We start from the raw sequence: 56,269 nt of genomic DNA, 5'->3' as shown, positions 1-56,269 counted from the left end.
GCTCCAAACAACCATCATAAATGTAAATGTGGAAGCATTTGTTTAATTAATCAAGAAAGTTTTAATAAAGTTTTAAAAGCACAATTCCAGCGGAGGAAACACATTGAAGACTCCTGCGGGAGGAAAGGCATAGGTGAGACCCCTAAGAGTAGCACGAGGAGGCTCACCAGCCGCCCGCGGAAAGCGAAATGTGCTTCCGTAGCGAATCCCTGCTCTCAACCAGCGTTTGCAAATGATTTTTCACTATGTCGTACTTTCTATCAACTAAGAATTTAAAGAAGAAACAAATGAAGAGCCAAATAATTTATGAGGAGAGATTGATAATGACACTGAATGAATGGTTTGAAAAAGGTATGTCACCAGATACATACATTGAATCAATGGAAAAGAACAAAGAAGGATTGCTACATATTTATGATAATTTTTCCGTGCCGGAAGATGAAGCATTCCATCAGGAGCTTAAGAACAAGAATCTGCGCGTCATTATTCTAACTGAGGACTGGTGTGGTGATGCTATGGTAAACATGCCGATTTTACTCCGTCTGACTGAAGCAGCAAATATTGATGTAAGCGTACTGCTACGTGATCAGAATTTGGAATTAATGGACCAATATTTAACGAACGGCAAATCACGTTCTATTCCTATTTTTGTCTTTATAGATGAATCCGGAAATGAAGTTGCAAAATGGGGACCACGCGCACAAAAGGTGCAAGACTTTATTGATCAATCACGTGATGCACTGCCTGATCAGGATGCAGCAGATTATAAAGAAAAATTCAACGAGATGATTATGTTTACGAATAAATCTTTCCGTGATAATACTGATTTCTGGGATGAAATATATTCCAGTTTGAAACAAACATTGCAATGAAAATAATAGAGAAACAACCAAAAGGCTGATGCAAAAATAATGTGTCGGTCTTTTTTGTATAATTTCACCTAATCTATGTCCATACTGATTACATAGAATTGATATAAAAAGGTGACCTGTACATGAGCATAAGACTTTTTAAACATATGTATTTTCGACTCCCTGTTATTATTAAACTGCTGCTAACTATTTTTATTCTCATGTTTGCTTTCGGTCTAATTATCCACTTTGTAGAACCTAAAGAATTTCCTACGATTTTCGACGGGATATGGTGGGCTTTTGTAACTGGGGCAACTGTGGGCTATGGTGATTATATTCCAATAAGTTTTCACGGGAAGGTTGTTGCAATACTCTTAATCCTTTCAGGTGGAGGGTTAATTGCTTACTATATTACTACATTTGCAGCAACAGCATTTAAGCATGAACAAAATTTGGCTAGTGGTAACGTGGCTTTCAAGGGAAATGGGCATGTTATTTTTATTGGATGGAATGAGCGTACAAGGCAATTGATTGATATAACAGTCAAAAACGATCCAGATATTCGTATTATTCTCATTGATCAAACCCTAAATCATCTTGCCTATCAGCACTACCCGGTTCATTTCATTCATGGTGATGCCACAGAAGACCAGACATTAAATCGGGCTAACATCGAAAAAGCAGATCGTGTTATTATAACTGCTGATATTTCAAAAAAAGAACGATCGGCGGATAATTATACAATATTAACCACTGTGGCAATCAGAGGAAATAACAAAGACATTCCTATCATTGCCGAAATTTTATCCAAAATACAAATAGAGAACGCTAAACGAGCTGGAGCAACAACCATTATTAAATCTAATGACTTCATGAGCGCATTACTTTTTCATGAGCTCTCACGTGTTAAAACCGCACTGCCATTTGAGGATGTTTTACAATTATTAAAAAGCCAGCAATTCTATCATACAAAAGTCATCGATGAACTGGTAAATAAATCATTCATGCATGCCTCTGGTTATTATTTAAGCAAACAACAGCTTTTGCTAGGTATCATACGTGATGATACATGGGAAATTAATCCCTTACCTAACTTTATTTTAAAAGAAAATGACACAATGATAACACTAGCTTCATGGTAAATTCCCCTCACATCCCTGAATATTCTTTTGCCAGTCTGGTTAATTTGTGTTAAAATCATATATTGTGTAAAAGGAATCGAATATATAGGAGTTGTTCAGCATGACAAGCAAATTTGAGACTGGTCAAATTTTAGATGGAAAAGTAACAGGGATACAGCCATACGGAGCATTTGTTGCTTTAGATGAGGAGATCCAAGGATTGGTTCATATTTCTGAAGTAACACATGGTTATGTTAAAGATATTAACGAGCATTTGACCGTTGGGGACGAAGTAAAAGTAAAAATCCTTAATGTTGACGAAGCGAATAATAAAGTATCATTATCTATCCGTGCTACAGAAGAAGCACCAAAAAAACCGGCAAAAACAAGTAAACCACAGCCTGCAAAACAGCAGGACAATGACACTTCAGGTTTCAACACGTTGAAAGACAAGCTTGAAGAATGGATTGAGCAGTCAGAAGAATTCAAGAAATAATTTAAGAAGGGAGGTAACTCGAGGTGTGAGTTTACCTCTTTTTTTAATGTCTGATGTAAATGCCCTTCAAAGGAGCAGCTTACAATTTGAAATAACCACCCTAAATGCCCTATAAGGCTTAGCGTGGTTACTTTTTTTATCTTTTTTCCCCTTTCCCTAATCTGCGCAAGCTCTTTCTTGATTTATCAACTTCACTTCGTTAAAGTAAAATAAGACTAGAAATATTAGTTACGAGGAGGAATTTTAATGACACATGTTTCATTTACCTATAACAAAGCTCTTGAATTTTTTAATCAACAAGAATTGAATAACCTGGATGCATATGTCCAAACTGCACATCATCAGCTGCATAATAAAACAGGTGCTGGAAGTGACTATTTAGGATGGGTGGATTTGCCTGAAAGCTATGATAAAGAGGAATTCTCCCGGATAAAAGCAAGTGCTGAAAAAATCAGACAAGACTCAGACATTTTACTTGTGATTGGAATTGGTGGATCCTATCTAGGTGCACGTGCTGCACTGGAAATGCTTAATCATTCATTTCAAAACCTTCTTTCAAAAAAGGAGCGAAATGCACCACAGGTTATTTTCGTCGGTCATCACATGAGTTCAACGTATATAAGTGAATTATTTGATGTACTCAAAGACAAAGATGTATCGGTCAATATTATTTCAAAAAGTGGTACGACTACTGAGCCTGCAATTGCCTTTCGTATTTTCAAAAAATATCTGGAAGAAAAATATGGTGTGGAAGAAGCAAAAAAACGCATTTATGCAACAACAGATAAAGAAAAGGGTGCATTAAAAACAAGTGCAGACCAAGCAGGATACGAAACATTTGTCATCCCTGATGACGTCGGTGGCCGCTATTCTGTACTAACAGCTGTTGGTTTATTGCCAATTGCAGTCAGCGGTATTTCGATTGATGATATGATGCAGGGAGCGCATGCTGCCATGAATGATCTGGCTGAACCAAAGCTTGAAGATAACCCTGCATATCAATATGCAGCAGTAAGAAATATCCTATATAACAAGGGAAAAACAATTGAAATGCTCATCAATTATGAACCAAGCCTGCAATATTTCGCAGAATGGTGGAAACAGTTATTTGGCGAAAGTGAAGGAAAAGACCAAAAGGGAATTTATCCTTCATCGGCTAATTTCTCAACAGACCTGCATTCGCTTGGACAATATGTGCAAGATGGACGCAGAGATCTATTTGAAACCGTACTTCATGTGAATAAGTCGAAAAAAGACATGACATTGGAAGCAGATGAAGTAAATTCCGATGGCTTAAATTATATTGCAGGAAAGACCATTCATGAAATAAATGATAAAGCATTCCAGGGAACACTTCTAGCACATACAGATGGACAGGTACCTAACCTGATTGTTGAAGTTCCGGAACTTGATACCTATACATTCGGATATCTGGTTTACTTTTTCGAAAAAGCCTGTGCCATCAGTGGTTATTTACTCGGAGTAAATCCATTTGATCAACCAGGGGTAGAAGCATATAAGGTAAATATGTTTGCATTGCTTGGTAAGCCAGGATTTGAAAAAGAGAAGGAAGAACTCGAAAAAAGATTATAAATAAAAGAAGGATGTTCCCAAAATGGCAGGAACATCCTTTTTTTTACTCTATTGTCCTATCAAGCACTTTCCAAATACCATCTTCTTTTACCAATTGAATACTTGCTGTAACTTCTACCGGGCTCACCGGATTTTCTAACAAAATATAATTTACCTTATTCTCATTATCCTTTACTTCTCTAATTACATGTGTTGACCGATTTATTATTTCACGCCAGTAGTACTCAAGCTCTTCCTGTTCCGAAACATTCATCAGCTTTTCTTTGTCTTCTTCTCTCCATTCACTTTCCTTTGAATACAAGGTGCTATACAAATCAGCATCCCGGTTGTCATGTGCATACATGTATAATGAGAGAATTTCAAATGCGCTCAGTTTCTCCAGAAAAACCTGACTTTTCTCCGCCTCATAATTATGAAATTGCTCAAAGGTAAATTGGCTCATCGGCCAGCGGTTAACCAACTCGATGTTTTCAAAAGAAATTTCCCGAAAATGTTCATCAAATAAAATGGAAAGTACACCATAGTCCACATGAAAAATTCCTCTTTCTCGGACCCAATCACTTTCGTTTTCATATTTGTTCACAGCATCCTTAACAATCGCGTGAAACCTTGATTCCTCGTGGTTTTCCACAAAACGCTTCAATTCCTTCTGTGCTGCGTTATCAAGATGTTTTTCCCCAGCTAGACTAAGTGTATCAACTCCACCTGCAAGATAATCATTAAGATATTTATTCATCGTAGAATAGATACTAGTATAGTGAACTAAAAATTCACGATCCTTAGGATAAGACTCCAGTAGTTTTTCAAGATCTAGCAAAATCTCATCAAATTCGGTCCATGGAATCCCGTGCCTGTTCCCGACTCCGGGAATATAGGAATCAACTTGGTTCCCTAGCATTCCTAGATAATCTCTGAAACCCTCATGTCCATTCCAATTTTCAATATTATCTACCAGCCACTCATAGTTCATTTCCAAGTACATTGCATCATTCCTGCCATCTGTACTATTTGCTACAAGAAAACCCTGTTCTTTCAGCATAACAAGAAACTCAGCGATTTCTTCCGGTCCCGTATAATTTTCCGGCTGATCCTGTGTATCTATAATCAGTTTCTGTTGATCTATCGTTATTTTATAATCTGCTAATAAATTCCTCCAGTAATCACTTAAATTATAGCCTAAATCTCTCATATTAATGAATAGCTTTTCCAGTGTTTCTTCTTTTACCGGATTATTTTCTTTAACAATCTCCTTCATGATCTGTCTGGGTGTTGTAAATAACCCATCAATATCTGCTTTAGCCTGCTCAATTTCCTTAGGATTTGTTGTTGAACCATAATGCTCTAGAATTACATCTGCCTGATTAATCACATTAAAAGAATCCACACTTTCAATACCGAGTATTTCGCGAAATTCTTCCTTCTGTTTTAAATAATACATTTCCAAATAATTAGTATCATTGTCGGCTTGGTCAAAATCATTCACATATGGAAGTGAAATCAGCATAAATAAGAGCAAACCGGCAATTATCGCAAGCCCTGGAATTATTTTGCCCCGGCTTATTTTTCTTTTTTGATTTACAATACTTTTCATCACATTGTCTGTGCTGGTATATTCCGGCAGCTTCTCATAATCATCCTTCATTTCATGCAGCAGATTATCAAGTTTCTTATCATCCATTCATATAAACCTCCTTCCCTTCTGCTTGTTCATAAATTTCTTTTAATTTCATTTTCCCACGGTGAATTCTCGTCTTAACAGAGGATAATTTAATTTTTAGGATCATTGCAATTTCTTCATAGGTTTTATCGTGAAAATAGTAAAGGATAATTGGTGTTTTATACTTTGGATCTAATTTCTGTATGCATTCATGTAAAAATAAATGCTCCTCCTTTTCGAAATAATAGCCACCCTGAATTTCCATTATTTGCGTCTTTTTTGCTTTATCTATTAAGTTGAATTCTCTTTTTCTTTTGCGGTAATAATCCCTTGTCACATTTAATGTAATTTGATAAATCCATGTTGAAAATTTCCCTCTATGATATTGATGGATTTTTCGGTAAATCTTAATAAATGTTTCCTGTACGATATCAGGTATAATTTCCGGTTCCATTCCAAATTGAAAAGCAAATTTCTCAACAATCGGCTTATACTGATTGACTAATTGTTCAAATGCCTTTTCATCTTTGGCCTTTGCCAGTTTGATGATTTCATCTTCTTCCATAGGTGACTTCCCCCCTTCCGCCAAGCAACGTTCATCTATATAACGAAGTTTTGCTTATAAAAAGTTTCATTTTTAATAAATAATTTATAAATATGTGTTTATATATTTAAATACGGGGTATAACTATAAATGTAAGACTTTCTCGTATTCCCCCTGTAAGCAAAGCGTTTTTAACGCTTTGCTTTTTTTTCTCTTTTTTTCACGCTGTCTTTTATTAATGTTATAATAGCCCTAATGATGTCAGGAGGTTTTATATATGGATAACTTTGAAGTTTTGCATGATAGAAAAAATACACGTTCTGTTAAATGGGACATGCTTGAACCTGTTTTCCAGACAACAGATGTCCTGCCAATGTGGGTAGCGGACATGGATTTTAAAGCACCGGAAGCAGTAAATGATGCTTTAGTAAAACGGGCGCAGCATGGGATTTATGGCTATACTATTATTGATAGTGATGTGAAAGGATCTATCGTTAATTGGGCCGACAAGAGACATAGCTGGAAAATAGATCAGGAATGGCTGTCCTTTAGTTCCGGTGTTGTTACTAGCCTACATATGGCAATTCAGGCATTTACAGAACCGAATGATGGGATTCTAGTTCAAACACCTGTATACACTCCATTCTACAGTGTAATTACTGAGCATGACAGGAAAGTTGTTAGGAATCCGCTAATACTAGAAAATAACTATTACCAGATTGATTTTGAAGACTTTGAGGAAAAGCTTAAACAGGGAGTAAAGGCTTTTATTTTATGCTCCCCTCATAATCCGGTTGGACGGGTATGGAAGAAAGAAGAATTATCAGAAATGGCCCGGCTCTGTTTAAAATATGATGTATTAATTTTGGCAGATGAAATTCATTGTGATCTTGTTTTTTCAGAAAACCGCCATATTCCGATTGCTTCTCTTTCTGAGGAAATTGCTGATCAAACCATTACTTTTATGGCTCCATCAAAGACTTTTAATCTTGCTGGCTTAGATGCTTCCTATGTGATTACAGCCAACAAAGAGAAGCGGGAAAAACTGGATGCTCAATTTGGTAAACAAGGATTTCACAATATGCTTAATACAATGGGCAATACAGCATTAGAGGCTGCTTATACGCACGGGGAAGCCTGGCTGGAAGAATTGCTTGCTGTACTGAAAAGCCATCAGGAATATGTTACAGAAATGTTCGCTGCACATACAAAGGAACTTAAAGTTGTTCAAGCAGAAGGAACTTACTTATTATGGATTGATTGCAGTGAATTGAACATGGATAGTAAAGAATTGAAGAAATTCATGATAGAGCAAGCTAAAGTAGGTCTTAACACTGGTGTTGATTATGGTGTCGAGGGTGGTGCCTTCATGCGGATGAACATTGCATGTCCCCGTGAGACACTAGAAGATGGCGTAAATCGTATTATTGAGGCAGTAAACATTAGATTGTAGTAGATTGAACTGTTCTCTTATTTGTTACGTGTTATTCCTAATTTGTTTCAAACCTAAAAAGCCATACTCCAATGAAGTATGGCTTTTTTAATGAATCAGGTTATTCTTCTTCCTGCTTTTCATTAAAATCTGTCGGGTCTGTTGGTGATTCACTTGAGGTTGTTTCAGGCTCGGTCTTAATTTCTCCACATAAAATCCGTACACCTGAATTACCACTTGGCTGAGTCACGCCATCATCCTGTCCGTCATGAACAATTAATGAAGTTCCTTCCCCCTGTAATAATGAATTTTTACCTTCCATAAGGGTTGCACCTGCCAGCATTAATTCTGCTTCAACAAGGCCAGCCCCATCAGCTTCAATGTTAGGTAAGTCTCCTAAATGAGCTCCTTTCGGATGCATTAATCCATGCTCTTTACCCTCCGGATTAAAATGATTGCCCGCACTGGTGAATTCAGGGCCTTCACATTTGGGATACTCATGTACATGTATCCCATGAAAACCGGGAGTTAATCCTTCCAGCTTTAATTTTATTTGAACCCCATCAGGCTGTTCGGTCAAATCAGCAGTACCCACCATATCCCCTGATGAATTATACATGTCCACACCGCGAGTAGTCTGACTTTCATTTTGACATGCAGATAAGATAAGAATAAGCAGCAATAATAAAATTGGACGCATTGAGATTTCTCCTTTTAATCACTTACTTCATTTGTTAGTATCTACATGATTTTCAAAGGATAAACATTAGAAAACTTGGCACTCGCCAGCCTTTGGGCGATGCCTTTGTTGCACTTATGCAAATCTTTACGGTGGGGCGAGTAATCGGAGCCCCAGAAAGGAATATGGATATATTTCCTTTACTGCCTAAAAAAGTTATATTTTCCTATCAGTTTTTAAAAAATCCCCTTCAAAAAAGAAGGAGATCTGCTTATCTTTATTTATTTTTATCCGGTAAATTTTCTCTATCATTAATATTATATTTTTCATTAAATTCCTTTTCGTCTTTTTTGGATTTTTTATAAAACCAATACATTGCTCCTACAGCTAATACCATAAAGAAAACTAATACGATAAAGGCTGGAATATATTCGGATTTGTCTTCCGGAAAATATAAAAATGGCATCATAATTACTCACGTCCTTCTTTATATAGTATAGCAAAGTTACGATTATTACTAAACACTAAATAGCAAATGTTCGCTAATCTGTTATATTTTTGGCACAATGAAAATAAGGAGGCGACTAAAATGGCAGAGGTGAATATAGGGGAAACGGTTCGGGCACATTACAATTCGGGGACTTACATAGGTGAAGTGAAGGAAGACCGGGGTGATCGTTATTTAATTAAAGTACATGCCGTTCATAAACATCCATTACAAGGAGATCTTCATAATCCCGGTGAAGTGCAAGGTGTATTCTTTCACGAACGTAAAGCACTGGCACACCATGAAAAAATGAATGTAAAAAAACCTGCAGTACATCCATATGACGAAGCTATTCCTGTCTATAGTGAATCATTAAAAACAGCTGTGGATAAATATAAAGAAAAACTTTCAGCTGAAGACAGTGCTTTCAACAAACAAGCATTATCTAAACTGAAAGACCTGGAAGAGTTTTATGAAAGAAGTTACTACTAATTAAAAGAAGCTGGAGAATATAGTGTTCCCCAGCTTCTTTATGATCCAGCAATTATTCACCTAAATGTTCTTTAATAACTTCTGAAACTCCATTAAGTGCATCTTCTTCGTCACTGCCAGTCGCAGAAACTTTAATTTCCGCTCCTTTTGGAATTCCGAGTGACATAACACCCATGATTGATTTTAGATTAACTGTTTTATCGTTATAGCTAACCTCAACCTCTGACTCAAATTGTCCTGCTTTATTTACTAACAATGTAGCTGGGCGTGCATGAACTCCAGTGTCCGCAGTAATTGTAAATGTTTGTTCCTTCATTACGATCATCCTTTCAAACCTATTATTTTCATATGTACTATTATTATTAGTACATTACACAATCTTAGTGAAAAACTGCACTAAGCCCATTATATACAATTTTATAGTTTTTTGGAATATAAAACTCTAAAATTGTTTATTTTCTTTGAGATATTTGTCTTTATTTTGACGTTATGATAACGTTATTTTTGAAACAATGCCATTAAAAGGTTATACATACTTTAGTTGGGAGGAAATAAGATGAGTGTACATATAGGTGCGAAGCAAGGTGAAATTGCAGATAAAATATTATTGCCTGGCGATCCATTACGAGCGAAATATATTGCTGAGACATTCTTAGAGGATGTAACACAATATAATGAGGTTCGTGGAATGTTAGGTTTTACTGGAACATATAAAGGTGAACGTGTCTCTGTACAGGGAACTGGTATGGGAGTTCCATCCATTTCTATTTATGTAAATGAATTAATTCAGAGCTACGATGTTAAAAAACTGATACGTGTTGGAACATGTGGAGCGATTCAAAAGGATGTAAAGGTTCGTGATGTTATTCTTGCACAAGGATCTACTACTGATTCCCAAATCAATCGCATGATATTTAACGGAATCGACTATGCCCCAATAGCTGACTTCGATTTATTGAAAAAGGCTTTTGATGTTGGTATGGAAAAAGGAATGGATCTCCGTGTTGGTAATGTATTTACAAGTGATACATTCTATCGTGATAATGCAAAAGAAATAAATGAATTACTTGCAAAATACAAAGTGCTTGCAATTGAAATGGAGACTTCCGCACTTTACACATTAGCTGCAAAATTTGATCGTCAGGCATTATCTGTATTAACTGTATCTGATCATATTTTAACAGGTGAAGAAACAACCTCCGAAGAACGTCAAACAACATTTAATGAAATGATGGAAATCGCTTTGGAAGCAGCAATCAAATAAACAAACATGTAGAGCAGTCTATTAATTAAAGGCTGCTTTGCGTAAATTTTGGGACTGCACTTCGTTCGCCCCACCAAAATACTGGGACTGCGCACTGCTCGCCCCATCGAAACCATTTGTTGCTTTTTAAATTTTCGTAGTTGATATAAATTGCGAAGTAAATCGAGATTGATTCTAATAACATGTGCTATTGCCGCCGTCCGGGATCGCTCCGGGCGGATGCTTTCCGCGGGCACGGCCTTAGCCTCCTCGAGAAAACCACTCTGCGGGGTCTTCGGACACGTGCTGTTCCCGCAGGAGTCACCGCCCTCTGCTCACCCGAACTGGTGAGGTGGTTTGATGTTTTAAAAATTGATTACTAATGCAGTACATCGGCAGTAACCGGAAATCCAGCGGAGGAAACACATTGAAGACTCCTGCGGGAGGAAAGGCATAGGTGAGACCCCGGAGTGCGTAGCACGAGGAGGCTCACCAGCCGCCCGCGGAAAGCGAAATGTGTTTCCGGAGCGGTAATAAGGACTAGTGATCATCTATTACGTCGCACTTTACATCTTTTATGACAAAAAGCACTTTCATTGTTCACCACTAAAAAAATAGGTTGACAATCCTCCCTCTTCTCTTTAAAATCATATAAAAAGGGGAGGGAAAAGAATGAAAGGATTACGTCCGATTGATTTAACATTTGGATCAGTATTTGTATGTTTAATGGCAATTGGTGCTAATATCACTGTCTGGTTTCCAATATTAACAGTACCTATAGGTGGAACCTCTGTGCCATTATCATTACAAACATTTTTTGCCGTTTTAGCAGGATTAATGCTCGGCAGAAGACTTGGAAGTATAGCAATGATTACATATACACTAGTGGGGGTAGCTGGTGTGCCCGTATTTGCTGGACTTATTGCAGGTCCAATGGCATTAGTCAATCCTACAGGGGGATTTATCATTTCATTCATTCTGGTCGCATTTTTCGTTGGTTGGATCAGTGAGAAAAGTAAAAAGCCTTCTATATTTATCTATACAACAGCTGCAATTATCGGTTTAATAATTAATTATGGTTTTGGTGTGTCCTACATGTATCTGGCTATGAACACATGGTTGGAGCTGAATATATCCTATTTACTTGCCTGGGTGGGGATGATTCCTTTTATTATTAAAGATACAGCCTTTGCCTGTTTAGCTGCTGTATTTATGATTAACCTGGCCAAACGCATTCCATCACGATGGACAAGTACAAAAAGTATAAAAGCATAATCCCCCAAGCCTTTCGTTTCTGAGAGGCTTTTTATTTTTTGATGCGTTTACATAGACATTATGATAAACTTATATCTACAATAAAAGAAGCATATAAATTAAGTTTCACATCATATCCAAACCTCATTCATTGGAAATAAGTTATATCCGCATTAAAATTCATCAGGAAAGGTGTTTTGCACACTTATGGAGCTATTTTTGAATTTTCCTCTGACAGCTGCCTTAGCATCAATAGTATTTGCCCAGGTTGTTAAAATCCCAATAAAACTGATCGTAACAAGAGAGTTTAAACCAAGTCTTGCCTTCAGTACAGGCGGAATGCCTAGCAGTCATTCTGCAGCTGTAGCAGCATTAACTACCGGTATAGGTATTATGGATGGTGTGACATCAACTGTATTTGCAGTAGCATTCGTATTCAGTATCATTACAATGTTTGATGCAACAGGTGTCCGCAGACATGCCGGAGAACAGGCAGTCGTGTTGAATAGGTTAATCAAGGACTTTCAATATTTTGTTGATGGAGCAAAGGGCTGGAATAAAAAAGAAGAGTATGAAAAACGTCGGGAATTAAAGGAATTATTAGGTCACCAGCCAATTGAAGTGTTTTTTGGCGGACTGACCGGTGTAGGTATTGCCTTCCTACTCTACCCATTTTATTGAAAAATCTCTGAGGGGTGTTTACGAACCTCCCTTCAAAAACACCAGATTTTCGATCCACTAAAAAACCGGGAGCTTCCAATTATAAATTTTGGAAGCTCCCGGCTTTTCTATTAACTGTCTATTATTTCCTGTCTGAACACCTGTAACGCCTGATTTTCATTTAATTTAATGAGTTCATCCTCTGATAATTCCCCATCACCCAGCTCAACGACATAAACTTCAACTTCCCGTTTACCCCACTCGGCATAAACGTCTTCAACTGTATGGTAATATAGATCAATTTTATTTCCATTTATTGCACTACCCTTGTCAGCTACAACTCCAAAGCCATAGTCAGGGATATATAATATTGTTCCTATGGGATAAACACTCAAATCGGCAGCTATAGTAGAATACAAGTCTCGTTTTACTTTAACACCTGAATAAGTGATACCATATTCAGGGTGGTTCGGACTTTTACCCGTTGATTCCACACCCGCAGTATAACCTGTTGCAACAACTGTCTGACTTGGATACTGGTCAAAGTCACCCCATTCTTCCAGGGTTTTTGCTCCCTCTATTTCATCACTTGAGATGTATCTCTTTTTGGGTTTTACAATGTTCAATGTCTTTTTTTTAATCATTGTTTGTCTAATTTCAGATGTATGGTGGGTTCCATTTTTATTTTTGTCCCATATTTGCATGTCCGCTAAAGATACATTCGAAATAGATGTTACTGTTACATAAAATGCCCCTAAAAACAACAGCAACATGATGGTTCTTCGAATAAAATTTTTGATATTCATTAATAACACCTCTCTGGATGTCATCATTTCCAATCTAGTAAAATTTTATTCACAAACCATACTAAAACATACGATATCCACTCTTGCGCAGAAGTTTAATAACTATTCCGGAAACAATAGTTCCAGCAAAACCGGATAGTAATATCGTTATATCAACTGGCGTAATTTCCATTAATTTTGAAAATGCAGTTGAAAATGCGTTTCCTGGATTTTTAAAATATTCCACTGTTGATATATCATCAACAATGATGAGTACAATAAAAGGATAAATAAAAGACATCAGCCAAGTTTGTCTCAATAGCATATTTAAAATAAAAGCAACACCAAAAAATATTATAAAATATAACATGATCGATACAACTAATTGAATCAACGATCGAATCTCCCTTCACTTACTACCATTTCATCCAATCTACATTTTATAATAAAAATGCAGAAAAGCAAAGGCAATGTTCCTCCCTTTGCTTTTCTATATGCTTCGTGGACAAATTTAAGCTGTATTAATAAAAAATATTAAATTTCCCTTTTTTCATCATCAATCCGATTCCGCCTAATTTAAGCAGATAACGGTTATCAATTATTTTTTTCATAATGGTAGCTTTCCAGCCAAATAACTTTTGATCATTTAAAATAATGCCAATTGCATCATTATTACCCAAAGAAGCCACAGTTCCCATGATATTGGCTTTAAAAGATTCCATTTCTCCTCCATTTACAAGGGCTTTCACATTATGTGCAACTACATCTGATTCCTGTATAGCAATTTGTGCTGTTGGAGGGTAAGCTCTGCCATTTTCAGGGTTCATGACTAATGCACAATCGCCAATGACGAATATATCTTCATAATCAGGTGCACGCATGTCTTCACGAACTTCTACTTTTCCCCGATTTGTATTCATTCCTGATTGTTCAACAATTGCGTTTGCCCTCACACCTGCAGCCCATACTGTAGTCATTGTTGGAATTGCTTCATGTCTCCCATCTTTTTCATACACAATTCCATCAGGCTTACACTCTTTCAACATCGCATCGGTTATAAATTCAACACCACGGGCTTCTAACGAATTCATTGCATATTCGACAAGCTGTGGATCAAATCCAGGTAAAACAGATGGTGAGCCTTCTATATTAATAATTCGTACCAGGTTTTTTTCAATATCATATTCTTCACATAACTCCGGTATACGGTTTGCCAGTTCACCAAGGAATTCAATACCTGTGAAGCCACCGCCACCTACAACAATATTAAGTCGGGACTGTTTTTTTTCTGTTTCTGTATTGTATAATGCAAAGTTATATTCAATATGCTCTCTAATAAGACGAGCACTATTTATATTATCAATTGTAAAAGCATATTCATCTAATCCTGGAATATTAAAAGTAGCTGCTTCAAATCCTAAACCAATTACAAGAATATCATAATCCAATTCACTTTTTTTTAATTTGACCTTTTTATCATCAGGTTTAATGGATACTACTTTATCCAGAATAAAATTAACCCGTTTCGTATTCACAACATCTTTAATTGGGATTCGTGTTCTATCATGATGTAATGTACCGGCGGCATTTTCATGCAACCAGGTAGATTGATAGTGATAGTCATTCATATTTACTAGTGTGATCTTAGCCTCATTTGCACCAAGTATCTTCTGTAGTTTGACAGTAGTCATTATGCCACCGTATCCCGCACCCAATATAACTATATTTGGAGTTTTCATTTTTTCACTTCCATTTTATTTATTTCTATCTGTATCTATATGCATGTGACGATTTTCACTTTAAGGACATTAGAAAAACCTGGCTTCACACCAAATAAGAATAAAATTAACACAATTATAATAGATTTGTTACGAGATCGTAATATATCTCCAAAGAATATAATAACTTTATTACCTGTATTTTTCAACCTTAAATAAAACTATTATTAGAAAGCTTGGTTGTCGCCAAGCTTTTCGGTGACAGCCTTAGCCTGCACTTATGCAAATAGGAAAGTTTTTATGCTATTCTATTTGCCAAAAATTTTACTTTTCTAAACCAATCTTATTACCCCTACCTTGTGCACTTCAATACACAACGTATATTTGTTTATGATACTATGGGAATGGCATTCAAATTAAATAGAGAAATGAGAGGATACCCATGTCTGAAAAAGTATATGACATAACCATAATTGGAGCAGGCCCTGTTGGTTTATTTACTGCATTTTATGGGGGAATGCGTCAGGCAAGCGTTAAAATAATTGAAAGCTTACCACATACTGGCGGGCAATTAACAGCCCTTTATCCAGAGAAATATATATATGACATCGCAGGATTTCCAAAGGTTCGTGCACAGGAATTAGTAGATAACCTGGAAGAACAGGCAAATATTTTCGACCCCACTATAGTACTTGAGCAAGCAATAAAGAAAATTGAACGCTTGGAAGATGGATCATTTAAATTAATTTCTGATAAGGAAATTCATTATACAAAAACAATTATAATTACAGCAGGAAATGGTGCGTTCCAACCGCGGCGTTTAAATATCGCTAATTGTGAACAATTTGAAGGTATTAATTTGCATTATCATGTAAAAGACATGAGTAAATACAAAGACCAAAATGTCATCCTTTTGGGTGGGGGCGATTCCGCAGTTGACTGGGCACTTATGCTTGAACCAATAGCAAAAAAGGTAACACTCGTCCACCGACGGGATAAATTTAGGGCACATGAACATAGTGTTGAAAAACTTATGAATTCATCTGTTGATATTATGACCCCATTTGTACCTACAGAAGTAATTACAACTGATAAGATTGAAAAAGTAATTTTAGAGGAAGTAAAAGGTGATAGGATAGAAGAGATTGATGTTGATACTGTTCTATGTAATTATGGCTTTATTTCTACACTTGGTCCAATTAAGGATTGGGGATTGGAAATAGAGAAAAACAGTATTGTAGTAAATACTAAAATGGAGACAAACACTCCGGGTATTTATGCTGCCGGCGATATTTGTACGTATGAAGGAAAAGTTAAATTAATCGCAACCGGATTTGGCGAAGGACCAACTGCTATTAACAATGCTAAGCAATATATCGATCCAAAAGCAAGGATCCAACCAAAACATTCCACTAGTATGTTTTAAGAAAGCTAAATAAAGTCAGCTGTTTACTGACTGACAAAAAACAGGGCTGGAGCGGCGAATATATCGCCAGACTCCGGCTTTTCATTTTACCTCATCTGCTATAGCTGACAACGCATCTTTATCCATAATTTTTATATTGCGGTGTCCTTTTTGCTCAATCCACCCGTTCGTTTGAAAGCTGGATAATCTTCTGCTTACAGTTTCCTGTGTCGTTCCCAGATAGGAAGCAAGATCCTTTTTACTCATTGGCAATACAATTTCAACGGAATTATTATTTTCAACCAGTTCCATTAAATAACTGGCAATTCTTGTTTCCACATCTTTTGAACTTAGTTGGCCCACAAGCTTTTCCGTTTGATCCAGCCTATTCGTGAACTCTTCTAAAATTTTAACAGCAATCGTTGGATGGGTTTGCATTAAATTCTGCATATCTTCACGGTGGATCATACATATATTAGTCTTTACCAATGCTTCAGCATAACTATCTAATAACTTTTCCGTAAATAATGCCAGCTCACCTGTAAATTCTCCAGGCTCTAAAATTCGTAGTAACTGTTCTTTACCTGATTCAAATAGCTGATAATTTTTCACACGTCCCTGGTGTACAATATATAAATATTCAAGCGGATCACCATCATGAAAGATGATTTCACCTTTCTTAAAATCCTTATGTCTGCTCATATTGGCTATTTTCACCATTTCCTCTGTATCCAAATGATTAAAAAATGGCACCTTTGATACACACAACTGCTTGCTGTCAACAACCTGGCCATGGCTACACGAGTCAGTCATCAATAAACCCCCTTCATATTCCCCTGGTTATAGTATATCTTATATTCGTAGGTTGGAAGTGATTATTGTTTTAGAGGTCATCGCTTTTTTCAATAAAAAACCGGAGCACTTAAAAGTACTCCAGCAGTTTTTCACTATTAGCAATCCCCAGGTGTTCCCGCTCGATCTTTCGCTCTAAACGAAGAACCACAGCCACACGAAACAATCGCATTTGGATTTTCGATCGAAAACCCTCCACCCATCATGTTCTCTTTAAAATCAATTTTTGTTCCTTCTATAATAGGTATATCCTGATTAAAAAACACAACTGGAATTCCATTAATTTCTTCTATCGTATCCAGATCATCATTGATTTCATGTTCGAATCCCAATGAGTAGGATAATCCACTGCATCCGCCACCTTTGATACCAAAGCGCAGGCGTGCATCGCCGGATTCCTCTTTCATCATTTCCTGAATTTGAGTACTTGCATTATCTGTAATTGTAATAACCATCAGCAGTACCTCCCTTTTCACGGTTAACTATTAGTATACAAACTATAACTTTACTATTCAAATATTTGCATGCCAAATTGCTTTATTTCTTTTATGCCGCACCTACACAACTGGCGCAAATTTACCCTGCACCATATATGGTAATTATTACCTTTTTATCACTCGCCCTTAAAAAATCTTCCCTTTACAGTTAGTTTTATTTTACAAAATGTTTGGTTAAAGATAAACTAAAAGAGACTAATGATATTGAAAAGTAATTTTTAGATAGATTTTTTAACTAATTCATCATATAATGATGATAAGGAAAGGAGAAGATGGATAATGCAAGATCAAGTACAGGAAGTTTTAAACAAACTGCGTCCATTTCTACTACGTGATGGTGGGGACGTTGAGCTAATTGATGTTGATGATGAAGGCATTGTACTTCTTCGTCTTATGGGTGCATGTGGGAACTGTCCGAGTTCTACCATCACTCTAAAAGCAGGAATTGAACGCGCATTAATGGCTGAGGTTCCAGGAGTAAGAGAAATTGAACAGGTATTCTAAATAATAGTTGATAAGGCAGACATTCATTTGTCTGCCTGTTTTATTGAACCTGACTGATGCCACATCTCCCCTTGTCTTTTACTTAACAGCCGTTTTTGGCTCTTTTCCCTGTAAAACTGATGTTATATTATCCAAGCATAATTGGAGCATTGCCGTACGGGTTTCTTCACTCGCTGATCCAATATGGGGCAAGCATACAACATTGTCCAACATTAATAATGGATGACTTTTTCGAATTGGTTCTGCTTCAAATACATCTAAACCAGCTGCTTTAATTTGTTTCGTTTTCAATGCTTCAAGTAATGAATCTTCGTCCACAACAGCCCCACGAGATATATTGATGAAAATAGCTGTTGATTTCATTTTACTAAATGCCGATTGATCAAATAGTTTATTTGTTTCATTTGTAAATGGTACAACAGACACAACAAAGTCCGCTTTATCCAACAGCTGATCAAAGCCAACATAGGTAGCCCCAAGCTCACTTTCTGAATCATACTTTCGCGTACGATTATGATATAGAATCGACATCCCAAACCCTTTAGCACGTCTGGCAATTGCTTCACCAATTCGTCCCATGCCAACAATTCCTATTGTTTTATGGTGAACATCAGTACCTGCAAGTAAGTATGGTGACCAGTTCTTCCACTGATCCTTTTGTATATATTTTTCTGCTTCAACAATTCTTCTAGCTGTTGCCATCAACAAAGCAAAGCCCAAATCAGCTGTAGTCTCTGTCAACACATCCGGCGTATTTGTTATAATTATTTCCTGTTGTTTTGCAGCCTCAATATCAATATTATCAAAACCAACCGCTAAATTAGCTGCAATTTTTAATTTACTGGCTTTGCTTAATAGTTCCTTATCAATTTTATCACTTAACATGCATAATAAGCCATCAGCCTGGGCTACTTCTTCCAGTAAAATATCCCTTGGTACAGGCTGATCCTCTTTCTTCCACATGCGAAAATCTATTGTCTCCCGATAAGGCTCTATTATCTCATCCGGAATTCTCCTTGTAATATAAATAATTGGTTTTGACATGTTTATACCTCTTTCCTGTAAAAGTTAGCTTATAGCCAGTCTAACACAGGAATTTGTAATACCTCATGATCGACGCCTAAGTTTTTAAATAATTCTCCAAGCCTCTTTTCGTAAATTACTTGTTTTTTTAGAATATCCCGCAATTCACTATAAGACTGTTCAAGATCCTGAAACATAAACCCGCGATCAATGATATCAAAGAAGTGAATAGGAAAAATTAATCTGGCATACAATAAGCGCCAGCTAAACACGGATAAAGGTCTGAGCGATTGATAGTCATTTAGAAATGTAATTAGCTCATTATCATCTTTATTATTCAGTATCATAAAACGAATACATTCTGCCAAATCTCTTGTTGGATGGTCATATACCAATTCATCTGCCCATAATACAGTTTTTTCTAAATCATTGGTATAACGCCTAAAAGCAATTGTGCCCTGGTCAGCTTCATGGTACCTTCTTTCATGCTCGCTTTCCTGTATATACTGAATTCCATTTTCACTGATTCCTACAATATAGGGTAGAACGTCCATCAATAACCGATAATAATTAGACGAATGGTTTTTAGCTTCCAATTCTACATTGCTTTCAAATGCGGTAAGTTTATCAATCCATAATTGCTTCCATTGACCATAACTCGAAATAGTTTTTGGTTCATAGCTGTAAGCTGTGCCAATTTGATGAAAATGTGCCAGTGATTCGCCACTCGAATAAGTATTTTCTAAGATATCTCGCTGTACCTGCATAACCATATAATTTTTATCCTCGTATGCAGTAAACCATTCACCATTCCTATTTGGTATAGGTAGGGCAGTATTATTGTATTTATTTTCAATTAAATAATAAGCGAGTGTCGCCTGCTCCATATGAATAATTTCCCTGTTGTCCGCAGAAATGGTAAAATAAACATACTCATCCTGTTTATAGCCATCCTTACCATCCAACTCCAATTTCCTCTCGGCTTGTATAGCATAATATACGCCAAGCATATCTATGATAGGCAAAATTATCTCCCCCATTTGCTTTTAACATAGTGTATGAGTTATAAAGACAATTCTTAACCAAATTTTTTAGAAGAAAAGGTGATCGTAATGGATAAAAACACAAAACAAAGTGAACTGGAAGTTAAAGCAAGACAGTGGCTGACCGAACGTGGCGTTACATTAGACGATATTGCGGAACTGGTTTATTATTTACAATCAAAATATCATGATAATTTAACGATGGCAGAATGTTTACACAACGTTGATCGTGTATTAACGAAAAGAGAAGTTCAAAATGCTGTATTAACAGGCATTCAATTAGATGTACTTGCAGAGAAAAAGGTGCTGGAACAACCATTGCAAAAAACAATTGACACAGATGAAAGCCTTTATGGTGTCGATGAAATTATTGCTTTATCCATCGTCAATGTTTATGGTTCTATTGGATTCACAAATTATGGCTATATTGATAAACAAAAACCGGGAATTTTGAAAAGGTTAAATGATCCGGCAACAGGAGAAGTACACACATTTCTGGATGATATCGTAGGAGCAATTGCTGCAGCAGCCTCAAGCAGACTCGCACACGGCACAGCTGACGATAAAGCCTTGGATGATTAATAGTGAGGAAATCGGCGATTGCGCCGATTTCTTTTGTTTTTGAAGGATATCTTTGTGCTTCGGATGATATATTTCTCCTCCGGTTGATATATTCGTTCTCCGGAAGATAAAATTCTCCTCCGGCTGATAAATTCGTTCAAGTCTCTAAATTAAATTTCCCCAATCCATTCACGTAAGCTCTGAACATGATAATCAGGTTTTATTTCTAAGTTTGCCAGTTCCGCAAAAGGTGTGACTCCTGTAAAAACCATTAATGTATCTATCCCAGCATTAATACCTGCCCGAATATCGGTATGATAATTATCACCAACCATTAACGTTTCATTTTTTGGAAGTCCCAGTATTCCCAGTGCTTCTTCCATAATGATTGCTTCTGGTTTACCGATAAAAATTGGTGCTCTCCCTGTACTTACCGTGATAATTGAGGTCAGCGCACCATTTCCAGGTAAAAGCCCACGTTCGGTTGGGATGGCAACATCGCTATTTGTTGAAATAAAAGTTGCCCCATTTCGTATTTCGATACAGCCTTTAGCCAATTTTTCATAACTAATTTCCCGATCTATTCCAACTACAACAAAATCACAAGTGTCCTCTACAATTGTTAATCCCTGTTCTTTCAGTGCAGCGCGTAAACCCGCTTCACCAATTACATAACACCTTGCATCCTTTTTTTGATGTTTAATGAATCTTGCTGTGGCCAGACTTGTTGTTACAACATGATCAGGTGTTGATCTAATTCTCATATTATTTAGCTTGTCCGAAACATCTTCCTGGGTTTTAGAAGAATTATTTGTAACAAATAAATAAGGAATATTTTTCGTATGTAAAGCATTTACAAATTCAGCTGCTGCTTCAATCGGTTCACTTCCCCGATACATCGTTCCATCCAAATCGATTAAATAACCTTTATAGTTTTTCAAGTAAAAATCCTCTTTTCTTCTTCATTTATTAGAAAGCTTGGTTGTCACTAAGCTTTTGGGTGACAGCCTTAGTTGCCCTTATGCAGATAGGAAAGTTTTTATACTTTCCTATCTGCAAATTAAAAAAGAATGATAGACTCATCATCCTTCTTTCGGTTTTTTTATCGATGATCACCTTTACTTTTCATTTGAAAATGCATTGGCAACTCCTAATTCATTATTTAAATATGTTCGAATATGGGAACTGAACTTATTCAGAACAGGTATATTTTTATTTATTATGTTTTTTAGTTTTTCGTGTTCCACCGCAATATAATTCTTAACAATCATTTTCCGTAATTGAATCATTTCCTTATAGCTATTTTCTTCTTCTTTTGGTAAAACTTTTTCATCAATAAGTATATCAATGATGTCATCATAGCTTCCCGGATCACGCATAATAAAACCATCAATCATCATGTTGCCTACATCAAGTGTGGATTCGATCAGTACATGCACCATTCTTTCCAACGCTAAATATTCCGTGAAAGTCTCAAAGTTGCCCTTTCCTGCTTCCTGTAATAGCTCTTCCATATATATCAATGTTTCTTCTATTTTACTTCGATCAACAAAATACATTTATAATACCTCCAATAAGCTTGGTAACACTATTATCATATCATATTTAGAATGAAGAAAAGCATTTAACATGGTATAGTTAATAAAATGCCAAAATTCTAAAAAAGGTAAAGGACGGCCTGGAAAAATAAAAATGAAGTGCAATTTCTCAGGGGAAATATTATGAAGCGGGGTAGGGAAATGAAAACCAAAGTTTCTATTACAAAAGAAAGTATTCTTACAATGGACGCTACATCAATTGCAAATTCCATTAAAAATAAAGAATTGACAAGTATTGAAGCAACTTTAGCATATATTGAACATATTAAAAAAATTAATCCTACAATTAATGCACTTGTAGAGAATCGCTTTTCACAAGCTATAAATGAAGCAAAGGAAAAGGATAAACTTCTGCAAAAAAATGAACACACAGGTCCACTCTACGGTGTACCGATCAGTGTCAAAGAATCATTTGATGTTGAAAATATGAAAACAACTGGTGGACTCGAGCACAGACAGGATCTGATTTCCAGAAAGGATGCTGCTGTAATAACCAAACTTAAAAATGCAGGAGCTATTATCCTGGGAAAAACAAATACACCAGCATTGTGCTTTTGTCAGGAAACGGAAAATAAATTATATGGACGGACAAATAATCCCTGGGATGTAAGCAGGACTGCCGGCGGATCAAGCGGTGGTGAAGGTGCACTTCTTAGTGCAGGTGGAGCTGCGGTTGGAATTGGTTCTGACATCGGGGGATCCATACGGTTTCCAACTCATTTCAATGGGATAGTCGGATTTAAGCCAGGGATGAATCAAGTATCTTCTGAAGGTCACTTCCCCTCTGTCGTAAATCCATTACAGGATAGAATGCTGACAATGGGGCCTATGGGTAAATCAGTTCAGGATATGGAACTGATGTACAATATTATAGCAAATAATAATCCCCCTAATCGTTCGTTAAAAAACTTTAAAATTGAAATTTTACCAGGCAATAATAATTATCCTTTATCTAATTTCACAAAAGGTATGCTTGATGATATTGAATATTTTTTGACAAGATCATATTCAACGAAAAGAGCGGTACCATCACTTTTCGATGACAGTGCTTTGATTTGGCAGGAGATTATGTCTATAGAAGGCAGTAAAATCATTGAAGATGAAGCATTCAGCAATAACCGGTCCAATGTATTCACGTCTTTCTTAAAGGAAAAACTAACACAAAGGACATCTATTCATCCTTACCTTTCATGGGCAATCATCGGAGCCAAATTATTTAAGCCAACTAAAGGACGAGTGGAGGAAATAAACACATTTCTTGATCAAGGAGATAAAGCATTAACCGATTACTTAAAAAATCGCCTGCTTATTTTTCCTGTATATCATTCGGGCGCTCTTAAACATGGCAAGGTATTTCAGGAAATTTTCTCTATTCGCAAGACTTTCCTGGATTATATGCCATATGTTGCGTATGCAAATGTCTGGGGTTTACCAACATTGACTATTCCAGTGGGTACAGATGAAAATGACATGCCAATAAGTATTCAAATCATGAGCAGTATTGGCAATGAAAATGCATTGTTTCGTTTAGGAAGGTTATTGGAGAAGAAATTCAGAGGGTATGTTCGCTGTGATAAATTAGGATAATCCAACAATTGGTATCATAGATCCTTTCTTTTATAGGGAAACTAAAGCTAAAAAGAAAGGATGAACCAACTATGGCAAGGAAGGGAAAAAATGTCTATTCGGATTTTTCCAATGTTCGAAATCAGCGAAATGAATTAATACCTGAAGAATTTCCTGAAGGAGCTTTTGGTTCTTCGATCAATAAAGAAGAACCTGTTTATGGGAAATCAACACCCTGGGAAAAAGGGCAACGCAGGCAAAGTGCTTTTATCTATCCATATAAAGAGCTGCACGAAGATTTGCCGCGACAAACCCCCGGTGCCCATCCGCTTCATGATGAAGATGGGGATGTCCCCCCTATTGAGGAGCAGTGAGCAGTAGTTCATTTACTACTGCTTTTTTATTTCGATACTTTCTTTAATACGAAATAAGCACAACCAAAATTACAGTATTCATACAAATAATCATCCAATGCACTTATTTTTGTATCTATGGATGCCTTTGAGTTTCGATCATTATAAAATCCTTTTAATCGAAGCTGCTCATAGCCCCAATCCCCTACAATATAGTCGTATTTAGATAAAATATCAGAAAAGCGTTCGTTTAATGCTTCTTCTTGAAAACCATCTCTATTATTTTCAATAATTTCATAAGTTTTCCCTTGTAATTCAATCAAAGCTAATCACCCCACTTAAACTTACTATAGTTTATCATATTCATCCACAACATAACCAGAATAATATATGCATGATATTTATTCTATAAAGCAAACTAGGAAAGAAAGTCATTATTTGGTGAAAGGAGGAAAACCATGAATCCAAAGCTTTTTATGATAAGCACTCTAATAGCAATAGTAACGATATCTGGTTGTGGAAATACAGATAATGCAATGGATGAAAGAAATGAAAACATTGATGAATTAGATCCCGCAAGAGAAATGGAGTCCCCTGCAGATGAAGAACTGAATAACAAACTGGGCTATGTTAGATATTCTAAAGATCAACTGGATAATGATGCAGAAAATAATCATCAGGTGACAATCGATCGTACCCAAATGGCTAATATGATTACGAGAATCATTTTACGTAATGATGGATTCGAAGAAGTTGCAACATTGGTTACAGATGAAGAAGTTTTAATTGCTTTTGAAAAAAATGAGGATATAGAAGAAAGTGATGCAGCCGATATTGCAAAGAAAACAGCTGTATCTGTGATGCCTAGTTTCTTTGATGTTTATGTTTCAGACAATGATGTATTAATTAGAGATATCCATAGCTTGCATAATTCAACAACAACCAATAAAAACTATGATAACACAATTGACAGCATTATAAAGGAAATGAAAAAATCCTCACAGGGTCACGAGTGAAAATAAATAAGATGTAGATCCTCTTACTAGTTTAGGGCTAACTTTAACCGTTAGTCCTTTTTCAATGAATAAGAAACCCAATTTAATCTAAAAATACATACTGTCCGACAATAGACATTTTTATTATCAGGGGGTGAAACATATTTATAAAGTAATGATCACTTCAATACTCATAATAATTGTAAATTTCATTTCAATTGAAGCAATCCATGCCGAAGAGGATATATATCAGGAACGGATGGCACTTTTTAAAAAAACAGAGGCTTTAACACATATTCCATGGTATTATTTTGCAGCAATTGAAAATTATGAACGAAATATAAAAAAAAGTGATGATAACGAACAGACAATATCCATTAGCGTTCCACCCGAACTTTGGTTTGGACTTGGAAATAGTCCGATGATTAAGGATGAAAAAATCATTGAATTTTTTAGTGGAAAAGGCAAGGATGGAAACGGTGATCATAAAGCAGATCCTGAAGACCCTGAAGATATATTGTACACGATGGGAAATATTATTTTGGAACAGGGTCAAACAAGGGATGATATTAAAATTGCATTATGGAATTATTACAAAAGAGATCTTACTGTCCAAACCATTATGAATACAGCAAAAGTATTTAAAAAATTCCAGAAAATTAATTTAACTGACCGAGATTTCCCTGTATCTACTCAGTATAACTACAGCTATAACAATACATGGGGCGACAGGCGTGGTTTTGGAGGGTTACGCATACATGAAGGAACAGATATATTCGCTGGCTATGGGACACCCGTAAAATCGACAACATATGGTGTTATTGAAATGATGGGTTGGAATTTATATGGCGGCTGGAGAATTGGGGTAAGAGATATATTCAATATATATCATTATTATGCCCATATGAGTGGCTACAACGATGACATTAAGGTTGGCCAGGTTGTAAAGCCAGGTGATGAACTTGGCAGTGTTGGCTCAACCGGTTACGGTCCCCCTGGAACTTCGGGTAAATTCCCACCACATTTACATTACGGGATGTATAAGGATAACGGCTATAGTGAATGGTCCTTTGACCCATACCCTTATTTAAAAAAATGGGAGCGCATGGCGAAGGAAAACAAATAAAACAATAAGAGCCTCTACCATTACGGTAAAGGCTCTTATTACATTACATATTATTTGGCCTCTTTGGCCTTTTTAACAGCATGGTTAATGCTTGCTGCAAGGCCACCCCAGATAATTACCATACCAAGGATCATAACAAAGATTGCTCCACCACTCATTTATTTTGCCTCCCCAGTCTTATTGGATTCTTCTTCCGCTTCGTCAGATGTTTTCCATTTCGTCATTGAAATTAGTATTCCAATCAGCAATGCCGCTGCCGCAACAGACCAGCCACCGAACATGATAAATGAATCTGAATAGCCTTCATAGTTACCAGTAGTATTTCCCTCTCCGGTAAATTCTTTTAATATATTCTGTTTGAACAATCCAAACATCATATATCCCATTACAATTGGTGTAATAATACTTAAGCTTATGGTCCACCAGGAACCTAGACGAATATCCGAGATTTCATTTGCATGTGTCTGGATATTTTTAACTCTGCGCAAAATCCAAGCGATTAATACAACTTCAACCAATCCGAGCAATGCGACACCAAATTGGTTAATAAAGTAATCTGCTGCATCGAGGAAGTACAGACCACCTTGGGTGGCATATAGTAATGAAATAACCGCTGCTAATCCACCACCAAAGAGTACTGCTTTAGTTCTTGAGATTTTAAATTTATCTACAAGACCAGCCACATACGTTTCTGTAATCGACATCAAGGAAGATAAACCAGCCAGAACCAGCGATGCAAAGAACAGGAATCCAAACAATTCATTTAATGCAGGGAACTCGTTTATGATTGCAGGGAAGACCACAAATGCTAATCCCACACCACCTGCAACAACTTCATCAACAGCTACACCCTGACTGACAGCCATAAATCCGAGGACTGCAAATACACCAATACCTGCAAGTAATTCAAATGCTGAGTTACCAAACCCTACAATAAATGCGTTATTCGTAATATCTGATTTTTTAGGTAAATAACTTGAATACGTTATCATAATTGCAAATGCAATCGATAAACTAAAGAATATTTGTCCATATGCTGCAATCCATACATCAGGATCAGCAATTCTAGTGAAGTCAGGTTCAAAAAATGCATTCAGACCTTCTAATGCTCCTGGTAATGTAACAGCTCGAATAACGATGATAAGAAAAATAATTACTAATGCTGGAATGAAAATCCTGTTGGCAATTTCAATTCCCTTTTTAACCCCTTTAAATAAAATCCCCAATACAACAACCCAAACAATTATTAGTGGAATGAATACTCCGGGTACAAGACTGCCTGTTTGTCCGGGAACATCAGCCAAATGCAGATATTCTCCATATAAAAATCCTTCTGTATCTGAACCCCAATTTAGATTAAATGAGAAAATTGAATATGATATCGCCCAGGCAATTATGACAGAATAGTAAGTGGAAATTACGAATGCAACTAATACAGCCCACCAGCCAATAAATTCTGTTTTCTTATTCAACCTTCTAAAGGTTAATGGAGCTGAACCGCGAAATTTATGCCCCATTGAAAATTCCATAATTAATATGGGAATCCCCGCTGTCAGTAAAGCAAATAAATACGGTATAAAGAAAGCGCCTCCACCATTTTCATATGCAACAGCCGGAAACCGCCAAATATTACCAAGTCCGACAGCTGAACCTACTGCTGCAAAAATAAAGCCTGCCCTTGTCCCCCATTGTGAACGTTTTTCCATGTATAGACCTCCTCTTTTCTTTTTTTCCCTGCTATAACATGTGTATGTCCAGCTATAACAAGGAATGTTTAAAATGTTTACTTTTTTCTGATATTTATGCTTGTATTATAACGGTACTTTCCTACTATGTCAAAGAAATAATTTAATTTTCAATATTATTACTTTGTCCTGGAAATAATTGACACTGAAAGCGTGGAGAATAGATTAGTCGACTGGATAGAGAGGTTATCTGACGGGGAACAGATTTATCGACCGAAGAACATCAGCCCGAGAGCAAGAACATCAGCTCGAGTTAATGTTTATCAGCCGAAGAACTATTCAAGAACACAAAAAAATATTCTTCCACCCTTTGGATGAAAGAATATTTTATATTTAAGCTTGATTCAGTTTTGCTTTTGCCAGGTAATTAATTAATAATCCAATGGCAATCACAATTGCAAAAGTTATTAATATAGGAAGGAGTACTTGATTTGTAAAACCAATTACCAAATATCCTATACATGCTGCTCCAGCGGCAATAAATGCATATGGCAGCTGTGTTAATACGTGATCGATGTGATTTGCTCCTGCCCCGGTCGACGATAGAATCGTTGTATCTGAAATAGGTGTACAATGGTCACCGAATACAGAGCCGGCCAATACTGCTGCAAGTGTTGGAAGAAGCATACTTATATCTGTAATAACAGCGACTTCTGCTGCTATTGGAAGCATAATTCCAAACGTCCCCCAAGATGTTCCGGTTGCTAATGCCATTATTCCAGCAATCAGGAAAAATAGGAATGGCAGCAGGGAAGAACTGATAGATGCATCGCTGACAATTTGTGCCAAATACTCACCTGTCTCCAGTGAACCAATAACAGAACCAATCATCCATGCCAATAGTAGAATATAAATCGCCGGCATCATTGTTTTAGTACCTTCAATGAAGATCTTAAATGTATTTGACCTTGGTTCATTTTGTTGAAGATGGAATACAAGTGCTGTTAGTACGGCAATCAGTCCACCAATAAATAAAGATAGATTTACATTTGTATTAGCAAAGATGGATAATAACGTAGCGCCACCTTCACTTTCGTTTGCCCCTGTAATAAGCATCGAAACAACAGTTGCTATTATTAGAACGCCAATAGGTACTAGCAAATGAAAGATCTTCCCACTTTTATGTGGCTCAAATGTATCTCCCAGATCACCAGGAACACTGTCCTGCTCTGGATTTAACAGCTCACCTGTTTCTATCGCTCGTTTTTCATGTGTTCGCATTGCTCCAATATCCAATTTTAAATATGCAACCAGAAATACGAGTAATACTGCAGATAATGCATATAAATTCAGTGGAATCATTTTAATAAATGCTTCCAATGGCTGTATATCCGTTATTCCATTTACAGCAAATAATCCACCCAAAATACCGATTATATAAGCACCCCAGCTTGAAATTGGTGATAATACAGTAACCGGTGCTGACGTTGAATCAATAAAATACGCAAGCTTTGCACGGGAAATTTTATGACGGTCAGTTAGAGGTCGTGCGATTTGACCAACTGCCAGACTGTTAAAATAATCATCGATAAAAATAATTAATCCTAATACGGCTGTCATAACCTGTGCACCTGTACGTGTTTTAACTCGTTTGATCATCCACTCACCAAACGCCCTGCTTCCACCTGATGCCTGCAAGAAGGCTGTCATCATTCCGAGTAGTAATAAAAAGCTCAATAAAAGAATATTACCTATATTTAATGAGCCGTCAACGAAAAATATTTCATAAAATATTGTCCAAATCTCATTAAGTGTCCCAAGTATATTGAAATCGCGGATCATTAATGCCCCAACGATAATACCTGCACCTAAAGATAATAAAACTTTTCTTGTAAGTAATACAAGCAGCAGCATAAGCAATGCTGGAATAATTGAATAAATTGTGCCTTCCATCGATGTTACCCCCATTATGTATTGTACAAATGAACATGAAGTTAAGCACGAAATGTAGTCTATGAATATACGTAAACTTGTCTTAAAAAACACAAAAAGACAACGATAGAAAATAACCATCATTGTCCCTGCAATATACGTTATCCTCCATTTCGATCAGTAGTTCTCCATGCACATTCATTTAAGCATGACAGTATACCTCTTATTTAGGAGCTATACCAGCTATAATAAGTTTGACCCTTATTACGCTTCGGCAAACAATCCTTTCGTCAACAATCCCAGTTGTCATTCTCCTGTTGACTACTCTTATTATCTGCACCTCTACCTCACCGATCTGATAAGGTTTTAATTATTAAATTATAGCTTTACTATACAATAGATTTACTCATCCTGCAAGTCCTTCTCTATATCCTCTTTTGGTATCGCTATATTTGGATTACTCCCACCGTAGAACTCTGGTACATCCGCCATAATAGCCCCGCCATCCATATAAATTTCAGTATGAACTTTCGTCACCTCTGTCGTAAATGGAATGACTACCTGTACATCAACCTCTACATAAAGATAGAGCGAAACCCAGGAAGAGTTAATCCCCCACTCTTTTGTTTCCTGATAAATATTTGTTCTTACATTTCCGACAAATTCAAGATTTACCGGTACTTTTGGTCCCAGGTTGGCAAGTACCGAGTTACCTGTTACCTGGCCAAGTGGAATCTCTACAATGGTTGGATCCACTTTTGCAAGGTCCTCTGCTCCGTCACTGTAATCTGGGGTCTCTTGAAGTGGATTATCAAAGACAAGTGGATCTCCCCTGTTCATATTCAGAAAAAACTCCTCTACCCTGTCTGTTGCCACACGGTTTATTTCACTGATCATTGCTGAATTCCAGTTGTAAATTGCTGGATCCCCATTATTGTTATATGTAATATTAGCAATATCTTCAAAGTCATAGTTTTCAGCAAAACGTACAGCTGAATTAATAGCCCTTGTAGCAAATTCATCTGTCTTTGCTTCTGCTATTTCCATCAATGTTGGCTCTATTCCTCGATCAATAATCCAAATACTTAATCCAATAAAAACAGCAAACAGGATCATCGTAATTACTAATATATTTTTCCCCGGAGGAGATGTTCTGTTTGTACCAAATTTCTTTCGTTGTCTTAGCATTAAAAAACCCCCTAAAACAATTTATGCTTGTTTTTCAGGGGTTAGAATCCGAAAATTCAATCTGTTATAACAGCCGTTACAGTGACATTGATGACACTGGCTAAATCCAACTCATAAGGTGTTCTCATATGCTTTCCGTCTTCTGACATAATCCGAATTACCGGACGATCACAGATATGTTTATTTTGTCTGACAACTACTCCTTCTCTGCCATCACTAAGTTGTAGTGATAAACCAACCGGATATACAACAATGCTCCTTTTAAATGCTTCGACCATATTTTTTTCAAATAAATTGATGGCACCTGCATAGATAATTTCCAGGCCTTCATGTGGTAGCATAGCGTCCCGATATACGCGATTACTTGTTACTGCATCAAAGACATCTGCAATACCGATTAATTTTGCATACGTATGAATCTCGTCTCCTTTAATTCCACGCGGATAGCCCGATCCATCCAATCGTTCATGATGCTGATATGCACAATGGGACACAACCGCAGGCATATCGGCAGACTTCCGTAAAAAATCAAATCCCATTGTTGTATGTTCTTTAATAATTTCAAATTCCTCTACTGACAGTTTGTCCGGTTTTTGCAGAATTTCCGGATCTATAAAAATTTTCCCGATATCATGCAGCATTGCTCCGATTCCTATTTCAGTTAACTTCTTATTGGATAAATTCATTTCCACCCCAATTGCGAGTGAATATATTGTTACATTTAAGGAGTGATGAAAAATATAATCGTCCGTTATAAAAATTTCTGTAAGCATTGATAACGACTTCTCACTACTTTTTATATCTTCCATAATTCGCTCCACAACACTTGCAAGCTTTTTCCCTTTTTTCTCAAGAATATAAGCTCTTTCCTTTAAGCCACTCTCTCTTAATTCCAAGAAAATATCTTTAATTGTTTTCGAAGCATCTACCCTTAATTTATCTGAAAGAACCGGTTCCACATAAATATCTTCCGTAAATTCATCTTCTATGTATATATACGTAATACCTTGATTTAACAGTCTCCCGAGCATCTTTTCAGTTAGCTTTAATCCTTTTTGAATCAGCACAACACCATTTTCATTATATATGGATTGCGCCAGTATCATTCCTGGAGTAACTGATTTTGTACTGGCAAGCCTCATATTCTCTCCAACTCCTACAAAATACGACCTTATTCGACATTAGTCCCATTAAAATAGTACCAAAAAATTAATGAAAACGCTATGACTTATTTTTGAAATTTTATGTTTTTAAGATGTTTTCTAAAGGATTGGAACTGCGATTCTACGACACATTGAAATTTGGAACTGCGCATTACTTGTCCCCTCTATAAAATATTGTTTTTATCACATAATCTATAAACTGCGACGAAACTGCTAAGTTGATTTCCGCTCCGGGCAGTCGCTTTCCGCGGGCACGGCTTCAGCCTCCTCGCGGAAGACCACCGCTGCAGGGTCTTCAGACTCGTGCTTTTCCCGCAGGAGTCGACTGCCCTACGCTCCAATCAACCGCCACAAAAGAGGATATCACTTGTTTGATTCAATTAAGTGGCAGATCACTTTTTGAAGATGAAAGCATATTGCTAGCGGAGGAAACACACGAAGACTCCTGCGGGAGGAAAGGCCTAGATGAGACCCCGGAGAGCGTCAGCTCGAGGAGGCTCATCAGCCGCCCGCGGAAAGCGAAGTGTGTTTCCGTAGCGGTAGATTTAGCACATATTATCATTAAAAGTTACTTCGCATTCTATATCCAATGCGATAATTAAACAATAAAACTTGAAAAGAGTATATTTTTAAAATTGCACATATATATAACAAAAAATGTCTTCCATACTAGGAAGACATCCATATTATGATATTTTTACCAATGCATCCTTGCCGATCATTCCTTCTTCCCAGCCATAGGACCTGGAAGCATCCGTTATTTTTTCTAATGGTGCATGTAATAAATCATCAATTGTCCGCACACCTACTGCTCTTGCGGCAATGATATTACGCCCTCTTAATTTTTCATTACTGTTAAACAGATCAACATCTAATGCACCGCACATAATGTAGCCAATTTCATTTGAGATCATCAATAAATTTGTTTTTGGCAGTTCCACACGTATTGCTGTAAAAAACATTCCCTCTACCTCTAATGGATTAACCGTAATCATTAATTTAAAGGCCTCCTTCGTGATGTACAATATATGTGTATGCACAAAGGAGGTACAGTGTCACAAATTGAATATCTGCTTAGTTGCCTGAATATTCCCGGCGCAATGTATCTGCCAATAAATCCCGCAAAAACTCAGGTAAAAAATACTGCTTCACTTCTGATTTTGCCACCTCAGGCAATAAGCGGCCAAATGTAAATGTATCCGCAGTTGCTATAGAATATGTTTGATCAGGATCAAGAGAGGATCCATCAGTAAATGAAACATTTTTAACATATTCTTCACCATTTTTATGAAAATCTGTTTCCACATCTAATCCAGCGAATACCATTCTTCCAAGAACTTCGCCGCGAAATCCAAAACCCTTTAACTTCAATTCCGTAAAATCTTTCGTAAGCGATCCACGAACCACTTCAATTAGCTCATCACCATTAAGCTCCACAATCACCGGATTAATCGGATGTGGGCAAATACGATGGATATCCTGATACGTTATATCCCCTGCCGACAATTGATCCAGTAGAAGGCCTGAATTTAACATGCCACAATCTGCCTTCGTCCAATCTTTAACGGTATTAGTCAACTGTTGCATGATTTCAGTATGTTTAAACCATTTCACTTCTATTGTCTCATTTAGTTGCACAACTGTTTTACCTAGCAGTTTATCCGCTTCTTCATTCATTTCTTGTAATGTTTGTTCTGTTTGCAGGTCTTTTGCTAAATGAGTAATTTCAGTCGTATATGCTTCTTTTTTCACTAATTCTTTTTTCTTATGATCCCATGTTAAAATAACTTCCCCAATAAATGCACAATGTTTTCCCGCTGCTGTTATTACCGTATTATTCACATACTCACCTGTGCGTAATAAATGATGTGTATGCCCACCAATAATCACATCGATATCCTTAAATCTCCGGGCTATCTCCTGATCTTCAGTGATCCCAAGATGTGATAGCAAAATAATGATATCTGCAGATTCCTTCAATTGTGTTATATATTTATCTAAAGCCTCAAATTGCGGGGATATATGCCAATCAAGTAATTCATAAAAAGCATTAAATGGTGCAGTTAGTCCAATAACTCCTATTTTAACTCCATTTACCGATTCTATTTTCACAGTAGGCTTTAGCCAATCGGGATTCTTATTTTTCAAGTTATGTAAATTGGCACAAACCACTTCAAAATTAGCATCATCATATAAATGAAACAGATCATCGTGTGCCAGTGTGATTCCTTCATTATTTCCTAATGTCGCCAAATCATATCCAGCATCATTCATTAACCTGACATTTGCTTTTCCCATAAATGCTTCAGCAATTGGATGAACACGGTCCACATGATCACCGATATCTACAACCCAACAAGAATCACCCGCAGCTGCTCTCTTGGCTTTTGCATCTTTCAAAAACCCTGTGACCCGTGGCCATTGTTCAAAATTACTATGTAAATCATTTGAATAATAAAAATAAATTTTCTCCTGCATATGTCATACTCCTTACCCAATACCTTGAAAAATCATTCGTATTCCTATAACAATTAATAAGATCCGCAATATCCATACAAGCGTTTTCCCCGTCATCTTTTGATTTACCATTGCACCAAGCTTACCGCCAATCCATGCACCAGGAATAAAAAAGAAAACATACTCCCAGGCAATATGTCCTAAAGCGATATGTGTGCCTGCACCTATAATACTCACAAAAAATATCATAAACATCGATGTTGCTGTAGCAATATGTGCTGGAAAACCAAATAACAGAATCATGGCAGGTACCATAATGGAACCGCCACCTATGCCAAATAAGCCTGACATCATTCCGACAAATAGAGAAAGCGAACATGCCGGCCAGATTGAAACAGTGTAATGATATGTTTTACCATCCACGTGAAAGGTGCGCATTGCTTTATTTTCACCCTGCAGGGCCTGTGCAGGTTCTTTTCGCTTAATAAGAAAAAGCATGGAAATGATAATCATGACAAAGCCAAAGTATAATAAAAAGTCATCTGTATCTATAAATTGATTTAACCAGGACCCCAACATACTTCCCGGTATGCTTCCTGACAAAAATAATAAACCTGTCTTATAATCTACACGGCCTGTTTTATAATATGCCATGGTTGAAGATAGTGCTGTAAAAACCATGGCTATTAAGGAAATCCCTACAATCGTTTGTGGGGTCGCCCAGGAAAATGCATCTGATATCTGATTTAAAAACAATAAGCTGGGGATCAGGATAATGCCCCCACCAAGGCCCATTAATCCACCAAAAAATGCAGTGATTACTCCAATTAGCACACAAATAATAAAAACCACAAGCTATCCCTCAATCTTTCATTTACTATACCTTTATACTAGCACTGTTTTGGAATGATTCCTATTTATTTACATGGGTTTATACTAATAAAACCTGCCAGAGCCAGCTGCGTTTGAAAGTTACTTATCCATCGGAACCTTCAATTATAAAGGCTATCGGTTATATTGGAAGCCCTCCAGGATGATGTATCTTGCCTGAATAATCCCGCTCGAATACAAGCAAATAAGTTGCATGAAAAATCAGGATAAGATAACCTTCAATAAAAAGATACATTCTAGTAAATCACTGAAATTTTAAAAATGAATCTGTTTGAAATGATAATATCAGTAAAAAATACAAACACTAAAATGAGGTGCCAAGGTGGTGCCTTATTTTAGAAAAATTGGTGTTTGCCAAGCTTCCTGAGCAAATGCTCATAGCTTGCACTTATGCAGTAGGAAATTATTTTATAATTTTCTAACTGCCAACGTAAATACATATAAATGCGAGGGATTTAATGATGAAACTTGTAGGGATATCGGGAGCATTAGCTGGTGAGAAGACTTCTTTGGCTGTAAGCGATATTTTGGTCGCAGCCGGTCTTCTTGATTCAACCATAAAAACAGAGTTAATAGACTTAAGGGATTATGAGGTTGAATTTGCTGTTGGAGCCCCACTATCAGATTATAATGATGACACTTGGGATGTCGTAAATAAGATTTTATCTGCCGATTTTCTGGTATTTGGCACACCAATTTATCAAGCTTCGATTTCAGGTGCATTAAAAAATCTATTAGACCATTTTCCAGAAAATGCCTTTAAACATAAAGTAACAGGCATTGTAGCAACTGGATGGTCCAACAAACATTTTCTAGTAACGGAATATCAATTAAAGCCAGTCCTTTCTTTTTTTAAAGGATTAGTTCCAACAGGTAATGTCTTTATCCATAATGATGCCTTTAACGAAGAAAGTGATGAAATTATCGATCAGAATGTTTCTGAGAGAATTCAAAAGCTTGCCAATGAAATGATATATTTGCAGCGGGGGATTAATAATAGATAAAGCTAGAAGGGTTTTTATGAAAAAAATAGCTATAGAAGTTGAGAGAAACTAAATAAAAGTTGAGACAAACTAGGTAGAAGTTGAGAGATAATACATGAAAAGATAATTATCTCTCAACTTAAATTGCCTTTCTCTCAACTATATGAAGTTTTCTCTCAACTTTGCTCCCTTATCTCTCAACGAACGCTCCGAATCTCTCAATTCCCTTAATAATTTTTCCATGCCTTTTCATATATTTGAATTAAATGTGGATCGATTAATGTATTCGGCCTCAACTCTACAGCATTACCTTTGTCATCAGCAATTTGCTTATCTTCATCTTTGCCAAAGGTTGTAAGACCGGAAATAATGTCTTCGGTTAAGAACTTTGTTGGGACAGTTATGTCAATTTCAGCCAGATCTAAAGCTTCACGACTTGCCATGACAAATCCCCAGTCACCAAAGCTTGGAACATCGACATGTAAATTTTCAGTAAATAATCCTGTTGAAGCGATTGTTTCAGATATGGTCCAATAAACTTCAGTAGCAAAGACCGGACTCGTCGCCTGGATCATTGTTGCTCCACCAGGCTTTAAATGGTTTCGAACCAATGAATAAAATTCCTTTGTATAAAGCTTGTTCAAGCCTTCATTATTTGGATCGGGCAGATCGACAATTATTACGTCAAACCATTCTTCCGTATTTTCCAGAAACTGAAAAGCATCTCCGGTTTCCACATGCACTTTATCATTTTTTAGTGAACCTTCATTTAATTCGAGTAAATGCCGGTTGGTATTTGCTAATTCCACAACTGCAGGATCCAGGTCAACAAGTGTAATGTTTTTCACGTCTTCATACTTGAGAATTTCCTTTGCTGCAATTCCATCGCCGCCACCTAATATTAATATATTTTCGTGATTATCTGCAGAAGCCATTGTTGGATGAACCAGTACTTCATGGTAGCGATATTCATCTGTTGAGCTAAATTGCAAGGATCCGTTCAAATAGAGCCGCACATCTTCCTCATCCTGTGTTAATGTAATTTTTTGATAACTGCTCTCTTCCATATGAATAATTGGATCTTTGTAAAGCTTTTGCTCAAAACTAAATGCCATAGCTTCCCCAAAGAATAATCCAAAAATTAATGAGACTCCGATCATTAATCCAATAACAGCATGGAGCCCGAAGTGACGGATTTCTCTGCGAAATAGCCACAGAACAATTAATGCTACTGTTAGGTTGATCAATCCAACTAAAAATGCTGTTTTAACCATGCCAAACTGAGGACGTAATAAAAAGACGAATAATAATCCACCAATTAGCCCTCCTGCATAGTCCGAAAATAATACGCGTGCTGTACTTTTATTTAAGGTGACGCCAATTTCATTTGCTTTTCGAATAAGAATTGGGAGTTCAACCCCAGTTAAAGCCCCAACTAATAATGTTATAAAATATAAATAAAATGCCTCGGTTCCTGCAGGTGAAAAGGCTGTTATTCCAAACATTGTAAAACTGGAAAATCCCCCAATGATTGCAACACCAAACTCAATCCAAACAAAGGTGATAATTAAATGCTTCATCACCTTTTCACTTAAACTGGCACCAATCCCCATGCCGGTTAAAAACAGGGAAATTGTCAGCGTATATTGTTTTACACCATCACCTAATATGTAAGACCCTAGCGCACCAAATAAAACTTCAAATATAATCCCACAAATGGATACAATTCCTGATGACCAATAAATTATTCTGCTTTTTCTAATAGCTGCTTCATTCAAAACCATTCACTCCATCATATAAACCTAGCCCGGTAAAAATAGAACGGCCAAGCAAAAGCCTGGCCGCGAATTCAATATTACGTAATAGACGCCCCGATTACAAATGCCAATCCAATCGATACACTCATCGATATAATCCCGACTGCAACATTATTTTTTAACAGCTGCTCTTCAACCGAAAATCTACTTGTTAACAGATCAAACAGCCAGTATGCGATCATTTGTAAAACTACACCATAAATGCCCCAAATCAACGTTTCATAAATGACATCACTATTATAAACTGCAAAGGCTAATATGATGCAAATCCCGATTATTTTACCAGCAATGGATAATGCAACAGAATGATTCCCATTTTTAACTTCTTCCATATCCTTGTATTTGCGTGTCATATTCTCAAATATCAACAAACCAATTAAAACGATTACTACAGATATTGCGAAATAAACAAATGTAGCTATAAATGGCCCCATTTTATCACCTTCCTTTTTATTTACCTGCCCCAGGGCCGCCCCCTCTGAATGTCGTGTTTCCACGATTAGGTATATCTCTCATACCTCTGTATTCACCCCGGGACCTGTTTCCCCAATTATTTACACCCAACATGTTCTCAAGTAGCCTGATTGTAAAATATGTACTTAAAAAACTTGATGAATAATTACGTTTCACAAACTCGTCTCCCGCAACCTCTATCATGAGTACATCCTGATCCTCATCGCTTTCACGCAATGTTATAAATTCATCCGGATAAATTAGAATTTGCTGGTTATCCTTTACTTCACTGATTTCCTCCGGTTTGACAGTTGTAGAAAGTACTGAAGCAAGTTCCGTAAGCTTGAATTCCTTTGTAGCATAGATTTCAGCTTTTTGCGACTCGCCAGTAATCTCCTCCATTAGTGGAAAATTAGCCTCGATAATGTCATCGATTTCATCGTTAGAAGCCCTCTCGATTGCAGATGAGATTTCATCCTTCGAAGGTTCGTCCGGAATATCTTCCGCCGTAATGGATCCGTCTTGCTGCCCCATAAAAGAACATGCAGTTAATAGTAGGATAAGAAATAATAGTCCAATGAGTAAACTCCACTTTTTTAACAAATCTATCCCCCTCTTAACAAAACAAGGAGCAGCTTTTTATAAAGGTTGTTCAAAACCAGATATAAAAAACATACTGCTCCCTTAACTGCCTGCCTTTATTTTTGATTCATTTTCTCTTTTAATGCAGCTAATTCATCATCAACATTGTTCTTATTTAAATCTTCAAATTCATCATCCAATGTACGGCTTTTTTGTGACATATCTTCACTTGTTTCCGCCTCTGCTTCAAAGCGCATGACCTTTTCTTCCATACGTTCAAATCCGTGTTTCGAATCATCACTACCGATTGAAGACATCGTACGATTCATTTTTGTTCGTGTTTTAGCAGATTCAGCACGTGCTTTTAATGAATCTTTTTTAAGTTGCATTTGCTGATATTCTTTTTTCATTTCATCCAATTTGCTCCGCAGTACCTCTGAATCATTTTTAGCTCTTTCCCATGACTCATTTAAAGTTGTTGCAGTCGTTTCATGTTCATTTTTATCCTCGAGGGCACGACGCGCTAAATCCTCATTACCAGATTCAAGCGCTTGTTCAGCCTGCTTCTGTCTTTTTTCCACCATTGCATTCGCATCGTTTGCTTTTCTCTTAAGCATTTTCTCATTAGCAATTTGTTTTGCTACAGCCGCTTCTACCTCGCGAATGTCCCCGGACATATCACGCATAAATTGGTCCAGCATTTTCACCGGATCTTCCGCTTTATCTAACATTGAATTTAACTCCGAACCTACAACTGTTGACACTCGTTTAAAAAATTTAAACATATATATTCCTCCCAGTAAAATTTAGTTGAAGAATTTCTTAAATTGATCCTGCCATAATTTTAATTTCATATGCCTCAATCGGATATCCATGGCTTGCTTCAATCTCATTTCCCCATGATTCCAAACTTATATAATTTGCTTCACCTGTATCAGCATAATCAGCGTAATTCGTTTCTGTTCCTTGTAAATTCGAACTTCTTCCCTCTCCAATTACCCTAGCTGTACCTGACTCTTCCAAATAATAGGTTTTGTTTTCATAGGTCACTTCTTTTGGATATGGTTTTGACACAGCTAACTGAACTTTTTTATAAATCCCAAGTTCCAGTTCATCATCCATTTCTGCTGATAACCAAATTGTATCATTTCCTTCCAATAACTGATACCCATACCACTCATAATTTCCATCCCGATATGTGATCTTCCCTACCACCTCATAATCCCTGAGGTCATAGGTTAGGATGTCTCCGATCTCTATCGATAACACTGTTCTTTCCTTAGGGGCAGGCTCATTTTTTTTCCCTGAAAAAAATTTCGAAAACAGACCCACAGCTTCACCTCATAACTCAAAATTATCCGTTCCATAATGTATTACGTTTTTCCTTTAAAAAAAGTTTCAAAAAATATTAATTTATTTACATCAAAGCAGGGACTACACTTTCAAAGTCTCTATATAATACATGATCACACAAATTGCAAAGATGAGTCAAACGGTTTATACTTTTCGATAGATATATTTTTTTAGACCTAAGGAGATATTTTTACAAATGGAAATAATGGGGAGACAAATAATAGCTGAACTTTGGGATTGCAATATTAATATATTAAATAATATAGAATTAATAGAACGTATATTTATAGATGCAGCATTAGAGGCAGGCGCAGAAATTCGGGAGGTTGCATTTCATCAATTTGCACCACAGGGTGTGAGCGGCGTTGTGATTATTTCCGAGTCACATTTAACAATTCATAGTTTTCCCGAACATGGTTATGCCAGTATCGATGTATACACATGTGGTGATAAAGTAGACCCAACTGTTGCTGTAGAATATATTGCCAAGTCTTTAGAATCAAAAATCAGCGAGACAATGGAAATCCCCCGTGGCATGGGGCCGGTTAAAGCAGAACCGTTTCAGAAGCTTATATAATAACTCTTAATAGGGTTGGGTTGATTTCTCAGTAGTGTACATGGAAATCAACCCTTTTTCAATAGAAAATGCTGGCTCAATTCCAAGATGTTTGTTGTTTGAACGATATTCTTGATTTGGGCTGATGTTTCCGCTTCTTGAGCTGATGGCACAATCACAAAAAAATGACCCTTGCCACAAACGCTGTTGCAGCAAGGATTTCGTGTAACTTATCCAATAGAATCTTCTATCTCTTTATTTCTTTCTTTCAATTTAAATAACTCTTTTAATTTGCGATTCTTTTTTACTCTGCCACACTGTTAGCTTTTTTCAGACCTTTAATTATCCCCATATGCATTCCTTCATGATACGATGTGAAACTCAGAATCTGGCCGACGGTTGTTAGTGAATTAAATGGTTTAATAGCTTCTTCATCCAGTTGTCCGGCTAAAACTTCCTTCAATTTTGCCGGCTGTTCTTCAAGAAGTTGTTTCACCTCATTGAGTGTCGGTACCTCACCTTGCCAATCAGCTGGCTTTGTCCCAGGGGCAAACAGTTCCAAATACCGGGGAGGCGTTTCAATATCTTTTCCGCCAAATTGTGAAAGCAAAGAATTTTGCACCACGTAAATGTGGCCTAGATTCCAACGGATCGTGTTGCGGAATCCTTCCGGCATTTGATCTGCCTGTTCTTCCGATAAATTTTCCATTTCTTTCAATGTATTTTGCCTGATTAAGTTAATTTGCTGAAAAATCATTGCTTCATTCATCTTTGCATCATGTCCCTTCCTTAATTTGGGAAATTTAAACGAACTCCATACCCTTCTCTAATTTCCCACCTTGCTTAATTATTTCATGCAAAAAGCTGATTTTCCACACAGAAAACCAGCTTTTTATACTTACACTAATAGGAAAGAGTAACTTTTTAGGAAATCAGTATAAGTGCAGGCTTTGTGCTTTCGCCATAAAAGCTTGGCGATAAGCCAAGTTTACTAATATTTAGGCACTAACATCATAGCCTTGATCTTCAATCGCTTCTTTCATGGCATCAACATTTACTTTTGATTCATCGAAAGTAATGTCTACATTACCAGCATCTAAATTAACCTCAGCTGCTGCTACACCATCTAATTTATTTAATGCACCTTCAACTGACATTTTGCAATGCCCGCATGTCATGCCTTGCACATTTAAAGTTTTCTCCATGACTTTTCACCTCCTTTAAAGTTGTAGAAACAATTATATCTTAACTCGCTTTAAGCGAAGTGAGTTAGAAACAACACTTACCGAACTTAATGCCATCGCTGCACCTGCAACCCATGGTGCCAGTAATCCGATTGCTGCAACCGGGATTCCTGCTGTATTGTAGCCGAATGCCCAGAAGAGGTTTTGGCGGATATTTCGAATGGTTGCATGACTAATTTTAATGGCTTTTGGAATGAGCAATAGTTCTCCACCAAGAATGGTAACGTCAGCCGCTTCAATTGCCACTTCCGTTCCTGTACCAATTGCAATTCCAATATCGGCGATTGCTAATGCTGGAGCATCATTTACCCCATCCCCAACCATTGCAACTTTTTTACCTTTACCTTGAATTTCTTTTATTTTATCGGCTTTTTCTTCAGGTAAAACTTGGGCTATTACTTGGTCGATGCCAACCTGCCTGGCAATAGCTTGAGCTGTTCTTTCGTTATCCCCAGTTAACATGATAACCTCTAAGCCTTGTTCTTGTAATTCTTTAATTGCTTGTGGTGCTGTTTCTTTAATCGTATCTGCAACGGCAACAATTCCGCGATACTTTCCATCAACAGCAATTAACATCGCTGTTTTGCCTTCCACTTCATAATCAACCAGTTCGATTTCCGCATCACCAATATCGACCTGTTGATCTTGCATTAGTTTTCGATTTCCAACGAGAATGTTATTGCCTGATATCGTAACATCGATACCGTGACCAGGTATAGCAGTAAAATCATCTACTTCAACTAAATCAATATCTTTTTCTGTTGCATAGGCAACAATAGCTTCTGCAAGTGGATGCTCTGAGCCTTTTTCCGCACTCGCAAGTAACTGTAATGTTTCCTCATCACCTGTAAAGTTTGTAACTTCAGGTTTTCCTTTTGTGATGGTTCCCGTTTTATCTAACACGATTGCATTTAATGCATGTGTACGCTCGAGATGTTCTCCACCTTTAAAAAGAATTCCATTCTCTGCAGCCTTTCCTGTACCAACCATAATTGATGTTGGTGTTGCAAGTCCTAAAGCACATGGACATGCAATAACAAGAACGGCAATTGATGCGACTAAAGCAGGTTCAAATTGACCAGGCTGGACAAACATAATCCATACGGTAAATGTTAGAATTGCAATCACTACAACGATCGGTACAAAATAGCCAGAAATAACATCGGCTAATCGTTGAATTGGTGCTTTCGATCCTTGTGCATCCTCAACTACTTTCACAATCGATGCAAGTGCAGTATCTTTACCTACTTTTGTTGCTTCCATTTCAATCGAGCCATTTTTATTGATCGTTGAGCCGATTAACCCAGAGTCTACTTCCTTTTCAATTGGAATGGATTCCCCTGTAATCATCGATTCATCTACAGATGTTCTTCCCTTTACTATCATACCATCTACTGGTATTTTCTCTCCTGGTTTTACAACTAACTTATCACCAACGACAACTTCCTCTACTGGAATCATGGTTTCTACGCCATTTTTTATAATACGAGCTTCTTTTGCCTGTAAATTAAGCAAAGAGGATAGTGCATTCGTTGTCTGACTTTTTGCTCTTGCTTCCAAATACTTACCAAATAAAATCAACGTGATTAATACGGCACTTGTTTCAAAATACAAATGCGGTTCGTACGCTGGATTGCCAATCGTCTTAAATGCTTCATATAAACTATAGAAATAAGCTGCACTTGTACCTAATGCAACAAGCACATCCATGTTCGCTCCGCCGCTCTTCAGGTTCTTATATGCACCAACATAAAATTGCCATCCGATGATAAACTGAACGGGTGTCGCTAAAGCAAATTGGAACCATGGATTCATGAATATATCCGGTATCGTCATATTAAATAGATGAACCAACATGGTTACTAATAGCGGTGCAGCTAACACAGCCGAAATAATTAATTTCGTCTTCATATTTTTAATTGCTTTTTCTTTATGTGTTTGCTTTTCAGCTGCTTCAGCTTTAGGTTTCACATCATAACCCAAGTTTTTGATTTTATCAATAATTGCTTTCGTATCTGTGAGTCCTGGATTATATTCTAGGGATGCAGTTTCAGTTGTTAAGTTTACAGCTGCAAATTTAACCCCTTCTTGCTTATTCAATACCTTTTCAATCCGGGTTGAACAAGCAGCACAGGTCATTCCAAATACATCTAATTCCGTTTTATCCATTAAAACGCCGTAGCCGACATTTTCAATTTTTTTCGTAATATCTTCTATAGTAGTTTTTCCTGAATCAAAGTCTACGGTTGCCTTTTCCGTTGTTAAATTAACTTGGGCTTCGACACCATCCATTTTATTTAATACTTTCTCAACACGAGTAGAACAAGCAGCACAGGTCATTCCTGTTATACCTAGTGTTGCATGATTTGTTTCGCTCACAACAGATCCCCCCTTATTTAGAAAACTGTTTTAATACACTCATTAATTCCTCAATTGTTTCTTTACCTTCACCTTGTTTAATCGCATCACTGACACAATGGTTGATATGTCGTTCAGTGATAGAGAAACCTGTATTTTTTAATGCAGATTGAATTGCGCTAATTTGTACTAAAATATCTACACAATATCGATCTTCTTCCACCATTTTCTGTATTCCACGAACTTGACCTTCTATTCGTTTTAAACGATTTATGACCTTTTGCTTTTCATCTTGTGTTCTTGGTTTACTCGGGTGATCATGTAAGAATTTTTCCAAATGAATCACTTCCTTTTCTGTTATACCTATACTATACCCCCATACGGTATAATTGTCAATGAAAAACTTTATATTTTAGCCAGACTTATTTATTAATCTTAATAATTTGCTTTTCCACCAACATATAAATTGTAATGATCCTTAAATTTCATTACTCCGATGTCACTTAACATTGGCTCACCCCAACCATTTCCATAGAATTAAAAAAACCATGTCACAATAACATGGCTTTTCATAGTTTTACTTATTCTGTTATTTTTTAGGTTTTTGACCAACAAATTGGATCACATGTGCCAGTCCAGTATGGAGCTCTCCTTCATGACGAGCAACCTCTCCCATGAATAGGTGAACAATGCGCCAATCAGCAAAGGTTTTCAAAAACTCTTCCGGTTTGTATAAGAAATCCAGATTCTGTGGTCCACCACTTTTATAAGGAATCTGGTAAGGTGAATACACCTCAGTTAGAAAATAACCTCCTGGCTTTACAGCTTCCTTTACACCTTCAAGTGTTTTCTGCCTGAGTTCTGACGGGAAATGACCGAAGACACATACAATTTCATCCCATTTATCTTTACTCCAGTTAGCTTCGTTTAAATCTACGAGTTCGGTGGAGACGTCTACACCACGTTCTTTTGCAAGCTTATTAGTTTTTACGAGGCCCGATTCCGCAAAATCCCATGTCGTGACTTTCATCCCCTGCCCTGCTAGGTAAACCGCATTACGCCCTTCTCCTTCAGCTATCGCTAAAGCATCACCAGAAATGTTCATTTTCTTATGAAATTCCTCCAAAAAAGCATTCGGTTCCTTCCCGTAAACATAATTCTCTGTTTGAAAGCGTGTATTCCATTTGTTCATCTTTAATCATCCTTTCTCATTGCCATGATAGACTCATTAAATGAATATTTATTAATCATGAACTAAAGTCAATATTATCACGGGGTAAGGATTCTTACAGAAACAGGTAACATTAGAAAACTTGGCATTCGCCAAGCCTTTGGGCGATGCCTTAGTTGCACTTATGCAAATCTTTACGGTGGGGCGAGTAATCGGAGCCCCAGAAAGAAATATGGATATATTTTCTTTACTGCCTAAAAAAAGTTATACTGTCCAATCAGTGTAAAAAGTATTAATCGTATCTATATTCCTGTCCCAATTTTGTAAATCCTTCTCTAACATGAACACCTGTTTATTAATTATTAGTAACTAATATATCTATCCAAATCTTCACTGCTGTTGCAGATATTAGTAAAGCTAACATCACCTGTAACACTTTTGTATTTATTTTTTTCCCTGCCATGGCCCCGAGTGGTGCTGCAATTAAACTAGCAACCACCATGATCACTGAAGGTATGAATTGCACTTGTCCAGTTGACAATTTTCCGGCTATGGCGCCTATTGACGAAATAAGTGTTATTGCTAAGGAAGAAGCTATCGTCACTCTTGTAGGTATTTTTAAAACAGTAAGCATGATTGGTACTAGCAAGAATGCACCTCCCGCACCAACAATACCTGCTCCTATCCCAACTATTAATGCAAGTAATGCGGCAAGCCACTTGTTAAACTCTATTTGCCGGGAGGATATGTCATCAAGTCCTTTTTTTGGTATAAACATCATGATGACTGCAAGAAACGCTAATATTCCATAAACGACATTGATTCCACTTTCAGGCATTTGTGTAGAGCCAAGTCCCCCAATAAAACTACCTATTAAAATACTGATACCCATATAGGCAATTAACTTTTTATTTAAAAATCCACCTTTACGATATGCAAGGACACCGCCAATCGTGGCAAAGAATACTTGAATTGCAGTTATTCCTGACACTTCATAGGCTGTAAATTGGGCAATACCAAGTGCAGCAGGGATATACAGCAACATCGGAAAATTAATGATGGCTCCACCTATTCCTAACATTCCAGAAATAAATGAGCCAATCATTCCTATTAGGAAGATGGTTAAAATAAAATCTATATCCATTTCTCACACTCCCCAAAAAGCGAACCAGTTATGGCTCCCTTTTTGATAAATCCTTCCTGAAAAAATTCATAGTCAACCGATTACTTTATCGAACTGCACAACGATTGGGTCCAATTTCCATTTCACGCTGTTTCTCTATCTCTTGTTCAATTTTCCCCATATTTATTTCCCGAATCTCTTGATATGCGTTTGGTTGTGACGGTAAGTTTTCAGTCACCAGTTTTCTAAATGCATTTTCATCTTCAATATTTAGCCCATGATTTGTTTCAAAAAGCGTACTTAATTTTTCGGATACACTACCATCCGCATTTAATTCATCGATAATCGTAAAGTGTCCTGGTAAAACTATTAGTTCCCCAGATAATTCTTTGTATCTTGTATATAGACTTTCTCTTAAATCACCAACCCAGTCTTCTGCTAACCCAGCTAGGTCCGGTCTTCCAATTGAATCAATAAATAAGATATCACCAGTTAGTAAGAACTTTTCGTCCACAATAAATGATGTTGATCCAATTGTGTGACCAGGGGAATATAATGCATGCATATTTATCGACGTAGTACCAATTGCCACTTCATTTCCATCTTCTAAGGATTGGTAATCAAACGTTACTTCAGTGGCATCTTTTGGTGGAAGCCAGTAGGTTGCGTTAGTTTTTTCAGCGAGTTTTCTTCCACCGGAAATATGATCAGCATGTAGGTGTGTATCAAATACATGGGTGATTTTAGCTCCAATACGATTTGCAAATTCAAGATAGATGTTAGTCATTCTTGTTGCATCAATAACGGCAGCCTCACCATTAGAGACAACCATGTAAGACAAGCACCCCTTACCAATTCGTACAAACTGATAAATCTCTCCTCCACCTTTTAGATCCCCAACTTTAACAGGTTCTAAATGTTCACTCCATGCGTTCATTCCACCTTCCAGGGAAGAAACAGAAAGCCCAGCCTCTGAAAGCATCTCTGCAACCATGATAGATGAACGCCCTTTTGCACAAACAACGAGTACATCTTTATCAGTAGGAACCTTATCCAAAATTCTTTCCACACCATCAAGCAAATCAAAGTATGGAACATTTAGAAAATCAAAGTTTTCGCCTTCAATTTTCCAATCTGTGAAATCACTTGAATTACGAACATCTAAAATAAATATTTCTTCTTTGTTAAATACTTTTTCCGTTACCTCTTTTGCAGTCATTGTATTCACAGTCATACATTTACCCCCTATGGTATATTATTTTTTAAAAAAATATTAAAATGTCAAGGTTACATCCGCGTCTTTAGCAAATTCTAAAAATGTTACTGCTCCGCCTACTTCAACTCCATCAATAAAGGATTCTTTCTCTAATCCCATAACATCCATTGTCATTTGACAGCCAATAAATGTAACACCCATTTCCTTTGCCATTGCAACCATTTCCGGGATAGCTGGAACATTGGATTTCGCAAATCCTTCTGCAAAATGTTCTTTTCCTTCAGGCATTGGAAGGTCCTGATATGCCTCATTATGAATTAAGTTTAATCCTTCGAATGTGAAGAAAATAGCTACTTCTTGATCTGTTGCAGCAGCTGCGGTTGCGATATTAAAGACCTTGTATGCATCAAATAATCCACCATTGCTTGCGATAATTGCGACTTTTTTATTCATTTATTCTTCCTCCTAATTTTTTAATGCCATCATATATTATCTGGATCATAGCCTACAATCCATTGACCATTAACCTCGGTCTGAGGTACCCCCAATTGTCCTGTTGTTTGCACTAGTTTTTGCATCATTTCAGGTTTTGTATTAACATTCACTTCATTAAATGGAATATTTTGTTCCGATAAAAAGTTCTTTAACATGACACAATACGGGCACTGAGCTGTTGTATAAACTGTTACTGAATTCATATTCAAATCCTCCCTCATCTATTAAAAGTAAAATTTCTCCAAATAAACCTATTCACATCTACCTTATACCTATATGGGTATTAAAATCTCCAAAAAAATTAGCCCACTTTCCCTTTCCATGAAAGCATTCCACCTTGCATGTTGATCACATCATATCCTTGGCTTTCAAGGAACTCTGTAGCACGGCCACTTCTTCCCCCAGAACGACAAACCATGATATATTCCTTTGTCTTATCTAATTTATCCATACGAAACTCAATGTGACCTAGAGGAATGTTCACAGCTCCCGCAATTTTCTCCTCTGCTACTTCATCGACTTCACGCACATCGATGATATTTAATACCTTTCCTTTATTTATAAAAGACTCCACTTCTTTTGCAGTAATTTCTTTCATCGTAATATCATCCTCCATATCTTATTCCTATCCAATGATTATTCTTCGCGTACCCATATAGGTATATAATAAATTAAAAATTTAGCCCTTTTTTATCCAAAACTTTAAAACATCATTTTCTTCTTCATGTTTCAAAAGCTCATGTCCGCCTGATTTAGCCCATGCGGTAAGGTCACTTTTAAAACCCTTATCTGTTGCATGAATTTCCAATACTTGCTCCGATTCAAGTTCGTTTATTGCCTTTTTTGTTTTTACGATTGGCATTGGACATGCTAATCCTTTTGCATCTAACACTTTATTTATCGTCATTTTCTTTCCTCCATTCATTTTTTACCTCTACCCCTATGGGTATGTTAACAAGATAAAAAAAGACTGTCAAGCCTATTTTTTTATCTGCTTTTTACAAGTAGGTTGACAGCTTCTTTAATTACTTCATCCGTGTTTTCTCCATCTTTTTCAGCCTCTAATACACATTCAACTAAGTTTGAACTTACGATCACACCTACTGTTCGATCTACTGCTGAACGAATAGCTGACAACTGCGTAATGACATCTTTACAATCTTTGTTTTCTTCCATCATTTTTAAAACCCCTCGAAGTTGCCCTTCCATACGTTTTACTCTATTTTTAATTTGATCATTGTATTCCATAGAAACTCTCCTTTCTTTGTAACCATAAAATCACTAAGCATTATATTATACCCTTATAGGTATATTGTCAACGTTGGCGACTGAACCAGCCCCATAGTAAGAGTATATTTAATTTCGCAACCCTATCTGAAGTAGCTTGTCCTGTCAAATGGACTTGCTCACCCAATTCTAGTATGTGGTGTTATCCTTAATCATCCAGATGAAAAAACATTATATCTAGCTGGAAATACGGTTTGGTATGAAGCTGTTCAGGAAGTAATCGACACACATAAACCTGAAGTCATTGTTGTAAATGCTGGAGATAATCAATTCCTTGAAGGCGGTTCACTCGTAATTGGGAAAGATGATGTCTATGAAAAGTGTATAAGGCTGCCTCTAATGCAAAAATTATTTCTACCCATATGGAAGCTGTCAATCATTGGACATTATCAAGGGAAGAATTAAAAGGCTTTATTAATGAAAAAGGAATCTCCGCTAATGTTTTAGTGCCAGATGATGGAGAATCATACTCATTTTAAGAATTGGAACAGACAGGAAAAATAGAATTTCTGTCTGTTTTTTTATTCGGCACACAATAAGTTATAAATCAAACAGTCAAATATTTCTAGTATTACTTTAGTATCATGCTGTGATATTTCTTATTGCAAAACTATTGACAACCTACCCACAGGGGTATATCGTGGTATTTGTTAACGAATTACAATGCGTTTAATTTTTTTAAATAAATTATACCCTATGTGGTAAGTTCTCCCATGTTAGGAACAGCAAAAGAGATAAAATTGTAACAGAATATAATTTTAAATAGCAACGTTTAGTATAAGAAAGGGTTCAGGCAACTCTTCTAAGGGGTCCCTGAACCCCTTCTTTCAACTAAATTTATACCCTTCTTGGTATATAAAATAAATAAGGAGGAAAAGCTCAAATGGATAGTATACAATGGATTCTTATTATATTAATTGCAGGTTTTGTAATTGGTCGCTTTATGCCAACCAAAGGTGTCAACAATATTACAGCTCAAGAAGCTAAAAATAAATTCACTGATAAAAAAGTGCAATTTATCGATGTTCGTACTCCGAGGGAATATAAGGCAAATCATTCCCCACAATTTAAAAATATTCCATTATTTGAATTGGCCAAGAAGATTGATAAACTTGATAGGGACAAAGAGATTGTTGTCATTTGTCAAAGTGGTATGAGAAGTGCAAAAGCAGCGAAACTATTGAAAAAGCAAGGTTTTGAAAAAATTAATAATGTAAAAGGCGGTATGAGCGCTTGGTATTAGAATGGAATTATTAAAAAGGGGTAATATCAATGAATAAATCCGCAACAATATATACATCAGCTTTATGCCCGGTATGTGGAATGGTTAAAAGTTTTCTAGATTCCTTTGAAGTACCCTATAAGGAAGTGAATGTGGATATGAACCCCATTGCAATGCTTAAACTAATTGGGAAAACGAAAAAATTATCTGTTCCACAAACCAATATAAACGGAAAGTGGATTTCCGGGTTTAATCCGGAAAAAATGTTTCAAGTATTAAATGATTAAAAGGAAAATATTTTGGTTTACATTGCCTCTAACCTATAAGTACATTTGCCAACAATAGAGAGTGGTTGGGTCAATAATTTTTAAAATGAATAAACCGCATGAAATCAATCTTAAAAATCTGATTTCATGCGGATTTATTTTTGTAAATAGAATTAAAACCTATCAATGTTTCACTTATTTCCGAGCCGTATTGCTATTATTTAACGCAGGTTAACTAGCTGTTAGGATTCATATACCTCGAGACTAAAATCCTTGGAAATCTCCAAAAATCGGTGATAATAATGAATTGAAAAATGAAAGTTTATCAAAAAATAAAACAACTCCCATTACGATCATAATGCTACCACCAATTTTCATAAAAATACCACTGTATTTTTTTAACCACGTAAATTTAGTAATAAAAAATGCCATTAAGAAAAACGGAATACTAAAGCCTAAAACATAAGCTACCATATACCATAGACCCTGTGAAGGATTAGCACCTACAAGTCCTAGTGTAGCTGCTAAAATTGGACCCATACAAGGTGTCCAACCTAATGCAAAAGCTAATCCAATCAATGTTGTACCCATATAACCGGATGGTTTATTTTGAATGTTGAGTTTATGGTCCTTCATCAAAAACTTTAGCTGAAATACCCCAACAGTTACCAAACCAAAGAACACGATTAATATAGCTCCTATTTGTCTTATCAAATCACCATATTGCACATACCAAGTCTCTATTATAGTTGCACTTCCAGCTGTTCCTAATCCCAGCACCAGATAGATTATTGAAAATCCCAGTAAAAAGAAAATTGTATGAAAAATTGCCTTTCGTTGTCCTCTCATTTTACCACTTTGTATATCTGCTACACTTACTCCGGTAATATATGACAAAAATACGGGATATAAGGGAAACACACAAGGTGAAACAAAAGACAGTGCACCTGCTCCAAATGCTAGGAAAATAGAAATATCCGTCAACATTGATAATCCCCCTAGACCTTTTTTTATAGTAGGGCATAAGTTTTTATCTTTATTATCTTACTACTTCAAAATTTGTTCTTTAGCCAACATAAGTTAATTGTTTGTTATCACGATGCACTTGGTTAATCGTTCCTCCACCGAGACATTCTTCTCCTTGATAGAAGACAACTGCTTGTCCAGGTGCTATGGCACGGATCGGTTCGTGAAAAATGACTTTAACTTTGGAATCAGCCAACCGTTTTACCGTTACTTTATTGTCTGATTGGCGATATCGGAATTTTGCTGTACATTCAAATGTGTCAGGTATATCTTCGCTTGAAATCCAGCTTATATGATCAGCAATGATGCTGTCTGAGTATAGCATTTCATGATGGAAGCCTTGTCCAACAAATAGTACATTCCTTTCCATATCCCTTCCCATTACAAACCAAGGCTCGCCGTCTCCGCCAATACCCAGTCCACGCCTTTGCCCAATTGTGTAGTACATTAATCCATCATGATTTCCGACAACTTTTCCGTCAAATGTTTCCATATTCCCTTTTTGAGCAGGCAAATAGCCGCTTAAGAACTCTTTGAAATTTCGCTCACCAATAAAGCAAATACCTGTAGAATCTTTTTTAGATGCAGTCGCCAAATTAGCTTTGATAGCTAATTCCCTTACTTTTGGCTTTTCCATATCACCTATAGGGAATAACACCTTACTTAACTGCTCCTCTGTTAATTGATTAAGGAAATAAGTCTGATCCTTATTTTCATCCTTCCCTCTCAACATGTGAACTTTCCCGTTTTCTCTGACTACGCGTGCATAATGTCCTGTAGCCACATAATCGGCTCCAAGGCTCATGGCATAATCTAAAAATGCCTTGAACTTGATTTCCTTATTGCAGACGACATCAGGGTTAGGTGTTCTCCCCATCTTATATTCTTCCAGAAAGTAGGTAAATACATTGTCCCAATACTGTTTTTCAAAATTCACGGCATAATAGGGAATATCCAGTTGATTGCAGACACGGATAACGTCATCGTAGTCTTCTGTAGCTGTGCAAACACCAAATTCGTCTGTATCATCCCAGTTTTTCATGAATATTCCGATTACGTCATAGCCTTGTTCTTTTAGAAGCAATGCAGCAACGGAAGAATCAACTCCGCCTGACATTCCTACAACTACACGTGTATCTTTTGCTGTTTTCTCCATTTGTTACACCTCCTGTCTTTTTATAAATACTACCTATCTTCAATCTTTTATTTTTAATTTACGAACCTTTTCGGGTGTTACATCATTTAAAAGCGGATCCACTACCTTCATTCCAGAAAAAGTATGGAGAACTTGACCGCGTATGGCACGTAAATAATCTTCACGAAGCACTTGCTGCTCAACTTTTTCAGCATTGGTTAACCCTTCTTCACGTTGCTTTTTCGCTAATTCATTAATTCGTGGTAGAAATTCAATCATGTTTATCACCTGCCTAATTAATTTCGTGTCTATTCAATAACTTCTGTATGGAAGCAACGTTTCATATGGTTTAACATGGTTTCTCCAAGATCAGTGAATGTTGCTATCCCTTGTTTATGAATGACTGTTTTGAATCCTTCTGCGTCTGCTCCTGCAACTGTTAAAAAGTCACAAATATCCGTCGTTACCCCAACAGTATGGACCTTTTCTACTCCTAAACTTCTTAAATTTTCAGCCAAATCCGTTTTAAAAAATGCATTATAGTTCGTTTTAGGCGTATAAAATACATTTTCATGATTCTTATTATCTTGAAACCAACCATATAAATCTCCGTACAATTGTTACCCTTCTGTACCTACAACATTATGGGGCGGCCATAAGTCAAAATGTGGGTCATTTGGTTGGTGTGCATCCATTGATACGACAACAACATCTCCCTCAGCCAAAAATGTTGTTGCCAAATCCTTAATATAAGGCACTATTTCTTGTGCAGATTTACCTACAGTTAATGTTCCATTGTCCGCTACAAAATCATTACTCATATCAACAATTAATAAAGCTTCTTTTACCAATTAAAATCGACTCCTAAAAGTAATTATTGTTAAACTGCAATCCTGTTCTCGCTTAAAGAATAAAGTTTAATATTCTACCTAAATAAGATTTGAATAAAGCATGATATTCATATTCATAAACTTCTTCCCCTAAATACAGAATTTCATAAACTATATCTTTTTTCGCAATTTCAAAATTAGTATTTTTAAAACCATTCTTCTCATAAAATTTCTTTCTTTTAAATCGCTGCTCATAATTATCAGCAGAACTATCAACTTTTTCTATATTTAAAAGCAGACGTTTGTCTTTATAAATTTCCCTCAAATATTGTAATATCCTACTCCCGTAACCTTTTGATTGTTGTGACGGATCAATAGCTAAATAAAAAACATAAACAATATCTTTGTAATATGTTAAATACAAGAGGCCAATATATTCACTGTCATCATAAATTGCATAAAAATCACTATTTTCCTTTTTAGATTTATATACCAAAAACCAAAAAGGCAGACGTTCATATCCTGGAAACTCATTCATATATAAATTCTTAACTTTCGGCAGTACATTAGTTTTTTTCAAACTTATTAAATTAATCATGCTCTTCTTCGCCTTTCGTTATATAAACAACTTACACTCCACACTTTTTTCCCAGCTCAAGAGGCTGATCTTTTACTTGGCCAAGTGTCAGATCATGTTCATTCTCTTTTGTCTATGAAGGCTTATTTACGGCCTTTAGTCCCACCCCTTTTAACTTCTGCTGCTATAAGGGTACAGATTTTCGGCTGTGATTTTTTGCTTCCTCTATATTTTTCATTTTATTGTCCCAACAAGCCTGACTTAAATTGACAGGATACTCCTCAGGATTTAAAGAACGCTTGTACTCTTCCCATAATAGGTTTAGTTGTTGCCAGGCATAAGATTGAATCTCTTGAACACGCGGACATTCATACACAAGTATGCCATCTCTGAAAATATCTTCGTGCAGGTCTTTGGCCGTAAAATTGGTGGCAAATTTTCCAATATACGTATGCACAGGGTGAAACATGTGGAGTTTGGCTTCTTTTTCCGGTTGTTCGTTGGCTAAAGCGATATAATCTCCTTCTGATTTTTTCGTATGATTGTTGATTATGCGGAATACCTTTTTTAATCCTGGTGTCGTGACTTTTTCAGGACTCGAAGAAATTTTGATTGTATCACGCATCTGTCCGTTTTCATCTTCAATGGAGACCAGTTTGTATACAGCGCCTAAAGCTGGTTGTTGAAAGGCAGTAATAGCTTTGGTACCAATTCCCCACGCATC

The 56,269-nt window shown here is 36.6% G+C and carries 67 protein-coding genes, 1 pseudogene and 1 riboswitch (1 of these 69 cut by a window edge); of the genes and pseudogenes, 21 read left to right on the top strand and 47 right to left on the bottom strand.

Translation table 11 applies throughout. The annotated features are described in order from the left end of the window. Positions 1 to 323: 323 nt before the first annotated feature. The 4 genes from CIL05_RS15935 (at position 324) to CIL05_RS15920 (ending at position 4,061) form a co-directional block, all read left to right on the top strand. Positions 324 to 872, top strand: a complete 549-nt coding sequence (locus CIL05_RS15935) for a thioredoxin family protein (protein WP_095656530.1) — start codon at positions 324 to 326, stop codon at positions 870 to 872. Positions 873 to 994: 122 nt separating this feature from the next. After that, the gene (locus CIL05_RS15930) at positions 995 to 1,993 is read left to right on the top strand and encodes a potassium channel family protein (RefSeq protein ID WP_095656529.1); all 999 of its coding nucleotides are present in this window, start codon (positions 995 to 997) and stop codon (positions 1,991 to 1,993) included. 100 nt (positions 1,994 to 2,093) lie between these two features. Further along, on the top strand, positions 2,094 to 2,468 hold the full coding sequence (gene yugI / locus CIL05_RS15925; protein ID WP_095656528.1) for a S1 domain-containing post-transcriptional regulator GSP13: 375 nt from the start codon (positions 2,094 to 2,096) through the stop codon (positions 2,466 to 2,468). Between the two features lie 246 nt (positions 2,469 to 2,714). Further along, complete coding sequence (locus CIL05_RS15920; protein WP_095656527.1) at positions 2,715 to 4,061, top strand: glucose-6-phosphate isomerase; 1,347 nt, start codon at positions 2,715 to 2,717, stop codon at positions 4,059 to 4,061. 43 nt (positions 4,062 to 4,104) lie between these two features. Here CIL05_RS15920 and CIL05_RS15915 read toward each other — a convergent pair whose 3' ends face one another. After that, positions 4,105 to 5,739, bottom strand: coding sequence for a hypothetical protein (locus CIL05_RS15915; RefSeq protein ID WP_095656526.1), 1,635 nt, complete (start codon positions 5,737 to 5,739; stop codon positions 4,105 to 4,107). After that, the gene (locus CIL05_RS15910; RefSeq protein WP_095656525.1) at positions 5,732 to 6,283 is read right to left on the bottom strand and encodes an RNA polymerase sigma factor; all 552 of its coding nucleotides are present in this window, start codon (positions 6,281 to 6,283) and stop codon (positions 5,732 to 5,734) included. Before CIL05_RS15910 ends, CIL05_RS15915 begins: the two co-directional genes overlap by 8 nt. A gap of 256 nt (positions 6,284 to 6,539) precedes the next feature. Here CIL05_RS15910 and CIL05_RS15905 point away from each other — a divergent pair, with 256 nt between their 5' ends. Continuing rightward, positions 6,540 to 7,715 carry a MalY/PatB family protein gene (locus CIL05_RS15905; RefSeq protein WP_095656524.1) on the top strand — a complete coding sequence of 392 codons (1,176 nt, stop codon included), beginning with the start codon at positions 6,540 to 6,542 and terminating at the stop codon, positions 7,713 to 7,715. Between the two features lie 100 nt (positions 7,716 to 7,815). On the opposite strand, the gene CIL05_RS15900 is transcribed toward CIL05_RS15905, so the two are convergent. Next, positions 7,816 to 8,394, bottom strand: coding sequence for a superoxide dismutase family protein (locus CIL05_RS15900; protein ID WP_095656523.1), 579 nt, complete (start codon positions 8,392 to 8,394; stop codon positions 7,816 to 7,818). Positions 8,395 to 8,650: 256 nt separating this feature from the next. Next, positions 8,651 to 8,842, bottom strand: a complete 192-nt coding sequence (locus CIL05_RS15895) for a hypothetical protein (protein ID WP_095656522.1) — start codon at positions 8,840 to 8,842, stop codon at positions 8,651 to 8,653. A 120-nt stretch (positions 8,843 to 8,962) separates the two neighbouring features. On the opposite strand from CIL05_RS15895, the gene kapB reads away from it, so the two are divergent. Next, positions 8,963 to 9,352 (top strand): kinase-associated lipoprotein KapB, encoded by a 390-nt coding sequence (kapB, locus tag CIL05_RS15890; RefSeq protein ID WP_095656521.1) that lies wholly within the window; start codon positions 8,963 to 8,965, stop codon positions 9,350 to 9,352. 52 nt (positions 9,353 to 9,404) lie between these two features. Here kapB and CIL05_RS15885 read toward each other — a convergent pair whose 3' ends face one another. After that, complete coding sequence (locus tag CIL05_RS15885; RefSeq protein ID WP_095656520.1) at positions 9,405 to 9,668, bottom strand: phosphocarrier protein HPr; 264 nt, start codon at positions 9,666 to 9,668, stop codon at positions 9,405 to 9,407. Between the two features lie 240 nt (positions 9,669 to 9,908). Between CIL05_RS15885 and deoD the strand changes: the two genes are divergently transcribed. From deoD to CIL05_RS15870, 3 genes are all read left to right on the top strand, one after another. Then, positions 9,909 to 10,616: a purine-nucleoside phosphorylase gene (gene deoD, locus CIL05_RS15880; RefSeq protein WP_095656519.1), complete on the top strand. Its 708-nt coding sequence runs from the start codon at positions 9,909 to 9,911 to the stop codon at positions 10,614 to 10,616. 651 nt (positions 10,617 to 11,267) lie between these two features. Beyond that, positions 11,268 to 11,870 carry a biotin transporter BioY gene (locus CIL05_RS15875; protein WP_095656518.1) on the top strand — a complete coding sequence of 201 codons (603 nt, stop codon included), beginning with the start codon at positions 11,268 to 11,270 and terminating at the stop codon, positions 11,868 to 11,870. 186 nt (positions 11,871 to 12,056) lie between these two features. Beyond that, on the top strand, positions 12,057 to 12,530 hold the full coding sequence (locus CIL05_RS15870; RefSeq protein WP_095656517.1) for a divergent PAP2 family protein: 474 nt from the start codon (positions 12,057 to 12,059) through the stop codon (positions 12,528 to 12,530). A 110-nt stretch (positions 12,531 to 12,640) separates the two neighbouring features. On the opposite strand, the gene spsC is transcribed toward CIL05_RS15870, so the two are convergent. The 3 genes from spsC to CIL05_RS15855 form a co-directional block, all read right to left on the bottom strand. Beyond that, positions 12,641 to 13,315, bottom strand: coding sequence for a stationary phase survival protein SpsC (gene spsC, locus CIL05_RS15865; RefSeq protein WP_095656516.1), 675 nt, complete (start codon positions 13,313 to 13,315; stop codon positions 12,641 to 12,643). Between the two features lie 61 nt (positions 13,316 to 13,376). After that, positions 13,377 to 13,688 carry a YuiB family protein gene (locus tag CIL05_RS15860; protein ID WP_095656515.1) on the bottom strand — a complete coding sequence of 104 codons (312 nt, stop codon included), beginning with the start codon at positions 13,686 to 13,688 and terminating at the stop codon, positions 13,377 to 13,379. A 127-nt stretch (positions 13,689 to 13,815) separates the two neighbouring features. Next, positions 13,816 to 15,033 (bottom strand): NAD(P)/FAD-dependent oxidoreductase, encoded by a 1,218-nt coding sequence (locus CIL05_RS15855; protein ID WP_095656514.1) that lies wholly within the window; start codon positions 15,031 to 15,033, stop codon positions 13,816 to 13,818. Between the two features lie 421 nt (positions 15,034 to 15,454). Between CIL05_RS15855 and CIL05_RS15850 the strand changes: the two genes are divergently transcribed. Further along, positions 15,455 to 16,438 carry an NAD(P)/FAD-dependent oxidoreductase gene (locus tag CIL05_RS15850; protein ID WP_095656513.1) on the top strand — a complete coding sequence of 328 codons (984 nt, stop codon included), beginning with the start codon at positions 15,455 to 15,457 and terminating at the stop codon, positions 16,436 to 16,438. 81 nt (positions 16,439 to 16,519) lie between these two features. Here the strand turns inward: CIL05_RS15850 and CIL05_RS15845 are convergent, their stop codons facing one another. Together CIL05_RS15845 and CIL05_RS15840 are read right to left on the bottom strand one after the other, a co-directional pair. After that, on the bottom strand, positions 16,520 to 17,230 hold the full coding sequence (locus tag CIL05_RS15845) for a Crp/Fnr family transcriptional regulator (protein WP_095656512.1): 711 nt from the start codon (positions 17,228 to 17,230) through the stop codon (positions 16,520 to 16,522). Positions 17,231 to 17,367: 137 nt separating this feature from the next. Beyond that, complete coding sequence (locus tag CIL05_RS15840) at positions 17,368 to 17,724, bottom strand: HesB/IscA family protein (RefSeq protein ID WP_095656511.1); 357 nt, start codon at positions 17,722 to 17,724, stop codon at positions 17,368 to 17,370. A gap of 321 nt (positions 17,725 to 18,045) precedes the next feature. On the opposite strand from CIL05_RS15840, the gene CIL05_RS15835 reads away from it, so the two are divergent. Then, positions 18,046 to 18,270, top strand: a complete 225-nt coding sequence (locus CIL05_RS15835; RefSeq protein ID WP_095656510.1) for a NifU family protein — start codon at positions 18,046 to 18,048, stop codon at positions 18,268 to 18,270. 78 nt (positions 18,271 to 18,348) lie between these two features. On the opposite strand, the gene CIL05_RS15830 is transcribed toward CIL05_RS15835, so the two are convergent. Beyond that, positions 18,349 to 19,314 carry a 2-hydroxyacid dehydrogenase gene (locus CIL05_RS15830; protein ID WP_095656509.1) on the bottom strand — a complete coding sequence of 322 codons (966 nt, stop codon included), beginning with the start codon at positions 19,312 to 19,314 and terminating at the stop codon, positions 18,349 to 18,351. 29 nt (positions 19,315 to 19,343) lie between these two features. Beyond that, the gene (locus tag CIL05_RS15825) at positions 19,344 to 20,318 is read right to left on the bottom strand and encodes a YutH/CotS family kinase-like spore coat protein (protein WP_095656508.1); all 975 of its coding nucleotides are present in this window, start codon (positions 20,316 to 20,318) and stop codon (positions 19,344 to 19,346) included. Positions 20,319 to 20,405: 87 nt separating this feature from the next. Between CIL05_RS15825 and CIL05_RS15820 the strand changes: the two genes are divergently transcribed. Continuing rightward, positions 20,406 to 20,918, top strand: coding sequence for a phosphatidylglycerophosphatase A family protein (locus CIL05_RS15820; protein ID WP_095656507.1), 513 nt, complete (start codon positions 20,406 to 20,408; stop codon positions 20,916 to 20,918). A 149-nt stretch (positions 20,919 to 21,067) separates the two neighbouring features. Here CIL05_RS15820 and nucF read toward each other — a convergent pair whose 3' ends face one another. Both nucF and hepT read right to left on the bottom strand, forming a co-directional pair. Beyond that, positions 21,068 to 21,838, bottom strand: coding sequence for a 5' nucleotidase NucF (nucF, locus tag CIL05_RS15815; RefSeq protein ID WP_095656506.1), 771 nt, complete (start codon positions 21,836 to 21,838; stop codon positions 21,068 to 21,070). Positions 21,839 to 22,015: 177 nt separating this feature from the next. Next, complete coding sequence (gene hepT / locus CIL05_RS15810) at positions 22,016 to 22,456, bottom strand: type VII toxin-antitoxin system HepT family RNase toxin (protein ID WP_095656505.1); 441 nt, start codon at positions 22,454 to 22,456, stop codon at positions 22,016 to 22,018. 180 nt (positions 22,457 to 22,636) lie between these two features. On the opposite strand from hepT, the gene CIL05_RS15805 reads away from it, so the two are divergent. Beyond that, positions 22,637 to 24,082: an amidase gene (locus CIL05_RS15805; protein ID WP_240510217.1), complete on the top strand. Its 1,446-nt coding sequence runs from the start codon at positions 22,637 to 22,639 to the stop codon at positions 24,080 to 24,082. 71 nt (positions 24,083 to 24,153) lie between these two features. Further along, complete coding sequence (locus tag CIL05_RS15800) at positions 24,154 to 24,435, top strand: hypothetical protein (protein ID WP_095656504.1); 282 nt, start codon at positions 24,154 to 24,156, stop codon at positions 24,433 to 24,435. Between the two features lie 26 nt (positions 24,436 to 24,461). On the opposite strand, the gene CIL05_RS15795 is transcribed toward CIL05_RS15800, so the two are convergent. Next, positions 24,462 to 24,737, bottom strand: a complete 276-nt coding sequence (locus CIL05_RS15795) for a YutD family protein (RefSeq protein WP_095656503.1) — start codon at positions 24,735 to 24,737, stop codon at positions 24,462 to 24,464. Between the two features lie 135 nt (positions 24,738 to 24,872). Here CIL05_RS15795 and CIL05_RS15790 point away from each other — a divergent pair, with 135 nt between their 5' ends. Continuing rightward, positions 24,873 to 25,430 (top strand): YhcN/YlaJ family sporulation lipoprotein, encoded by a 558-nt coding sequence (locus CIL05_RS15790; protein ID WP_095656502.1) that lies wholly within the window; start codon positions 24,873 to 24,875, stop codon positions 25,428 to 25,430. Positions 25,431 to 25,584: 154 nt separating this feature from the next. Beyond that, complete coding sequence (locus CIL05_RS15785) at positions 25,585 to 26,535, top strand: M23 family metallopeptidase (protein WP_095656501.1); 951 nt, start codon at positions 25,585 to 25,587, stop codon at positions 26,533 to 26,535. Between the two features lie 50 nt (positions 26,536 to 26,585). On the opposite strand, the gene CIL05_RS15780 is transcribed toward CIL05_RS15785, so the two are convergent. The 8 genes from CIL05_RS15780 to CIL05_RS15740 all read right to left on the bottom strand — a co-directional run bounded on the left by CIL05_RS15780 (position 26,586) and on the right by CIL05_RS15740 (position 35,812). After that, positions 26,586 to 26,693 carry a methionine/alanine import family NSS transporter small subunit gene (locus CIL05_RS15780; RefSeq protein ID WP_095656500.1) on the bottom strand — a complete coding sequence of 36 codons (108 nt, stop codon included), beginning with the start codon at positions 26,691 to 26,693 and terminating at the stop codon, positions 26,586 to 26,588. After that, a complete protein-coding gene (locus CIL05_RS15775) occupies positions 26,694 to 28,241 on the bottom strand; it encodes a sodium-dependent transporter (protein WP_095656499.1) in 1,548 nt (515 codons plus the stop codon). A 372-nt stretch (positions 28,242 to 28,613) separates the two neighbouring features. After that, positions 28,614 to 30,173 (bottom strand): Na+/H+ antiporter NhaC family protein, encoded by a 1,560-nt coding sequence (locus CIL05_RS15770; RefSeq protein WP_095656498.1) that lies wholly within the window; start codon positions 30,171 to 30,173, stop codon positions 28,614 to 28,616. A gap of 152 nt (positions 30,174 to 30,325) precedes the next feature. Continuing rightward, positions 30,326 to 30,505: riboswitch (Lysine riboswitch) on the bottom strand. A gap of 49 nt (positions 30,506 to 30,554) precedes the next feature. After that, positions 30,555 to 31,340: a sporulation protein YunB gene (gene yunB / locus CIL05_RS15765; RefSeq protein ID WP_095656497.1), complete on the bottom strand. Its 786-nt coding sequence runs from the start codon at positions 31,338 to 31,340 to the stop codon at positions 30,555 to 30,557. Positions 31,341 to 31,396: 56 nt separating this feature from the next. Continuing rightward, the gene (locus CIL05_RS15760) at positions 31,397 to 32,482 is read right to left on the bottom strand and encodes an HD-GYP domain-containing protein (RefSeq protein ID WP_095656496.1); all 1,086 of its coding nucleotides are present in this window, start codon (positions 32,480 to 32,482) and stop codon (positions 31,397 to 31,399) included. Between the two features lie 707 nt (positions 32,483 to 33,189). Beyond that, a complete protein-coding gene (locus CIL05_RS15750) occupies positions 33,190 to 33,498 on the bottom strand; it encodes a YunC family protein (protein ID WP_095656495.1) in 309 nt (102 codons plus the stop codon). A gap of 79 nt (positions 33,499 to 33,577) precedes the next feature. Continuing rightward, a complete protein-coding gene (locus tag CIL05_RS15745; RefSeq protein WP_095656494.1) occupies positions 33,578 to 34,981 on the bottom strand; it encodes a bifunctional metallophosphatase/5'-nucleotidase in 1,404 nt (467 codons plus the stop codon). Positions 34,982 to 34,993: 12 nt separating this feature from the next. Beyond that, positions 34,994 to 35,812 (bottom strand): sulfite exporter TauE/SafE family protein, encoded by an 819-nt coding sequence (locus tag CIL05_RS15740; RefSeq protein ID WP_095656493.1) that lies wholly within the window; start codon positions 35,810 to 35,812, stop codon positions 34,994 to 34,996. A 500-nt stretch (positions 35,813 to 36,312) separates the two neighbouring features. Between CIL05_RS15740 and CIL05_RS15735 the strand changes: the two genes are divergently transcribed. Next, positions 36,313 to 36,855 carry an NADPH-dependent FMN reductase gene (locus CIL05_RS15735; protein ID WP_095656540.1) on the top strand — a complete coding sequence of 181 codons (543 nt, stop codon included), beginning with the start codon at positions 36,313 to 36,315 and terminating at the stop codon, positions 36,853 to 36,855. A gap of 206 nt (positions 36,856 to 37,061) precedes the next feature. On the opposite strand, the gene CIL05_RS15730 is transcribed toward CIL05_RS15735, so the two are convergent. The 5 genes from CIL05_RS15730 to CIL05_RS15710 all read right to left on the bottom strand — a co-directional run bounded on the left by CIL05_RS15730 (position 37,062) and on the right by CIL05_RS15710 (position 41,018). Continuing rightward, the gene (locus CIL05_RS15730; RefSeq protein WP_095656492.1) at positions 37,062 to 38,618 is read right to left on the bottom strand and encodes a polyamine aminopropyltransferase; all 1,557 of its coding nucleotides are present in this window, start codon (positions 38,616 to 38,618) and stop codon (positions 37,062 to 37,064) included. 71 nt (positions 38,619 to 38,689) lie between these two features. Next, positions 38,690 to 39,085: a DUF350 domain-containing protein gene (locus tag CIL05_RS15725; protein ID WP_095656491.1), complete on the bottom strand. Its 396-nt coding sequence runs from the start codon at positions 39,083 to 39,085 to the stop codon at positions 38,690 to 38,692. A 16-nt stretch (positions 39,086 to 39,101) separates the two neighbouring features. Then, a complete protein-coding gene (locus CIL05_RS15720; protein ID WP_095656490.1) occupies positions 39,102 to 39,707 on the bottom strand; it encodes a DUF4247 domain-containing protein in 606 nt (201 codons plus the stop codon). A 95-nt stretch (positions 39,708 to 39,802) separates the two neighbouring features. After that, the gene (locus tag CIL05_RS15715; protein ID WP_095656489.1) at positions 39,803 to 40,471 is read right to left on the bottom strand and encodes a PspA/IM30 family protein; all 669 of its coding nucleotides are present in this window, start codon (positions 40,469 to 40,471) and stop codon (positions 39,803 to 39,805) included. A gap of 37 nt (positions 40,472 to 40,508) precedes the next feature. After that, complete coding sequence (locus tag CIL05_RS15710) at positions 40,509 to 41,018, bottom strand: DUF4178 domain-containing protein (protein ID WP_095656488.1); 510 nt, start codon at positions 41,016 to 41,018, stop codon at positions 40,509 to 40,511. A gap of 217 nt (positions 41,019 to 41,235) precedes the next feature. Here CIL05_RS15710 and speD point away from each other — a divergent pair, with 217 nt between their 5' ends. Next, positions 41,236 to 41,616 (top strand): adenosylmethionine decarboxylase, encoded by a 381-nt coding sequence (gene speD / locus CIL05_RS15705; protein WP_095656487.1) that lies wholly within the window; start codon positions 41,236 to 41,238, stop codon positions 41,614 to 41,616. Positions 41,617 to 41,899: 283 nt separating this feature from the next. Here speD and CIL05_RS15700 read toward each other — a convergent pair whose 3' ends face one another. The 12 genes from CIL05_RS15700 to CIL05_RS15645 all read right to left on the bottom strand — a co-directional run bounded on the left by CIL05_RS15700 (position 41,900) and on the right by CIL05_RS15645 (position 50,450). Then, the gene (locus tag CIL05_RS15700; protein ID WP_095656486.1) at positions 41,900 to 42,364 is read right to left on the bottom strand and encodes a DinB family protein; all 465 of its coding nucleotides are present in this window, start codon (positions 42,362 to 42,364) and stop codon (positions 41,900 to 41,902) included. A gap of 229 nt (positions 42,365 to 42,593) precedes the next feature. Next, positions 42,594 to 42,800 (bottom strand): copper chaperone CopZ, encoded by a 207-nt coding sequence (gene copZ, locus CIL05_RS15695; RefSeq protein ID WP_095656485.1) that lies wholly within the window; start codon positions 42,798 to 42,800, stop codon positions 42,594 to 42,596. Positions 42,801 to 42,833: 33 nt separating this feature from the next. Then, complete coding sequence (locus CIL05_RS15690; protein ID WP_095656484.1) at positions 42,834 to 45,218, bottom strand: heavy metal translocating P-type ATPase; 2,385 nt, start codon at positions 45,216 to 45,218, stop codon at positions 42,834 to 42,836. 13 nt (positions 45,219 to 45,231) lie between these two features. Next, the gene (locus tag CIL05_RS15685; protein ID WP_095656483.1) at positions 45,232 to 45,534 is read right to left on the bottom strand and encodes a metal-sensing transcriptional repressor; all 303 of its coding nucleotides are present in this window, start codon (positions 45,532 to 45,534) and stop codon (positions 45,232 to 45,234) included. A gap of 252 nt (positions 45,535 to 45,786) precedes the next feature. Then, complete coding sequence (locus CIL05_RS15680; protein ID WP_095656482.1) at positions 45,787 to 46,389, bottom strand: SAM-dependent methyltransferase; 603 nt, start codon at positions 46,387 to 46,389, stop codon at positions 45,787 to 45,789. Between the two features lie 334 nt (positions 46,390 to 46,723). Beyond that, positions 46,724 to 47,512: a sulfite exporter TauE/SafE family protein gene (locus CIL05_RS15675; protein WP_095656481.1), complete on the bottom strand. Its 789-nt coding sequence runs from the start codon at positions 47,510 to 47,512 to the stop codon at positions 46,724 to 46,726. 85 nt (positions 47,513 to 47,597) lie between these two features. Then, positions 47,598 to 48,725 carry an MBL fold metallo-hydrolase gene (locus CIL05_RS15670; RefSeq protein WP_095656480.1) on the bottom strand — a complete coding sequence of 376 codons (1,128 nt, stop codon included), beginning with the start codon at positions 48,723 to 48,725 and terminating at the stop codon, positions 47,598 to 47,600. Positions 48,726 to 48,764: 39 nt separating this feature from the next. Further along, entirely contained in the window at positions 48,765 to 49,160 is a 396-nt protein-coding gene (locus CIL05_RS15665; RefSeq protein ID WP_095656479.1) for a DsrE/DsrF/DrsH-like family protein, read from the bottom strand. A 29-nt stretch (positions 49,161 to 49,189) separates the two neighbouring features. Further along, complete coding sequence (locus tag CIL05_RS15660; protein WP_095656478.1) at positions 49,190 to 49,405, bottom strand: glutaredoxin family protein; 216 nt, start codon at positions 49,403 to 49,405, stop codon at positions 49,190 to 49,192. A gap of 98 nt (positions 49,406 to 49,503) precedes the next feature. After that, entirely contained in the window at positions 49,504 to 49,800 is a 297-nt protein-coding gene (locus CIL05_RS15655) for a rhodanese-like domain-containing protein (protein WP_095656477.1), read from the bottom strand. Between the two features lie 81 nt (positions 49,801 to 49,881). Then, complete coding sequence (locus tag CIL05_RS15650; protein WP_095656476.1) at positions 49,882 to 50,109, bottom strand: sulfurtransferase TusA family protein; 228 nt, start codon at positions 50,107 to 50,109, stop codon at positions 49,882 to 49,884. An 80-nt stretch (positions 50,110 to 50,189) separates the two neighbouring features. After that, complete coding sequence (locus tag CIL05_RS15645) at positions 50,190 to 50,450, bottom strand: metal-sensitive transcriptional regulator (protein ID WP_095656475.1); 261 nt, start codon at positions 50,448 to 50,450, stop codon at positions 50,190 to 50,192. 171 nt (positions 50,451 to 50,621) lie between these two features. On the opposite strand from CIL05_RS15645, the pseudogene CIL05_RS15640 reads away from it, so the two are divergent. From CIL05_RS15640 to CIL05_RS15630, 3 genes and pseudogenes are all read left to right on the top strand, one after another. Continuing rightward, positions 50,622 to 50,968 (top strand): annotated as a pseudogene (locus CIL05_RS15640) (MBL fold metallo-hydrolase); the annotation flags it as partial. A 404-nt stretch (positions 50,969 to 51,372) separates the two neighbouring features. Further along, positions 51,373 to 51,732 (top strand): rhodanese-like domain-containing protein, encoded by a 360-nt coding sequence (locus CIL05_RS15635; protein WP_095656474.1) that lies wholly within the window; start codon positions 51,373 to 51,375, stop codon positions 51,730 to 51,732. 29 nt (positions 51,733 to 51,761) lie between these two features. Beyond that, positions 51,762 to 51,998: a glutaredoxin family protein gene (locus CIL05_RS15630; protein ID WP_095656473.1), complete on the top strand. Its 237-nt coding sequence runs from the start codon at positions 51,762 to 51,764 to the stop codon at positions 51,996 to 51,998. Between the two features lie 243 nt (positions 51,999 to 52,241). Here CIL05_RS15630 and CIL05_RS15625 read toward each other — a convergent pair whose 3' ends face one another. The 7 genes from CIL05_RS15625 to CIL05_RS15600 form a co-directional block, all read right to left on the bottom strand. Continuing rightward, a complete protein-coding gene (locus CIL05_RS15625) occupies positions 52,242 to 52,964 on the bottom strand; it encodes a cytochrome c biogenesis CcdA family protein (RefSeq protein WP_095656472.1) in 723 nt (240 codons plus the stop codon). A gap of 79 nt (positions 52,965 to 53,043) precedes the next feature. After that, complete coding sequence (gene mnmA / locus CIL05_RS15620) at positions 53,044 to 54,159, bottom strand: tRNA 2-thiouridine(34) synthase MnmA (RefSeq protein WP_095656471.1); 1,116 nt, start codon at positions 54,157 to 54,159, stop codon at positions 53,044 to 53,046. Positions 54,160 to 54,198: 39 nt separating this feature from the next. Then, positions 54,199 to 54,417, bottom strand: a complete 219-nt coding sequence (locus tag CIL05_RS15615) for a DUF896 domain-containing protein (RefSeq protein ID WP_206207791.1) — start codon at positions 54,415 to 54,417, stop codon at positions 54,199 to 54,201. 29 nt (positions 54,418 to 54,446) lie between these two features. Further along, positions 54,447 to 54,755, bottom strand: a complete 309-nt coding sequence (locus tag CIL05_RS22880; protein WP_338066949.1) for a cysteine hydrolase family protein — start codon at positions 54,753 to 54,755, stop codon at positions 54,447 to 54,449. Positions 54,756 to 54,758: 3 nt separating this feature from the next. Further along, positions 54,759 to 54,989 carry a cysteine hydrolase family protein gene (locus CIL05_RS22875; RefSeq protein ID WP_338066948.1) on the bottom strand — a complete coding sequence of 77 codons (231 nt, stop codon included), beginning with the start codon at positions 54,987 to 54,989 and terminating at the stop codon, positions 54,759 to 54,761. Positions 54,990 to 55,041: 52 nt separating this feature from the next. Continuing rightward, entirely contained in the window at positions 55,042 to 55,566 is a 525-nt protein-coding gene (locus CIL05_RS15605) for a GNAT family N-acetyltransferase (RefSeq protein WP_095656470.1), read from the bottom strand. Between the two features lie 163 nt (positions 55,567 to 55,729). Then, positions 55,730 to 56,269, bottom strand: partial view of a nicotinate phosphoribosyltransferase gene (locus CIL05_RS15600; RefSeq protein ID WP_095656469.1) — the 3' end only. The gene runs 927 nt beyond the window's last position; only the last 540 of its 1,467 coding nucleotides appear in the window; the start codon falls outside the window, past its right edge — the gene reads right to left on this strand; the stop codon is at positions 55,730 to 55,732.

Source organism: Virgibacillus profundi (assembly GCF_002287375.1).
GTDB classification, from domain to species: Bacteria; Bacillota; Bacilli; order Bacillales; family Amphibacillaceae; genus Virgibacillus_K; species Virgibacillus_K profundi.
Note: the sequence above shows the minus strand (reverse complement) of the source record. Positions and strands in the feature narration are given on the sequence as shown.

Excerpts from the sequence above, each read along its gene's own strand:
- CIL05_RS15745 (WP_095656494.1), bottom strand. The coding sequence starts at position 34,981 with ATGCAGGAGAAAATTTATTTTTATTATTCAAATGATTTACATAGTAAT.
- yugI (WP_095656528.1), top strand. The coding sequence starts at position 2,094 with ATGACAAGCAAATTTGAGACTGGTCAAATTTTAGATGGAAAAGTAACA.
- CIL05_RS15635 (WP_095656474.1), top strand. The coding sequence starts at position 51,373 with ATGGATAGTATACAATGGATTCTTATTATATTAATTGCAGGTTTTGTA.
- CIL05_RS15805 (WP_240510217.1), top strand. The coding sequence starts at position 22,637 with ATGAAAACCAAAGTTTCTATTACAAAAGAAAGTATTCTTACAATGGAC.
- CIL05_RS15655 (WP_095656477.1), bottom strand. The coding sequence starts at position 49,800 with ATGAAAGAAATTACTGCAAAAGAAGTGGAGTCTTTTATAAATAAAGGA.
- CIL05_RS15675 (WP_095656481.1), bottom strand. The coding sequence starts at position 47,512 with ATGGATATAGATTTTATTTTAACCATCTTCCTAATAGGAATGATTGGC.
- CIL05_RS15900 (WP_095656523.1), bottom strand. The coding sequence starts at position 8,394 with ATGCGTCCAATTTTATTATTGCTGCTTATTCTTATCTTATCTGCATGT.
- CIL05_RS15605 (WP_095656470.1), bottom strand. The coding sequence starts at position 55,566 with ATGATTAATTTAATAAGTTTGAAAAAAACTAATGTACTGCCGAAAGTT.
- CIL05_RS15850 (WP_095656513.1), top strand. The coding sequence starts at position 15,455 with ATGTCTGAAAAAGTATATGACATAACCATAATTGGAGCAGGCCCTGTT.
- CIL05_RS15730 (WP_095656492.1), bottom strand. The coding sequence starts at position 38,618 with ATGGTTTTGAATGAAGCAGCTATTAGAAAAAGCAGAATAATTTATTGG.
- CIL05_RS15770 (WP_095656498.1), bottom strand. The coding sequence starts at position 30,173 with ATGGAAGGCACAATTTATTCAATTATTCCAGCATTGCTTATGCTGCTG.
- CIL05_RS15665 (WP_095656479.1), bottom strand. The coding sequence starts at position 49,160 with ATGAATAAAAAAGTCGCAATTATCGCAAGCAATGGTGGATTATTTGAT.
- mnmA (WP_095656471.1), bottom strand. The coding sequence starts at position 54,159 with ATGGAGAAAACAGCAAAAGATACACGTGTAGTTGTAGGAATGTCAGGC.
- CIL05_RS15680 (WP_095656482.1), bottom strand. The coding sequence starts at position 46,389 with ATGAACAAATGGAATACACGCTTTCAAACAGAGAATTATGTTTACGGG.
- CIL05_RS15615 (WP_206207791.1), bottom strand. The coding sequence starts at position 54,417 with ATGATTGAATTTCTACCACGAATTAATGAATTAGCGAAAAAGCAACGT.
- CIL05_RS15820 (WP_095656507.1), top strand. The coding sequence starts at position 20,406 with ATGGATAAAAACACAAAACAAAGTGAACTGGAAGTTAAAGCAAGACAG.
- CIL05_RS15835 (WP_095656510.1), top strand. The coding sequence starts at position 18,046 with ATGCAAGATCAAGTACAGGAAGTTTTAAACAAACTGCGTCCATTTCTA.
- CIL05_RS15935 (WP_095656530.1), top strand. The coding sequence starts at position 324 with ATGACACTGAATGAATGGTTTGAAAAAGGTATGTCACCAGATACATAC.
- CIL05_RS15750 (WP_095656495.1), bottom strand. The coding sequence starts at position 33,498 with ATGATTACGGTTAATCCATTAGAGGTAGAGGGAATGTTTTTTACAGCA.
- CIL05_RS15895 (WP_095656522.1), bottom strand. The coding sequence starts at position 8,842 with ATGATGCCATTTTTATATTTTCCGGAAGACAAATCCGAATATATTCCA.
- CIL05_RS15905 (WP_095656524.1), top strand. The coding sequence starts at position 6,540 with ATGGATAACTTTGAAGTTTTGCATGATAGAAAAAATACACGTTCTGTT.
- CIL05_RS15735 (WP_095656540.1), top strand. The coding sequence starts at position 36,313 with ATGAAACTTGTAGGGATATCGGGAGCATTAGCTGGTGAGAAGACTTCT.
- kapB (WP_095656521.1), top strand. The coding sequence starts at position 8,963 with ATGGCAGAGGTGAATATAGGGGAAACGGTTCGGGCACATTACAATTCG.
- CIL05_RS15760 (WP_095656496.1), bottom strand. The coding sequence starts at position 32,482 with ATGAGGCTTGCCAGTACAAAATCAGTTACTCCAGGAATGATACTGGCG.
- yunB (WP_095656497.1), bottom strand. The coding sequence starts at position 31,340 with ATGCTAAGACAACGAAAGAAATTTGGTACAAACAGAACATCTCCTCCG.
- speD (WP_095656487.1), top strand. The coding sequence starts at position 41,236 with ATGGAAATAATGGGGAGACAAATAATAGCTGAACTTTGGGATTGCAAT.
- CIL05_RS15870 (WP_095656517.1), top strand. The coding sequence starts at position 12,057 with ATGGAGCTATTTTTGAATTTTCCTCTGACAGCTGCCTTAGCATCAATA.
- CIL05_RS15845 (WP_095656512.1), bottom strand. The coding sequence starts at position 17,230 with ATGACTGACTCGTGTAGCCATGGCCAGGTTGTTGACAGCAAGCAGTTG.
- CIL05_RS15715 (WP_095656489.1), bottom strand. The coding sequence starts at position 40,471 with ATGTTTAAATTTTTTAAACGAGTGTCAACAGTTGTAGGTTCGGAGTTA.
- hepT (WP_095656505.1), bottom strand. The coding sequence starts at position 22,456 with ATGTATTTTGTTGATCGAAGTAAAATAGAAGAAACATTGATATATATG.
- deoD (WP_095656519.1), top strand. The coding sequence starts at position 9,909 with ATGAGTGTACATATAGGTGCGAAGCAAGGTGAAATTGCAGATAAAATA.
- CIL05_RS15840 (WP_095656511.1), bottom strand. The coding sequence starts at position 17,724 with ATGGTTATTACAATTACAGATAATGCAAGTACTCAAATTCAGGAAATG.
- CIL05_RS15855 (WP_095656514.1), bottom strand. The coding sequence starts at position 15,033 with ATGAAAACTCCAAATATAGTTATATTGGGTGCGGGATACGGTGGCATA.
- CIL05_RS15800 (WP_095656504.1), top strand. The coding sequence starts at position 24,154 with ATGGCAAGGAAGGGAAAAAATGTCTATTCGGATTTTTCCAATGTTCGA.
- spsC (WP_095656516.1), bottom strand. The coding sequence starts at position 13,315 with ATGAATATCAAAAATTTTATTCGAAGAACCATCATGTTGCTGTTGTTT.
- CIL05_RS15910 (WP_095656525.1), bottom strand. The coding sequence starts at position 6,283 with ATGGAAGAAGATGAAATCATCAAACTGGCAAAGGCCAAAGATGAAAAG.
- copZ (WP_095656485.1), bottom strand. The coding sequence starts at position 42,800 with ATGGAGAAAACTTTAAATGTGCAAGGCATGACATGCGGGCATTGCAAA.
- CIL05_RS15660 (WP_095656478.1), bottom strand. The coding sequence starts at position 49,405 with ATGAATTCAGTAACAGTTTATACAACAGCTCAGTGCCCGTATTGTGTC.
- CIL05_RS15785 (WP_095656501.1), top strand. The coding sequence starts at position 25,585 with ATGATCACTTCAATACTCATAATAATTGTAAATTTCATTTCAATTGAA.
- CIL05_RS15625 (WP_095656472.1), bottom strand. The coding sequence starts at position 52,964 with ATGTTGACGGATATTTCTATTTTCCTAGCATTTGGAGCAGGTGCACTG.
- CIL05_RS15700 (WP_095656486.1), bottom strand. The coding sequence starts at position 42,364 with ATGAATGAAGCAATGATTTTTCAGCAAATTAACTTAATCAGGCAAAAT.
- CIL05_RS15830 (WP_095656509.1), bottom strand. The coding sequence starts at position 19,314 with ATGTCAAAACCAATTATTTATATTACAAGGAGAATTCCGGATGAGATA.
- CIL05_RS15920 (WP_095656527.1), top strand. The coding sequence starts at position 2,715 with ATGACACATGTTTCATTTACCTATAACAAAGCTCTTGAATTTTTTAAT.
- CIL05_RS15645 (WP_095656475.1), bottom strand. The coding sequence starts at position 50,450 with ATGGAATACAATGATCAAATTAAAAATAGAGTAAAACGTATGGAAGGG.
- CIL05_RS15630 (WP_095656473.1), top strand. The coding sequence starts at position 51,762 with ATGAATAAATCCGCAACAATATATACATCAGCTTTATGCCCGGTATGT.
- CIL05_RS15725 (WP_095656491.1), bottom strand. The coding sequence starts at position 39,085 with ATGGGGCCATTTATAGCTACATTTGTTTATTTCGCAATATCTGTAGTA.
- CIL05_RS15670 (WP_095656480.1), bottom strand. The coding sequence starts at position 48,725 with ATGACTGTGAATACAATGACTGCAAAAGAGGTAACGGAAAAAGTATTT.
- CIL05_RS15930 (WP_095656529.1), top strand. The coding sequence starts at position 995 with ATGAGCATAAGACTTTTTAAACATATGTATTTTCGACTCCCTGTTATT.
- CIL05_RS15790 (WP_095656502.1), top strand. The coding sequence starts at position 24,873 with ATGAATCCAAAGCTTTTTATGATAAGCACTCTAATAGCAATAGTAACG.
- CIL05_RS15650 (WP_095656476.1), bottom strand. The coding sequence starts at position 50,109 with ATGACGATAAATAAAGTGTTAGATGCAAAAGGATTAGCATGTCCAATG.
- CIL05_RS15915 (WP_095656526.1), bottom strand. The coding sequence starts at position 5,739 with ATGGATGATAAGAAACTTGATAATCTGCTGCATGAAATGAAGGATGAT.
- CIL05_RS15885 (WP_095656520.1), bottom strand. The coding sequence starts at position 9,668 with ATGAAGGAACAAACATTTACAATTACTGCGGACACTGGAGTTCATGCA.
- CIL05_RS15780 (WP_095656500.1), bottom strand. The coding sequence starts at position 26,693 with ATGAGTGGTGGAGCAATCTTTGTTATGATCCTTGGTATGGTAATTATC.
- CIL05_RS15875 (WP_095656518.1), top strand. The coding sequence starts at position 11,268 with ATGAAAGGATTACGTCCGATTGATTTAACATTTGGATCAGTATTTGTA.
- CIL05_RS15775 (WP_095656499.1), bottom strand. The coding sequence starts at position 28,241 with ATGGAAAAACGTTCACAATGGGGGACAAGGGCAGGCTTTATTTTTGCA.